Here is a 57,553-nt window from a genome sequence, read left to right as displayed (position 1 = left end):
TATACCCTTTTCTTCGGCTTTATATTTCATAGAGCCTATGATGCTTTGCACCATATCGCGCATATTCACATTGGCTTTCTCCAGTTCAATATTTCCTGTCTCTATCTTGGTAAAATCAAGCACATCATTTATCAGCGTCATCAGGTTCTCGGCAGAAAACTTAAGGACGTTGAGGTTTTCTGTTTGAGATTCGCGTGGGTTATCGTTAAGTAATAAATGCGACATGCCAATAACCGCGTTAAGCGGCGTGCGGATCTCGTGGCTCATCACCCCAATAAACATGTCCTTGGCACGGCTTAGCTGCAACGCTTCTTCCTTGGCGGCTATCAGCTCCATCTCAGCTTTTTTCTTGGCCGTAATGTCAATAATGGTTTCGATGTATTTATCTACTTTACCATCCTCGCCCATAATAACCGAATTGATAACCGAGATCCAAAGCGGCTGGCCATCTTTACGATATATCAAAAGGTCAACCTCAAACGATTGCTTCTTCTCTGATAACTCGCGGGCTTTGGTTATAATGCTTACATCTGTTAATTCACCTTTCAACGAGTCGCCGAGGTGTTTATCTTTTACATCATCAAGCGTATAGCCGGTAATAACTTCAAACGCGTTGTTTACCCATTCTACTTTACCCTGGCTATTATTTATAACAACACCGCTGGTAGTTTTGCTGGCCACAAGCGATAGCATGGTTAACTCTTCTTCGGCTTTTTTGCGTTCGGTAATATCAACCATTACACCTATCTGGCGCTCAAGGTAACCTGTTTCGTTAAACAACGGGCTGTTTGATATAAACACCCACGCGTCCGAACCATCCTTTTTATATATCTTGATCTCTATCTCATACGATTTGTTTTGTTTAACGGCCTGCACCGCCGCGTCAAAAACCTCCATATTAGTTTCGGGGCCAACAAGCTTGGTACCTACCGTTTGGCCTTTCAGCTCATCGGTGGTATATCCAATGATGCGCTCCATGGCCTCATTCATCCATATGATCTCGCCTTTGCCATCCCTTATCATAATACCACTCGGCGATTTACGGGCCGCAAACGATAATATCTCTACGTCATGTTCGGCCTGTTTGCGGGCTGTAATATCGGCGATGATACGGATGTATTTTTCGATTGTGCCATCCTCCGCATAAATTACAGAGTTGGTTACCAGTATCCATAACGGGCTGCCATCTTTACTTACCATAGATAGCTCTACTTCATAAGGCTGGTTGTTTTTGCGGGCTTCTATCAGCAAGGCTTCGGCTTCGGCGTCTTTAGGGCGGCCTTTTAAAACCTCGCCTAAAAACTTGCCCTGAACATCCTGCAAGGTGTAACCTGTTATGGTCTCAAACGCGCCGTTTATCCAAACTACTTCATCAGCGGCGTTACTAATTACCACACCGTTACGTATCTTGCTTGCAACTAATGATAACTGCTTTGTATCGTCTATAAGTTTTTGCTGAAATGTAGTATCCCTGCCGCTGGCAAACCATTTTCCGCCTTTGTTAACGGCTGTCCAGCTCATGTGCTTAACCTCGCCACTACGCGTAACGGTTTTAGTTTCCAGCTCAAAAGGTTTTTGCGACGCAATGGCCCTCTCTATCACCGGCAAATGTAAATCGCGGTTGTTACCGGCCACAAAATCCCAAATCGATTTTCCGATAGCCTGCTCTGGTGTGTAACCCAAAATGGTTAGAACCGCATCGTTAATGGTTTCGATATTAGAATCGGCCCCGGCAATGAAATGAATTTCGGACGAGCTGTTGAATAAGTTTGAAAATTCCTTATGCAGCGCAAGACTTTTTTCGAGCTCTTTTTTTTGTTTGCGAAGCGTAAGGTGCGACATTACCTCATCAGCCAGGGTACGCAGGGCGTCGCGCTGTTGTTCTGAAAGGTGTTTTACTTGCTGGTCGAATACACATAGCGTACCGATGCGATATCCATCAGGGTCTATCAATGGCGCGCTCACATAAAAGCGTATTCCGAAATCTCCGGTGACCAGTTCGGTCTCACAAAAAAGCTCGTTTTTTGTAGCGTCTGGCACTTCTACAAGATGGTCTGCTAGGATGGTGTGCCTGCAAAAAGAATCAGAGATAGGGATAGACTCGATATCCAGCCCTACCTTTGATTTAAACCATTGCCTTTTATCATCAATAAAAGATATAAAAGCCAATGGTGCCTGACATATATAGGATGCCAGGCGGGTTATAGCGTCATATTCCTTCTCGGGAAGCGTATCAAGTACGCCATATGAATTAAGCGCTTTTAAACGCTTACTTTCAATATCCAAAGAGTTTTCCGGCGCTATTCCCATCTATTATTGTTAACCTTAATCCTTATACAACGGAAAGTCTTCCATTAGCTTGTGTACCTTTTTACGAATTTTCTTGATAGATGTTTCATTTTCAGCATCAATTAAAACCGCGTCAATAAGGTCTACAATAGTTTCCATGTGCTTCTCTTTTAGGCCACGTGTAGTAATGGCAGCAGTACCTACGCGTATCCCTGAAGTAACAAACGGCGACTTATCGTCATAAGGCACCATGTTTTTATTCGCTGTAATATCAGCCTTTACAAGCGCGTTCTCTGCAGCTTTACCGGTGATGTTTTTATTACGAAGGTCGATAAGGATCAGGTGGTTGTCCGTACCACCGGAGATGATATCATACCCTTTGGCAACCAACGCTTTTGCCATGGCGGCGCCGTTTAGCTTAACCTGGGTAATATATTTCATATAACTGTCAGACAATGCCTCGCCGAAAGCGATAGCTTTAGCGGCGATGATATGCTCTAACGGCCCGCCCTGGGTGCCCGGGAACACGGCCATATCTAACAGTGCCGACATCATTTTAACCTCGCCTTTTGGCGTTTTTAAACCCCATGGGTTTTCAAAATCCTTACCCATCAATATCATGCCACCACGCGGGCCGCGCAGGGTTTTATGCGTTGTAGTAGTTACAATATGCACGTGCGGAAGCGGATCGCTTAGCAAACCACGGGCAATTAAGCCTGCCGGGTGGCTAATATCTGCCAGTACCAAGGCGCCAACTTTATCGGCGACCTTGCGGATGAAGGCATAATCCCAATCGCGCGAGTAGGCAGATGCACCGCAAATGATCAGTTTTGGTTTTTGCTCCAAGGCAACTTTTTCAAGCTGTTTGTAATCAATAAGGCCGGTCTCTTTTACAACACCGTAAAAGTGCGGTTCGTAAAGTTTACCGGAAAAGTTTACAGGCGAACCGTGGGTTAAGTGCCCGCCATGTGAAAGATCAAATCCTAATATTTTATCGCCGGGGTTTAGCACCGCAAGCATTACTGCCGCGTTTGCCTGCGCGCCGCTGTGCGGCTGCACATTTGCCCACTCGGCGTTAAACAATTGTTTGGCACGCTCAATAGCAATGGTCTCAATTTCATCAACCACCTCGCAGCCGCCATAATAGCGTTTGCCCGGTAAGCCTTCGGCATATTTATTGGTAGCTACAGAGCCTGCTGCTTCCATTACCTGCTTGCTTACAAAGTTTTCTGATGCAATAAGCTCAATTCCTTCTTCCTGGCGTTGCTGCTCTTCGTCTAACAGCTTGAATATTAATTTGTCTCTTTTCATTGTTGTGTGTAAAACGGCGCTAAGTTAGTTATTAGGTAGCTAAAAGCTGAAGGCTTAAAACAAAAAGCTTTCGGGCATTAGTGTTTTAACTTTCAGCTTTAGGCTCTATCCAAAAATTATTATACCCCAAACCAATAGTTATATCTATCATTTCCTGCTGAAGCATCTCCAGTACGGCTAAAAAATTATATACAAAGTGTACTTTGTTCTCGCTGCTGCCGGCAATGTTTTTAAAATCCATTCTTTTGTTGATGCGCAGCAGGTTGTTTATGGCTTCCTTTTGCTTCTCGATGGTGTATGGGTACTGTACAACGGTGTGGTGCACTTCCTCGGTACGGGTCATATACTGGCGCATCATGCGGTTATAAACCATCATCAGCTTGTACAGGTTAAGTTCGGATAGTTCCTCGCCGGGCACGGTTACTTTTTCTACCTGTTCCAGGTCCAGTTTAATATTGCCACGTTTCTCCTGTTTAAAACGTTCATCCTCAAAAGGGCGGAGCTCATCGCAAAGTACCTTAAACTTTTTGTACTCGATGAGTTTACGGATCAGCCCTTCTTTGGTATCCATCTCGTTCTCTTCCTCTCCGGTAGTGTGCCTTGGCAACAGCATTTTGGCTTTTATGCGCATGAGGGTGGCAGCAACAAAAATAAACTCGCTGGCCAGCTCCATGTTCAGCACCGTCATCTGGTGAATATAGTTGAGGAAATCATCAGTGATCCTGGCGATGGGGATATCGTGAATATCAAGCTCGTCGCGCTCTATAAAAAACAGTAAAAGATCAAAGGGGCCTTCAAACTGCGATAACTTTATGGAGAACCCATCTTCGGTCATGTGCCAAAAATACAGCTATTTACAATTAAAGGGATTATAAATTTAAAATTCAAAACAATAATTACCTTTAATATATTCCAATTATTACAAATTAAATTAGCTTACTTTGTAAGTTATTATAGAGTGAATATCATACATGCAGGTACCCGCCGGTGAATTTTTAAAACGCATCAATTATCCATCTGATTTAAAGGAATTTAAAGAGGACGAACTGGAGCAGGTGTGTAACGAGCTACGCCAATACATTATTGATGTAGTATCGGTAAACGGTGGCCATTTTGCCGCCAGCCTTGGTACTGTAGAGCTTACTGTAGCGCTTCAGTACGTATTAAACACCCCTTACGACCAATTGGTGTGGGATGTAGGCCACCAGGCATATGGCCATAAGATATTAACAGGCCGCCGCGAAAACTTTCATACCAACCGTATCTATAAAGGCATCAGCGGTTTCCCGAAACGCAGCGAGAGTGTGTTCGACACTTTTGGCGTAGGGCACTCTTCCACATCCATATCCGCGGCGTTGGGTATGGCTGTTGCATCACAGTATAAGGGCGAAACCGACCGACAGCATGTAGCCGTTATTGGCGATGGCGCCATGACAGCCGGCCTTGCTTTTGAAGCCCTTAACCATGCAGGTATAGAAAACTCTAACATACTGGTGATCCTAAATGACAACAACATGTCTATAGACCCGAATGTTGGCGCGCTTAAAGAATACCTTACCGATATTACCACATCGAAGCCATATAACCGTTTCCGCGATGATATAGCCACCGTGCTTACCAAAATATCATCAATGGGCCCGGACGCGTTCAAGATAGCCAAGAAAATAGAGAAAAGCATAAAAGGTACATTGCTTAAACGCAGCAACTTTTTCGAGGCGCTTAAATTCCGCTATTTTGGCCCGGTTGACGGCCACGATGTAAAACATCTGGTAAAATTATTACAGGACCTGCGCAATATTCCCGGCCCTAAGCTGCTGCATTGTGTTACCGTGAAAGGCAAAGGCTATGCACTGGCCGAAAAGGACCAGACCAAATGGCACGCCCCAGGCTTATTTGATAAGATAACCGGCGAAATAAAGAAAACAAAATACGATAAGCCACAGCCGCCTAAATACCAGGATGTGTTTGGCCATACTATTATTGAACTTGCCGAGGCCAACCCTAAAATTATGGGTATAACCCCGGCTATGCCATCAGGCTGTTCGTTAAACCTGATGATGAAAGCTATGCCGAACCGCGCTTTTGACGTTGGTATTGCCGAGCAGCATGCCGTAACCTTTAGCGCCGGGTTAGCTACACAGGGTCTTGTGCCTTTTTGTAACATATACTCCAGCTTTATGCAACGCGCTTACGACCAGGTGATACATGATGTTGCGTTACAAAAGTTAAACGTGGTGTTTTGCCTTGACCGCGCCGGTTTTGCCGGTGCCGATGGCGGCACGCACCACGGCGCTTATGATATTGCCTACATGCGCTGCATCCCTAATATGACGGTATCTGCGCCCATGAACGAGGAAGAATTGCGTAACCTGATGTACACCGCGCAACTGGACGATATGGGCCCGTTTGTAATACGTTACCCGCGTGGTAATGGTGTAATGGTAGACTGGCAGCGCCCATTAAAGGCTATCCCAATTGGTAAAGGCCGTATGATATGCGAGGGTGAAGAAGTTGCCATAATAAGCTTTGGCGCTATAGGTAACGAAGCCGTGAAGGCAACCACCATGCTGAATGCAGAAGGTTATTACCCCGCCCATTACGACCTGCGCTTTGTTAAACCTTTAGACGAGGCCTTACTGCACGAGGTCTTTAAAAAATTCAACCACATTGTTACTGTTGAGGATGGTTGTATAGAGGGTGGCATGGGCACCGCTATACTGGAATTTATGGCCGATAACAATTACAAAGCCCAGGTAACCCGCTTAGGTATTCCTGACGTGGTAGTTGAGCACGGCGAACAACCCGAACTTTGGGCCGAATGCGGTTATGATGCAGCAGGCATTGCCGGCCAGGTTAAGAAATATGCGATAAAAAGAGATAATACACATACCATAGCGTCGTAGCTGACTCACCCCGGTCATCGCTACGCTCGACCACCCTTTCTGCTGCGCAAAGAGGGTAAAAGGAAAGCCGCTTGATACTCAAGCGGCTTTCCTTATAATAGCCTAACCTTACCTGGCCGGTGCAGCAGGTGGAGGGGTTGGCAATGCTTTACGCGGGATCATATCTTTCCTTTCGGACGTGTTGTAAACAAATGATGCGATGATAGTTGATGCTTGCTTCAAATCATCTTCGCTTAAGCGGTCGTAGGTATCCTGGTTACTGTGGTGGGTACGGGTGTTGTAATCCATACCATCCTGAATGAACTGGAAGCCTGGTAATCCAACCGCGTCAAATGACTGGTGATCGGTACCGCCAGTGTTACCTACAGTTACTGTTGTAGCGCCAAGGTCTTTGAAAGGTGCCAACCAGGCTTTGAATATCGGGCCTGCCGCGCTATCACCTTGCAGATAAATACCACGGATTTTACCTGTACCATTATCAAGGTTATAATATGCATCCAATTTAGCCTGCTCAGGTTTTAACTGCATAGTTCTTGGGTCGCCAAAGTGTGCGGCAACATAACCACGTGAGCCAAATAAGCCCTGTTCTTCACTGCTCCATAAAGCGATACGGATAGTACGTTTCGGTTTAAAGTTAATGGCTTTCAGGATGCGCATTGCCTCCATCATTACCGCGCTGCCCGCAGCATTATCTGTGGCGCCGGTTGCACCGTGCCATGAGTCGAGGTGACCACCAATCATAATAACCTGGTCTTTCAGTTTTTTATCAGTGCCCGGTATTTCGGCAACTACATTGTAGCCTTGCATATCGTTAGTAAAAAACTCTGTTTTAATATCGGCTTCCATGGTTACCTTTTGGCCGGCTTTAACCAAACGCAAAATACGCAGGTAATCTTCGCCGCTGGTTTCTAACTCAGGGGCAACCGCTTTGGCAGTATCGGCGTATGACGCGCCGTTAGTAGTAAATGTAGTACCGTAGTTACCACGGCCCTGTGCTAATATCAGGCCTACTTTCTCGTCTAACAAAAATTTGCCGATAGCGGCACGCATCGCGATCATTTTGCGGCGAGCAACCATTTGCGGGCTGTTCATATCAAACTGGCGACGCGGGCCACCTGCAGGGGCCATAGTAGCAGCTGCCATTTTATCAAGCTCCTCATCGGTATAGCGCGAAAGATCGGCCTTTGTACCTGATGCTAATTTAGCCTGGGTATCAAAAATTACGATCTTGCCGGCAAGCTTGCCTTTGTATTTATCAAGATCGGTAGTAGTATCAGCTTTCACCAAAACTACATCACCCTTTATGAGGCCGTTTGTGCCGGGCGTCCATGCTTTAGGGATGGCGATAATTGCGTGATAGTAAGGCACCGTAATAGCGGCGTAATTCTTTTGAACTTCCCAGCCTTTACCAAATTTGCCCCAGGGCTCTAACTTAGAGTTTGCCATGCCCCAGGTTTTAAGCTGGTTAACAGCCCAATCCTGCGCACGTTTTAAACCCGGCGAATTAGACAAACGCGGGCCCGCAACATCTGTTAAGTAGAAAGCGGTTTCCATTACCTTTGAATGGTTTAAGCCTTCTTCACGAATTTTTTGAACAGCTGCCTGGTCAACAGTTTCCTGCGCAATGGCAGAACCTGCTAAACCTGTAATAGCCATACATGTGTAAAGTAATTTTAATTTCATAATGAGAATCAGTTAAGTTTAAGGCAAACTTATCTATTTGGCCTGTAATTTCTTACGGATAGATTTAACAAAGTTGTTACAAGCGCTAATAAGTTTTAAATTGGATTTTTAAATCCATAACCATGTTCAATTCAGCCGTGCCCATTTTAGCCTCTTTAAACGAGGAAGCAAGTATTAAATTTTATACCGAAAAGCTGGGATTTACCTTCCATAACAGTTGGGATGGCTACCTCATTTTTAGCCGCGATGGCGTAAACATTCACATGTGGCCGACCACCAATCCCGAATATCCAAAAATGACAGGTTGTTATGTAAATGTGACCGAAGTAGATAAACTATACGCTGAATATAAAGCGCAAGGCATCATACACCCAAATGGCCAACTACAGGAGATGCCTTGGGGCATGCGGCAGTTTAGCATATTAGATAATGATGGCAACATTATTCACTTTGGCGAAGATATCTCGCGGGAGGACGAGGATTAATTGATGAGCAACTTATAACCCCGGCCATGCACATTAATGATCTCTACCGATGGATCATCCTTTAAATATTTGCGAATTTTACTCAGGAAAACGTCCATACTGCGGCCATTAAAATAATTGTCATCATGCCAGATGTTCAGCAGGGCTTCTTCGCGGGTTAGTACTTCATTTTTTTTGATGCACAGCAAACGCAGCAGTTCGGCCTCTTTGGTAGATAATTTTTGCAGTTGGTTATCCCGGGTTATGATTTGGGAAGTATAGTCAAAATTATAACTGCCCAGTTTAAACTGCGATGGATTTGCGTCGCCTTTTTTCTCTTGGATATCAGTGCGCTTAAGCAAGGCGTTTATACGCAGTAAAAGCTCCTCTATGCGGAAGGGTTTGGTAATATAATCGTCGCCGCCAAGGTTAAACGCCTGGGTTTTATCTTCTATCATGGCCTTTGCCGTGGCAAAAATAATAGGTACACCGGCGTTTATTTTGCGGATTTCCTTCCCTAATGTAAAACCATCCTTTTTAGGCATCATTACATCCAATATCAGCAGGTCGAAGTTTTGTTTGGTGAAAGCCCGAAGTCCTTCTTCTCCGTCCTTACATAGCACCACGTCAAATTTGCCTTTTAAAGCAAGATAATCCTGCAATAGCAAGCCAAGGTTCGGGTCGTCTTCAACAAGTAATATTTTTTTCATGATAAGTGGTTATGCAACAGGAAACTTTAATTCGAACTCCGAACCTTTATCTTTTTCAGATCTTACGCCAATGGTACCATCAAGGCGTTTAACAATAGTATTAACATAGCTTAAGCCAAGGCCAAAGCCCTTAACATCGTGCAGGTTACCAGTTGGTATACGGTAAAACTGTTCAAATATTTTGGCCTGCTGGTCGCGGTTCATGCCTATGCCTTTATCGGCAACCCGTACAATAACGTGCCCGTTCTTATTTAAGGTATTAATGGTTATTTCGGGTGCGCCGGTACTGTATTTTATAGCGTTATCTACCAGATTGAACATTATGTTGCTAAAGTGCAGTTCATCGGCAATAATAACGGGGCGTTCGGCATCAAGGTTCAGTGTAACGTTAGCGTTGCATTTTTGCATCTTAAGCGCCATGCTATCCAGCACAATGGTGATCATTTCGTTTACATCAAGCGGTTTTTTGTCCAGTTTAAAGTCGTTACGCTCTATGCGGGCAATATTCAGCACACGTTCTATGTGGCTGCCTAAACGAACATTTTCTTCGTAAATTACATTGGCAAGGCGGGCCACACGGGTTTTATCCTCCGCTATCTCATTATCCTTTAAAGCCTCGCTGGCTATCATAATGGTTGATACCGGGGTTTTAAACTCGTGCGTCATGTTATTTATGAAGTCTATCTTCATCTCCGAGATCTTCTTTTGTTTCAGTATCGAGAAGATGGTATAACCAAAACAAAATATCAGCACAAATAGCAGCGCGGCCGTGGTACTCATGGTGGCCGTCATGTTACCTAATATAAAAGAACTTTTTTGCGGAAACGAGATCTTGATCTTGCCCGGGTCGTTTATCAGTTCGTTACTAAAAATAGCCTTCTGGAAAGTGTTGGCTGGTATAAACTCAGGCTTGTTGCCCTTTGTATCCATAGCGCTGCTAAAAATAAGCGAATCGCTGTTTGCGGTGCTTACCTCATAACTAAACGGAAGGAAGATGCCGCGGTTATGCAGCTCGAACCTTAATAAAGAATCTATCCAGAAATTATTTAAGCGTTTATCAAGTGGTTCGTTGCTTTTGCGGTATTCCTCGGCCAGGTTCTCAATAACGTTTGGTTTTTTAGTGTTGGGCGCGGCATTCTCTAACGAATCTGTCTCCAGCATTTTCTTCACCTGTTTAAACTGCCTTTCTTTTTGCAGGCGTTCCTGCTCCCTAAGCCACTCGGGGTTAAGGTTAGGTACCGATATGATCTGCGGGCCAAATTGCGGATCCACATAAGTGTACCTAAGCGTATCATATTTATGAAGCTTTTGTTTAAAGGGCCTTGGCGCGCTCTTTACAATTTCGGGGATAAAGCGGCCATGTACCTCGCCAAACTCATCGGTATACTGCTCTATGCGGATGCGCAGGTTTAGTGTACCCTGCTGCATAAGCCCGGCAATATCATCGTCCATTTTTTTGTGGAGGATCATCCTTTTTAAACTATCGCGCAGCATGGCCAGTTTACGCTCGCGCTTAGTTTGTTTCTTTTTTAAAACCAGCGCGTCGCCAATAATGCTTTTGCTGCCGTTGATACTTATCTCGCTTTTTCTGTTGAGGGTTTCGGTGCGCTTTAGGGTAATGTGCTTGGTCTCAGTTTTAGCATTCAAAAAGTTAAGGGCATCCTGCTTGGTAACTTTTGCCACCACGTTGTTTAAGGCTTCATTCACCGATCGGTTAAAAAGCTCGGACTGCATTTGGTACGATTGGCGCAAAAAATACAATTGCATTACCACCACACCTAAAAGTGCAAAACCCATTAAACCAATGATAAGCCCTATGCTTCTTCTTTTCATGCAATCACAAAAATATTTTAAATTAAATCAGAACGGTTGCTTTTAACAATTTTTAACAATTTACCTTTTAAGTTTTAATCTCTTGATTTGTAACAGTTTCCTAAATTTGCGGGTCTAATACTTAAATCAGCACAATATGAAAAAGTTTATTAAACCCGGCTTTGAGTTTATATTCTCTGTTGCCTTAATAGCCATACTTGGCTTGCCACCTTTGGTACTGGCACAATCGCAAAAAAACTTCGAGATACATATTGTTAATGGTGACACTACTGTTAATGGCAAAAACATAAAAAAGCTATCTGCCGCCGAACGCAAAGATGCGCTTGATGCTATAAACGACCTACCGCCAACGCCTGCTACTCCGGGCAATCCGGGCAGGTCAAATTCAAAAGTGGTTATCAGGAAAAGAACTAATGGCGGTAATACCAACGATATTGTAATAGAGCGAAGTATTACCGGCAATGAGCCCCAGATAGCAGAACTTAACGGTAAAGACAGTGCCCGCAATATAGTTAGGATGCGCCTTAAAAAGCTTAAAGGCGCCGATAGCATACAGGCATTTACCTATCGCTTTGATAACGACCTGCCGCCGATGGAGATGAAAACCTTTAGTTTTGATATGCCAAAACGCAAGCAAGGTTTTGCATTTACCAGCCGCAATTCGCAAACGTTTAATTATGCTAACGTAGATAACGATGGCATCAGTACTAATATCAGTTTTACCGTAACCGAGCCATCTAAAGATAAATTAAAACGTGTTGCAGGTATAGAAAAAGCCGACCTGGCATTAAGCAATTTGAATATATCACCGGAGTTTTCTACCGGTAAAACAAACCTTAGGTTTAATCTGCCGGCAAAAACGGTTGCCGATGCTAAACTTACAGATACCGAGGGTAAAACTTTATGGGCAGATAAAGCAGTTGCCGGCAGCTTTAGTAAGAAGATAAGCCTCCCGTTAAATGGCGTTTATTATTTACAAGTTAAGCAAGGCACAGCCATAGCTGTTAAAAAGATCGTAAAAGAATAGTTAAATAGTTGGCGATTTATAAACCACAAAAAAGCCCTTCTAAAAACTTAGAAGGGCTTTTATATTTTTAAGAGTCTGCTTATAGCAAACCGCGTGCTGCAAACTAATTAGAACGGCAGATCGTCGTCATCAGGTGCCGAGCTGATATCAGCAGGAGCTGCATATTCAGGGGCTGAGGCTGATCCGGCAGAGCTTAAAGCATTAACTTTCCATAGCTGTAACGAGTTAAAGTATGTTTTTTTACCTGTCTTGTCAGTCCATGGGCGGCCTTTAAGGTTAAAAAATACTTCCACATCGTCGCCAACCTTAACATTGTCTAATAAATTACAACGATCTTGTATAGCTTCAAACTTTAAGTACTCGGGATATTGTGGGTTCTCAACGTACTCAAGTATCAATTCTCTCTTTTTTAACGACTCGGTAACCTGTTGGGTTGCCGACACTTCATATACCTTACCTTTAACTTCCATAAATCAGAAAATATTTAAAATGTAAAGTTAATAGTATGAAATTAAATAGCGGCGTATTTAATTCATAAATTCGCAAAATAATTATGCAAGTTTTCCACACCGAGAGTAAGATCATTATCACCTGCAACAAAAGGCTTTCGCCTTACCTGCAGCAAGAAGTTGAAGCATTAGGCTTTAAACCAACACGCGTATGGCAAACCGGCGTTGAGCTGGTTGGCACCGTAACAGATACCATTGCGCTAAACCTTAACCTGCGTTGCGCAAGCCAGGTTTTATACCTGTTAAAAAGTTTTACAGCTGCCGATCCAAAACAACTTTACGACGAGCTTATGCAGGTTGAATGGGAAGAACTGATAGATTTTTCGGGCTATTTCTCGGTAACATCAAACGTTAACAACGAGCACATTCTTACACCATTATTTGCAAATGTAAAGGTTAAAGATGCCATTGTAGACAGGATAAAAGATAAGAAAGGTATCCGCCCCAATTCCGGCGCCGACGCCAATAAAACCGTTGTAAGCCTTTACTGGCAAGACGATAAGGCCGATATTTACCTGGATACTTCGGGCGAAACGCTTGCCAAACACAGTTACCGCAAAATACCCGGTAAAGCACCAATGCTTGAGGCTTTGGCTACATCAACCATTATGGCTACTAATTGGGATAGGGCAAGCACGTTCATCAACCCAATGTGTGGCTCGGGTACTTTAGCCATAGAGGCGGCTTTATTGGCTACCGATAAGCATCCGGGCCTGTTCCGCATGAATTATGGGTTTATGCATATTATGGGATACGATGAACAGGTGTTTTTTGTGGAGCGCCGTAAATTGAAGGATAAAGCCAAAAAGGCTGTGGACTTTAAGATCATCGCTACAGATATTTCTGACGATGCTGTTGATATTGCCCGCAAAAACGCAAATACCGCCGGTGTAGAACATTTGATAGAATTTTACGTTTGTGACTTTGAAGATACCGAAGTACCCGAAGGCGGCGGCGTTATTATGTTTAACCCCGAGTATGGCGAACGCTTAGGCGTACACACCAAACTGGAAATAACTTATAAACGCATTGGCGATTTTCTGAAAAAGAAAGCACTTGGCTACCGCGGGTACGTTTTTACAGGCAACCCCGATCTTGCAAAAAAAATTGGCTTGAAGGCTGCCCGCAGGATCGAATTTTATAACGGAAAATTAGACTGCCGCTTATTTGAATATGAGCTTTACGAAGGCAGCAAGCGCCAACCAAAAGAAATAGAATGAAAAAACTGATCATTATAGCACTTGTATTAACATCGTTTTACGCGCACGCGCAAGAGGACCTTGCATTTCCGTTTCAGGGAGGGGCACCTGTGATGAACAAGTTTTTTAAAGACAGCTTAACCGTTAGCCCCGAAATAATTTCAAAAAAGGCGGCAGGGGTAGCTGTTATAAAATTTACCGCTGATGTTAATGGCAACATCCAAAAACTGGTTATTTATTATGCTGATGATTACCTGTTAACCCTGCCTGCAATTGCCGCGCTAAAAAAATCAACCAAAAAATGGGTTATCCCTAACAAAGAGAAATTCCACGATTTTATCATCCCCTTCTCTTTTAACTTTAATAACCCAACAACTGCAGCTGCCGATGTACAAAAGGCAGCGTTCGATTTTTACAAAAACCGCCGCCCCATTGTAGCTAACGATCAGATACCGCTTAACTCGGCTACATTGCTGCCTACCGTAGTGGTTAATTACAATATAAATTAAAACATGCACACAATAAAACAAGAAAAGCGGCCAATGGCCGCTTTTCTTGTTTTATTGAACCCGGTGCTAAATTGAAAATAAATTTCTTTAAACGTTAATTTCTAAAAATCCGTTGCCACACCAATTTCGTTTATATACAGTATCCTGATTAAATACATATAAAGATGCCGAATTATAAGGTAAAAGCAGTAGCAACAAATATCCGCAACAAACGCGAAGAGTTAAATTACACACAAGAATATTTAGCCGCCAAACTAAGCATATCGCAAAATGCTTATAGCAAGATAGAATTAGGCTATACAAAAATTACCGTTGAACGCCTTTTCCAGATCGCAGAGATTTTAGATACGGACCTGATCGAACTGATAAATACGTCAGAAACAGAAGCTGCCTGACCGGTAAAAAAGACTAACTAATAATTTAGTATCCTGTTATATTTGCATTCCAATCTGCAAGTATGAGCCAGGCCGATATTATCGAAAAAACAGTAAGTTTTGTTCAGGATACCTTAAAGAACGCGGAAGGCGGGCACGATTGGTGGCACATTCACAGGGTTTGGACCAACGCCAAACATATTGCCCAAACCGAGCAATGCGATCTGCTTACGGTCGAGCTTGCCGCCCTTTTACATGATATTGCCGACAGCAAATTTCATAACGGCGATGAAGAGATTGGCCCCGCTACAGCCGGTAAATTTCTAAACACTGTTAATGTTGATGAAGCTATAATTACCCATGTACAGCAGATCATCAGGCACATGTCGTTCAAAGCAAGTTTCGATAAAACCACTTTTAACTCAAAAGAATTGGCCGTTGTGCAGGATGCCGACCGGCTTGATGCTATAGGTGCCATTGGTATTGCCCGGGCATTCACCTATGGCGGCTTTAAAGACAGGGAAATTTTTAACCCCAATATTAAGCCCAACCTCAACATGAGTAAGGATGATTATAAGAACACCAAAGCCCCTACCATTAACCACTTTTACGAAAAACTACTGCTGCTAAAGGATAAAATGAATACCGCCACGGGTAAACAATTGGCCCTGCAACGTCATAATTTTATGGAAAGCTTTTTAAAGCAGTTTTATTCGGAAGTACAATAAATCAAATACCCCTAACCGATTTCATCAGCATGAAAAAAACTTTACTTTCATTAACCGTATTATTGGGCACAGCCAAACTCGCCGCTGCGCAGGATACTACAAAAAATCAGCGTTTTAACCTGCATTTTCAGCAAACGGTTATTATGCAGTATAAGCCATCTATCACCGCGCCGTATACCGGGCAAAACAGCTTAATACCAAATGCCGAAACGCAAACTTCATTAACCAGCACCCTGTTTGGCGGCGCACGCTTATGGAAAGGTGCCGAGGCCTATTTAAACCCCGAGTTAAGCGGCGGATCGGGCTTGAGCAAAACGCTGGGTATTGCCGGCTTCCCGAATGGCGAAACTTTTCGTGTAGGTGCCGCCGAGCCTAAAATATACCTGGCGCGCCTTTACCTTACCCAGTATTTTAACTTTGGCGACGAAAAAGAATATATTGAAGATGATGTGAACCAGTTGGCAGGCATGCGCAGCAAACGTTACCTTAAAATTACTGCAGGTAAATTTGGAATGGCCGATTTTTTTGACGGTAATGAGTTTAGCCATGATGCCCGTTCGCAATTCATGAACTGGAGCTTAATGGATAACGCTGCATGGGATTACCCCGCCAACACCCGTGGTTACGTAATTGGCGCCGTGGCCGACTTTGGCCAGCCTAACTGGAACCTGCGTTTTGGCTTTACCATGACCACTACTACTGCCAACGGAGCAACCTGGGATGAACACTTAAGCCATGCCAACACCCAAACTTTAGAATACGAAAGGCGCTACGCGCTAAATGGGCATAAGGGTACATTAAGATTGTTAGGCTTTCGTAACAACGGCATGATGGGTACTTACCGCGATGCCATTAAACAAAACCCCGCCGCGCCGGACGTGGATGCGACACAAGCTTACGGCCATCATAAATACGGCTTTGGCATAAACGCCGACCAATACCTTAGCGATGACTTTGGCGTATTCGCAAAAGCCAGCTATAACGACGGCAAAACCGAGACCTGGGCCTTTACTGAGATAGACCGCTCACTTAGCCTTGGCGCTGTATTAAAAGGTAACCGGTGGGACCGTAAGGATGATGAACTGGGCCTTGCATTTGTAGGCAACGGCATCTCAAAAGACCATAAAGATTATTTAGCAGCCGGTGGCTATGGCTTTATTATTGGCGACGGCCGGCTAAACTACTCGCCCGAGTTAATAGCAGAGGTTTATTACAAAATAAACGCCTATCAGCATAAATTATGGGTATCGCCAGATTACCAGTTTATAGCTAACCCTGCATATAATCATGATCGCGGGCCGGTAAATGTGTTATCGGTTAGGGCGCATGTAGAGTTTTAAGCCTTATCAATAAATTACATCAGCATTAAACCCCTAAGGCGCAAAAACGTCATATTGCAACATGAAAAATATTATAGCAGCCATAGCACTACTTATTGTTAGTACAGGCGCATTCGCTCAAAATAATATCACCAAAGCAAAAATATCTTTTGAGCTAAAAAACCTGGGTATAAAAACCGGTGGGATAATTGGCGGCGTACAGGGCAATGTGGCCTTTGACCCTAATAAACTTGCAACAAGCAAAATTGAAGCTACGGCCGATGTGAACACCATTAATACCGATAACGACATGCGCGACGAGCACCTTAAAAGGGACGACTACTTTGACGCGGAAAAATATCCAAAGATGAGTTTGTCTTCGGTATCGTTCAAAAAAACCAAGGCCAATAGCTTTACCGGGGTATTTAACCTTACTATAAAAGGCATTACCAAAGCTGTTGAAGTACCTTTTGTTTACGCTGCAACATCTGCCGGTAACGTATTTAAAGGCAGCTTTAAAATAAACCGTAAAGATTTTAAAATTGGCGGCAACAGCATGACCATGAGCGACGACGTTACCGTTAATTTTGAGGCCGAGGCCAAATAATAATGATATAATAACATTGCAACGCGCGGTTTTATAGTAACTTTATACTATGAAATTGCGCGTTCTCATTTTAATAAACGCTGCCGCTGTTGCCATTACCCTATCGGCAGTAAACTACTACTTTCAGCACAAGTGGTACGATGTTATGGTAACCTTTCTGGTTACTTTTATTACCAGCTATATTGTATTTTATTACCTCATAGAGAAATATATCTACTCAAAAATTAAGCTTATTTACAAGCTTATACACAACCTTAAGCTTGGCCGCGACCTGCGCGATGCCCTTGGCGAACATGTAACCGCCGACCCAATTAACGATGTGGAACAGGAAGTAAAAGAGTGGGCCAAGCAAAAAAAGAGTGAGATAGACGACCTGAAAAAACAGGAAAAATTCCGCAGGGATTTTTTATCGAATATATCGCACGAATTTAAAACACCGCTTTTTGCAATACAAGGTTACATTGAGGCCTTGCAGGACGATGAATTGGAGGATAAAGAATTAGCGCTGCAATTTCTTGAAAAGGCGTCAAAGAATGTGGACCGTTTAAGTTACCTTATTAACGACCTTGATGAGATATCAAAACTCGAATCAGGTGAGATCCCAATAAATTACAGCAAATTCAAAATTAACGATCTTATAAAAGAGGTATTTGAATCGTTAGAATTAAAGGCCAAGCAGCACAATATTAAATTAACGTTTAAACAAAAATACGATGACGGCATTTTTGTTAATGCCGACCGTGAAAAAATACGCCAGGTTTTAGTTAACCTAATAGATAATTCTTTTAAATATGGCAAAGAGGGTGGCAACACCTCGGTAAGTACCTTTACACTGCATGAGCAGGTTTTGGTAGAGGTTACTGATGATGGCATCGGGATAGAAGAAAAGTTCTTACCACGCTTATTTGAAAGGTTTTACCGTACAGATACCAGCCGCTCGAGGCAAATTGGCGGCTCGGGCCTTGGGCTGGCCATTGTTAAACATATTGTTGAGGCCCATCAGCAAACCATAAACGTACGCAGTACCGAAGGCTTGGGCTCAACATTTGGTTTCACGTTACAAATCGCTAAACAAAGCCTGCCATTCCCCAATATTCCTGTGTTAAAAAGTTAACATTAACTTAACATTGCAACCGTACCTTTATCAAAATTTTACGAAACAAGATGTCACTTAACAGTATATTCCAGTATTTTGTACCAAAAGATAAAAAAACGTTCTTCCCGCTATTTGAGCAGGCAGCAAGTAACGTTGTAAGTATGTCAACCATTTTGGTTGAAGCCGTTAACTCGGTAAACCCTGCTACCCGCGAAGAACTTTTCAGGCAGATTGACAAGCTTGAGAACAAAGGCGACGAACTTACCCACCAGATATACCTTGAACTGGGAAAAAACTTTATAACACCGTTCGATCGTGAGGACATCCACTCTTTGGCTACCGCAATTGACGATATTGCCGATTATATACACGGCGCTGCCAACCGCATGCTGCTTTATAAAATTGATGATTTTAACGAGCACATCCGCAAGCTATCTGAACTGATATTACAAGCCGGTACCGATCTTGAAAAAGCAGTGCGCGAACTTAAAGACCTGCGTAACGTACGTGCTATTGCAGATTCATGCATCCGTATAAACAGTGTTGAAAATCAGGCCGATTACGTATTTGACCGTGCCGTTGCCGACCTGTTCTTATACGAAACCGATGCTATACGCCTTATTAAATACAAGGAGATCTTAGCCGCGCTTGAAACCGCCACAGATATGTGCGAGGACGCTGCTAATGTGATGGAATCGATACTTATTAAAAACGCCTAAGCATAATTTATATCATTTTAAATGGTTACTACCCTACTTGTTGCTGTAATTGCCCTGGCGCTTATTTTTGATTACACCAATGGTTTTCATGATGCAGCCAACTCTATAGCTACCATTGTATCAACCAAGGTTTTAACGCCTTTTCAGGCGGTACTGCTTGCCGCGGTGTTTAATTTTGCCGCTTACTTTTTTATTAAAGACCATAAAGTAGCTAACACAGTTGCTAAAACCGTACACGAAGAATTTATTACCCTGCACGTGGTATTGGCCGGCCTTATTGCCGCCATTACCTGGAACCTGACTACCTGGTGGTTCGGTATTCCGTCAAGTTCGTCGCATACGCTTATTGGTGGTTTTGCGGGTGCCGGTATAACCAACGCCTTATTTATGGGGCAGCCGGGTATGGCCGCAATAAACTCATTCTACATTATAAAAATTATTGCCTACATCGTGCTTGCGCCGTTTATAGGTTTATTTATAGCTTATTTTATTACCATCCTTATCCTGCACATATGTAAAAGAGCAAAGCCAATTACGGCAGAGCGCTGGTTTAAAAGATTGCAGTTGGTATCTGCCGCGGCACTTAGCTTTGCACACGGCACAAACGATGCCCAAAAAGTAATGGGTATATTATATGTAAGCTTAGTAGCCGCAAAGGTTATTGGCAGTGGCGCTGCAATGCCCGAGTGGATCCCGCTTGCGTGTTATACCGCAATAGCTTTAGGCACCATGTCTGGCGGTTGGAAGATCGTTAAGACCATGGGTTCTAAAATTACTAAGATAACCCCTTTAGAGGGTGTGGCCGCAGAAACAGCGGGTGCCGTTACCTTGTTTATTACCGAGCATTTCGCTATCCCGGTTTCTACTACACACACCATTACCGGTTCCATCATCGGCGTTGGTTTAACAAAACGTGTATCTGCTGTGCGCTGGGGTGTTACGGTAAACCTGGTGTGGGCGTGGATCATTACCATCCCTATTTCGGCGCTTATTGCGGGGTTAATGTTTGTGTTGGTTAGGCATATCTAATTACGCATTACTTGGCAGTAATTTTGCTTACGCTAAAGCATGAAAAAAACACTTTTACTTATTCCTTTTCTGCTATTAATATTTACCGGTTGCGATACGCTTAACCAGGTTGCACAAACCACGGTTAACCAGCTTGGCAACCCAACTAATGTCGAAATTAGCAACGGCCTTAAACAGGCCCTTGAAATAGGCACAGGCAAAAGCTCGGACCAGCTATCTGCAGTAAATGGGTTCTTTGGGAACGCGGCAGTTAAAATATTATTCCCACCCGAGGCGCAAAAGGTTGAGAAGACCCTGCGTAGTATAGGCCTTGGTAAATTAGCAGATAATGTCATCCTGTCGCTTAACCGGGCTGCAGAGGATGCTGCCGGCAAGGCAAAGCCCATATTTGTTAATGCCATTAAACAAATGACCTTAACAGATGTAACCAATATTTTATTCGGCAACAAAGATGCCGCCACACAATACTTTAAACGCACTACCACTATGGCGCTTGCCGCCAGCTTTAAGCCTGTTATAGAAACCAGCCTAAACAAGGTAGGGGCCACAAAATATTATACTGAGGCTGCAAACGCCTACAATAAAGTGCCGCTTGTAAGCAAAGTAAACCCGGACATCAGCGATTACGTTACCCAACGCGCCATAGAGGGCCTGTTTGTAGAAATTGCACAGGAAGAGCTTAATATTCGCCAAAACCTTGGCGCACGTACTACGCCGTTGCTGCAAAAGGTATTTGGTTATTATGATAAGAACAAGAAATAGCCAATAACGATCTTATAATGAAAACGGCGATATGTATTAAAACATATCGCCGTTTTGCGTTTGTGTTCAATAACACTTAGGGAAAAGAAAATTTACTTATGAAATTCTACCTTAATGATAACATCCCCGGCTTTGCCTACCCATGCCGGGCCATTTTGAACCAGGCTTATAGCTTTTAGGTCTGCCGCGGTACTTAGGCTTTTTGTTACGGTAACAGCAGTGATTGCGCCGCCTGGGCTGATGGTCGCCCTTAATTCAACAGTACCCACTTTGGCATCTGCACTAACCGCGTTCTGATGCAGATATTTTTTATAATTATCCCAGCCAACTACGGGGCGTGTGCCTGATACTTTTTTTGCCTGAGCATCGGCAATCGCTACCTCTCTTAAAACCTGCGCGTCTTTATCCTGCAGGCTGCTATCGTTATTTTTAAGGGATTTTGTACCAAATGCATTAATATTGGATGTACTTTCACCATCCTTTTTTATGGCAGGCATAGCGTATCCGTAAGCGTTTGACTGTTCCGAGCCGCCGGTTTTAGCAGGGGCTTTGCCCAAGGCATCCGGCAACGGCAGGGCATCCTTACGATCAATTACCGCGCCCGCCATAAGGTTGGGTGGCAATCCGGCGTTAGCCAAGGCTGTAGGGTTGTTATCAGTAGGTTTTCCGGCACGAGTTGTCATATTAGCACCTTCAGCCTTACTTTTTAGGGCTTTAAGCGCCGATGGGGTTTTATTGATAGCTACAAATTCTCCGCCTAAAATGGTGTCTTGCTTTTTATTGGCCAACATATCTGATGCAACCATTTCTTCTAACGTACTAACCGAAGGTTCTGCATTTGGGGCACTTGCATTAGCAATAGTAACTTCCTGCAATGGCGCGGCCGGTACATTCTTATCCGCATTTGCACGGGCAAATGGTTTAGCAGGTATATGTATCTTATTGAAAGCGATGGCTTGTTTCTTCGAAGGGGTAATTAGCTGCTTTGCTTTATCATCTATAGTTACTGGCAGCGTATCTACAGGTGCTGCTTGCTTTACAGGTTGGCTAGCCGCTACCTGCGAAGCTTGCTTATTGTTACCGTTATTATTGTTCAACAAACCTATTACTACAGCAAAACCTATTACACTTGCAGCAATTGCCGTAACCATCCAGGGTGTCATCCGGCGTACTTTAGTTGCGGTACGGGCCTCTAACCGATCTTGTAAGGCAGAAAGGCTATCCTTCTGGTCTGCCCTGGCAGCACCATATCCTTCCAGCGCATCCATTAAAAACGGATCGTCCTGTGCCCGGCGCTCCAGTTTATGCATAGCGCGTGCATCAAGCTCCCCGTTAAGGTACTTCTGTATTTGCTGTATGTCGGATAGTTTATTCTCCACTGTTCTTTTCAAGGCAAATTTTAAGGTTGCGCTTTCCGTTTTGTATATAGCTTTTTACCTCGTTCATGGTAAAGCCTGTTGCATCGGCTACTTCTTTATAACACTTCTCGTCGAGGTAGAATAATTTAACGCTTTGTTGCTGCGCCGGCGTTAACTTCTCCAAACAACGTTCCAAAGCCTGCATAGCTTCTTCTCGGTTATTAGTATCAGGATGCAAAACCGGGGTAAATTCCATAAACTCGTCTAAAGCTATGGTCTCTAATTTTTTACCGCTTCGCAATTGCATCAGGCAATAGTTGCGGCTAAGCACATATAACCAGGCCCTAAACTGCTTTATTTCGTGCTGGTGTACCTTTTGGGCCAGTTCCTCAAATATGGCCATTACGGCATCCTGCGCCTGTTCCTCATCTTTCAAATACTTTAAACCTACCCCATAAACCAGCGGCATATACCGCTCATACAGTCGGCCTAAAACTTTCAGGTCGCGGCTTTCCCGGTAGCTTTGCAACAGCTTATTGTCGGCGGTATCTTCTGGTTTAACTGGTCGGTTAAAAAATTTCATTCAAGAGAGCCTGCAAAATAATTTTTTTTAGCGGCTTATGGAAATCTTATCAGCGGAGGTATATTATTCTGCCGGGTGCTGGCCAAAGGTTTTACTCAGCATATCGTAAAGTTCCGGGTGTTTGGTTTGGAACTGTTCCGGTTTCTCAAAAAAGTATTCGGAAACTACCGCGAAAAATTCAGCCTCGTTAGTAGTAGCGTACGCGTCTATATCAGAATGCCCGGCTTCCATCCTGCGGATCTCCCGGTGCATCATACGTACCCATGGTTCAACATATTCATGCGGCAAAAAACCTTCGGGAATGCCGTCTGTAGCGCCATCTGCCTTGTCAAGCAGGTGTACAAACTCGTGGATACCGGTGTTCTCCTTGCCATTGTTGTTAGAGAAGCCTTTTACCAACGCGTTGCGCGAAAGGATCATTTGCCCGTTCATGTAGCCGCTGCCTACCATGCCCATAATGTTACGTCCCTCGCCCTCGTTGCCTTCATACTGAAATTCCTTATCGAAGGTATCTGGATATAAAAGCACGTTAGTAACGTTGCGGTACGTCCAGTCCTTAAACGCGAAAATGGGAATTATTGCGCTCGATGCAACCATCAAGCGGTCGGTATCGGTTAACTCAAGGCCAACGCCCTCAATACGAACGGCATCAAGGAACTGTTCTATCCTATCTTCAAAGTAAAGCTTATCGGTATCTGATAGTTTGTTGTAATAATCGATATGCTGAGTAAGTAATTGCTTTTGGGAATCGGTTAGTATGTGTTGGGTAAGGGTACGGTTTTTCTTTCGTTGAAATAATGTTAAGCAGATAATTACGGCGATAATAATGGCGAAATACATCATGGTAGAAGCAAGATAGGAAAATAACGTTATTAGGAAAATCGTATCTACGACGGAATTTTATTCTTAAACTTCTACGCCATTCGCATAGCATTATATTTTTCCACTAGTTTTAAGTAGGCCCCAATACCAGGGTTATTCGCAATCTGAAGCATGTTTTTTTCTGGATACATCTTTCCATTTCTTATAAACAATCCGGTTATCTCACATCTCCATCTTCTATAATGGATTTTTTTTGATTTACGACAAAGCCATTTTTCTTTAGTAGCGCTAATATCTGCGGTATTAATTGTTTAAAATCCTTCTTTGATGAAAAGGTAAGATCATCCACAAAATTTGTAAATATTATTTTCCTCTTCGCGCAAAGCGCTTCTAACTCAATTGCAGTTGATGCGAAAACCAAGTTGGCAAGCATGGTAGACGTTGGTGCTCCTTGTGGTAAAGCATAGTTAACTGTACTTATCCTCGTTATTGCTCGCGAGATACGTTTGTTAATTCCGTAACCAATCAATGTTTGATAAACCTGATCATTAGAAATATTATTGAAATAGTTTTTCAAGTCTATAGTTAAGAAAAACTTACTGTCAACATGCATTTGTGCATTCTCAATATTACTTCGTTTTGAGATACCGCCATACATCGAGAATGGAAGCCCAATGGGTTTTAAAAGATGATTTACTTCTCGTTGTTTCCTTTTTAATTGATAATCTGGGCTAAACATATCACGTTTACGCTCAGCTCCATTTTCATCCAATTGGGGCTTGCCGAACTTCATTTTGGCTTGAGTTTTTGGTTTGTAAAGCCCGCCCGAGTTATTGCTTATGGCTTTAAATAAAGATTCAGAATAAGTTAGGAAGAATGCTTCATTTATTTCCATATATATAATAGATTAATAAACCGGGTCTGGAATCTGGAGGAATAATCCGCAACGCAAATTTGATGAGTAGTCTCATCCATCTAACTTGCGGATATTTAAGCTTTAAAATAAATAGCTTACACATCCATCGTTCTGTTTTTGAAAGGTGCTTGCCGTTCTTAGCAAACCACTTTCCCATTTTTCGGCGCAGTTTTTTACGCTTTCTCATGGTCATTGATTTTAATCTCCAGGAAAATTCCTGGCCGCAATAAACCATGTCGATCACCATGAGCATTTCAATAACTTCGACCCGGTGTGTTAAGAGTGTTATTCGATAGAGACTTCGCAGCCGCGCCGCAAGGCTGCGAGTAAGTGCATTAATGCACTTAATTTTTGTGGTGACCGATAATGAACAAGTGCCGTCAAAGAACTACGACAAAAATATTCAACTCATTAAAAACCTGAAATAAAAATTATTAACAGCTATAAACTATTCCAAAATCGCCTGCTATACAGGATTCTTTTTATTACGTATAACTTTGTCCGGTTGCGAAGATTGTATATAAAAACGAACTTTACTTTAGGTCGCTCTACATGTAGAGATTGCTTCGCTTCTCACAATAACAATATGGTTAAAACTTACGCATCTACCGTAAACTTTTCGCCAATTTGCTGCCTCCACATGGCGTAATACAACCCTTTCTGGTCTATCAGATCATGGTGTTTGCCCGATTCGATGATCTGTCCTTTCTCCAGCACGTAAATGCAATCGGCATGCATAATGGTAGAGAGGCGGTGTGCGATCAGGATGGTAATATGATCATTCAACACAGATACATCTCGAATAGTATCTGTTATCTCTTCCTCGGTGATGGAATCCAGCGACGATGTAGCCTCGTCAAACACCAAAATATCCGGCTTACGCAGCAACGCGCGTGCTATAGAAAGGCGCTGCTTTTCGCCACCAGACACTTTTACCCCACCTTCGCCAATAACTGTATCTAATCCGTTTTCGGCACGGGCAAGCAGGGTTTGGCAGGCAGCGCGCTGTAGTACGTTCATACATTCCTCGTCGGTTGCGGTTGGGTTCACAAACAGCAGGTTCTCACGAATAGTGCCCGAGAATAGCTGCGTATCCTGCGTAACAAAGCCTATCCGCTCGCGTAATTGGTCCAGATCTATTTCTTTGCTCAGGATATCGTTATAAAGGATGTCGCCCTCAAGCGGCTGGTACAAACCCACCAGCAATTTTACGAGTGTGGTTTTTCCGGAACCCGATGGCCCAACGAAGGCTATGGTTTCGCCGGTGTGGGTTTTAAAGCTGATGTGATTTAACGCGTTACGGTTTGCGGTTAAGTGTTTAAAGCTTACATTATCAAAGGCGAGGGTCTGTACTTTGTCTAACAACACGGGTTTCTCCGGCTTTTTATCGATAGGGGTATTTAATATGTTCTCGAAATTAGCCAGCGAGATCTGCGATTCGCGCCAAGATTGGATCACGTTGCCAAGTTCCTGCAGTGGGTTAAACAGGAAGAACGAATAGAACAAAAATTTCAGATAATCGCCGGGAGTTAATTCGTTTTTAAAGATAAGTATCAATAGCACCAGCACCATTGCACTGCGCACAAGGTTTACTACAGTACCCTGTATAAAGCTCATGCTGCGTACATACTTCACTTTTCTCAGCTCCAGATCGAGTATCTTATAAGTGGTTTTGTTAAGCCTGGCTATTTCCTGTTTAGCTAAACCAAGGCTTTTTACCAGTTCGATGTTACGTAATGATTCCGTAGTGGAACCTGCCAGCGCGGTAGTTTCAGCCACAATTTTGCGCTGGATATTTTTAATACGCTTACTAAGCGCCATGCTCACGAATGTAATAATAGGGATAGCACAGAAGTAAACCAGTGTTACCTGATAGTTTACCTTTAACGAATAAACAATCACGAAGATCATCCCCACCAGGCTCACAAATAGTACACTGATGAAGGCGGTAATAAACTTTTCACTATCCTGCCTTACCTTTTGCAGGATGCCTAATGTTTCGCCGCTGCGCTGGTCTTCAAATACCTGGTACGGTAATTCAAGCGAGTGCTTTAGTCCATCGGCATACATTTCGGCACCGGTTTTTTGTACAATGATATTGGTGAAATAGTCCTGAAAGTTTTTTGCTATACGCGATACCATTGCCGCACCAATAGCCAGGCCAACAAGGCTAAGGGCACCGTAAAGGCGGTACTCAAACGTATGGTTTATATTGTCTTTAGGTACTATATATTTATCCATTATAGTACCGGTGATCATGGGGTCTACCAGCGAAAAGCCAATATTTAACCCGGCAAGGAACAGGGCAAGAACAACCGTCCAACGGTGTTTTGACAAATAAGAAAGTAATATTTTCATGTTGCAACACAAAAATAAAAAAAGGGAATGGCTAAGAAGCTCATTCCCTTTAATTTGACAATGGGGTTAATAAAGGATCTGTCGGGGTGAGCTTATCGAACCATTAGCAAGATGGTTAAGTGTTCGACACGCTCAGACTGACAAGGTTATATATCTAACGTCATCTGGATATTGCATCGCTCATATGGCGAAGGAGCTCCCGTAATCTTTTTAAAACCCAACTTATGGTAAAGATTGATAGCTGGTTTTAATATAGTATTACTCTCCAGATAAAGTTTATCGGCGCCCAATTCTTTCGCTTTTGCAATACAAGCCTGCCCTAATATAAAACCAATGCCCTTTCCTTTTGCCGTGGGTGAAACGGCCATTTTGGCCAACTCGTACATGTTATTATCCATTTTGATAAGCGCGCAAGTACCAACAGGTTCGCCATTGTACAGAGCAATAAAAATATGGCCGCCTTTGCTTAGTATATAATCATCCGGATGGTCAAGCGATTTATAATCCGTCTCTTCCATTTTAAAATGTTTGGTTATCCATTCTTCGTTTAAGCGTTTAAAGGCGGGTTGGTATTTAGGCGTATAATCTACAACCCGTACATCTGCGCTTTCGCGGGCCTTTTTTTCATCTTTTACGCGGTTAAAAAGGCTTTTCTGTTCTAACAAGAACTCCCATTCTTCGATAGCCTTCCATATGTTGTACTGAGTTTCGTTTAGCGCTGTTTCAACTGCCGCGTTAACATCGGCATATTGTACCTGTATACGGCTGTTTATCTCGCGGCCTTTATCAGTTAGCCGGATATAATTTTTACGTGCATCTGCCTTATTAGGTACTTCTTGTGCTATGCCATGTTTTACCATCTCTTTTACAATAGTACTAACCGACGGATGCGAGTGGCTTATCTCTTGCGCTATTTGCATTATCGATTTATCCTCACCTTCAGCTAAAGCATAAAAAACGGGGAACCACTTCGGGTTCATATCAATTCCATACATGCCATATACTTCTGCTGCCTGTTCTGTAAGTTTTTCGCTCAACCTGCGCAGCCTGCTTCCTAAAGCCATTTTGCCTACCTTATTATAAAATTCCATAACAGATATTAATTACGTAATCAATTACGCAAATTTACAATTTAATTTATTCCTTTCAAAATTTGTCAAGCAAAAAAGGGATGAACCTTTCGGCCATCCCTTTTATATAGTTGTCGGTTATTAGTTAAACCGTCATGATGTCTTTTTCTTTAGCTTCTGAAAGCTGGTCAACTTTAACGATGTAAGAGTCTGTCAATTTCTGAACATCGGCTTCACCAACTTTAATTTCATCTTCAGATACGCCTTCGGTTTTTAATTTTTTGATCTTTTCATTGGCATCTTTACGGATGTTACGAATAGCGATCTTACCGGTTTCTGCTTCTCCTTTAGCTTTCTTAACCAGGTCGCGGCGACGCTCTTCTGTCAGCGGCGGTACATTAATACGGATAATAACACCATCGTTTTGCGGGTTAACACCAAGGTTAGCTTCTTTAATAGCTTTTTCTATAGCAGGCAACAACGATTTTTCCCATGGCTGTATAACGATAGTACGTGCATCCGGCGTATTTACACTTCCTATCTGGTTTAAAGGGGTTGGTGTGCCGTAGTAATCAACACTAACGTCATCCAGCATAGATGGGTTTGCCTTGCCCGCGCGTATTTTGTTTAATTCGTTATCTGCATGCTCAATCGCTTTATCCATTAAAGCTTTAGCATCATTTACTTGTTTCTTAATGAGTTCGCTCATTGTTTATAATTTTTGACAAAAATAATAAAAAGTATTAAAGCCCCTTAAAATTAGCTGCTTTAACAGACAAAGAATTTATGGGTTTATAACAAGATAGTAAGAAGGTGGTTTTAACCCCTATGTATAAGGTATATAACTATACACCGGCGTTATATGGAACAATACCAAATCGCTAAAAAAAGGCAATAAAAAAGCACGCTAACAAAATTTGAGAGCGTGTTTAAAAATAAATAAAGTTAAGCACCAAGCTTAATATGGCGCTTAACCTTACTTTAAAGGCTGGTTATTACCAACGGCTACCGCCGCCGCCTCTGTTATCTTTAGAGTAGCCGCCACCGCCGCCACCTCTGTTATTATCTCTTGAGTAGCCGCCGCCACCGCCACCGCGGTTGCCGCCACCAAAGCCACCACCGCCACGGCGGTCGCCTGGTTTTTTGTCTTCAGCCTGACTAACAGCAATTGAACGGCCGGCAACTTCCGAACCATTTAAGCCCGAAATTGCTTTTTGTGCAGCTTCGTCATCAGACATTTCAACAAACCCAAAGCCTTTGCTTCTGCCTGATTCTCTGTCAATAATAATTTTAACGGTGCTTACTTCACCATAAGCTTCAAAAAGCTCTTGTAAATCTGCTTCCTGTAATGAATAAGGAAGGCTTCCAACGAATATGTTCATCAAAAATTAGTTTAGCATACCGGATTGTTGCCGGCATTTAGTTTTGTTTTCTCCAAATATAGAATAGAAACCAATCACTTGTACAAATATTTGGTAAACTAAATTTTTTATTTTTCTGTTTAGCTTAAAAAATTAGTCTAAAAATTTATAAAACCTGTAGTATTTGGTACGTTTTGCCGTTCAAAATAAACGCTTCGCCCGCTTTTTTATCCTTTAATTGATAGCCAATTGGCGATGCCGCTGAAACCGCTATGTAAGTTTTGCCATCCAGCTCTAACATGCCGGCGCTTATGGCCAGATAAAAGTTTCCGTTGTTAGTGATAATGACACTGCCGTTTTCGGCTTTTGCTGATGTTCCGTTAACCGGAATCTGGTTTAGGGCCACCATCAATTTATTAGCCTCGTTTAGCTGGGCGAGGTTGCGGTTGGTTTCCTGTTGGGCCATTTCGCGGCCGGTTTCGTATTTGTCTCCTGCGCTGCTTTTTGTATCATCATTTTGGGCTTGCTGCGCCTCGGCAATGGCCTGCTCGGCGGCCTGCATTCGGGTTTGCACGTAGTTTACACATAGAGAGTGTAGTTTGGATTTCAGATCAGTCATTATAGAATCGTAAAAAAACGAAGATGTATAAAAAGGATGAAATTGCTAAAGGCTATAAAAATAAAAGCCCCAGGCACTTGCTGCCCGGGGACTTTCAACCTAAACCTTATCACAATGTAAATGCGAGGCACTTACAGGTATGTAAACGTAATTAGTATGGAATTGATACAACACCTTACAGGAAATTACACATAAATGATATTCCAATATGCTCTACAGTAGTTGAGGCTTAGCAAACAAACTGTAAGTAAAGTGGTTAATGAGTAGATTGTTTAACCTCAACTAATTATTCATCATGAATTTAAAACGTACTTTCGGAGCAATACTTACTGTTTTAGGCATTATAGGCTTAATTTATACAGGCGTACAAATCATTCAAAAATCGGGCGCGGCAACTACCTTAATAGTGGTGGGTATTATCGCTATCATCTTTTTCTTTACCGGCATCAGTTTGGTGCGTAATACTAAAGACGAAGCTTAATTTTTAGCCGTGGGCGTTATTGCCCCTGTAGCAGAAATACTTAAACCGGGCTGAATAAAATCGGCCTCGGTTAAAGCTTTGATACGCTGTGCCGCACGGTTAAGTGAATCTGGTAATAAGCCCGTTTGGTGGTTTTGCCTGTATGAGGCTATTTGCCCGTTCAAAAACTCTCCCTTTTTATTTATACGGATCTTAAGCAACGGCGCCAAACCGCACACGCCGCTTACACTTACGCCCTTGTAGGTTACAAAATTGCCAAGGCTATAGGCTATGACCCTGTTTTTATATAACTCTATGCCACGGGAAACATGTGGGCCATTGCCTAATAGTACATCTGCCCCGGCATCAACGGCCGCGTGGGTAAAAGCGCGTAAGTTACCGCGGTTCTCACCCTTAAATATCTCGGCCGAATCGGGCACATGCTCATAATCTGCGCCTTCGCCACCTCCATGAAAGGATACGATGACAATATCGTTATTCGCTTTTAAACTGCTGATGATACTTTTTGCATGGGCAATTTGCAATAACGAAACCGTTTGCCCGTTTGGCGAAAACGCGCAAAAGCCATACTTAACACCATTTTTTGTAAACGATTTTGTGGGGTGGCTCTTAAAGCCCGCGGTATGTATACCCAGGCTATCTAAGGTTTTAATAGTGCTGCGGCGGCCGGCACGGTCAAAATCATTTGAGTGGTTATTGCCTACACTCAATACATTAAAACCTGCATCTTTAAAAATGCCGCCATATTTAACCGGCATCCTAAACAAATACCCCTTATGCTTAAACCTCAGCTTATAACCTACAGGTGCGCCGGTATCTAACAATACTCCCTCCAGGTTGCCAAAAGTAATATCAGCCTTTTTTAAATGTTTTAAGGCAAACTTGAAACTTGCTTTCGCGCTATCGGAAGGCAAAAAGGTGCTATCCGGGTAAGATGATCCCAGCATAATGTCGCCAACGGCAGCAATAGTTATAGCCGTATCGGTAGATGGCAATGTTGCTGTATTAGCAGCGGGGGTTTCTGCATTTGCCTTGACATTAGCTGCCTGCTTTTTTGCCCCGGGCCTGCTGCAGGCATTTGCCAGTATTAAGGCAGCTATAAATAATATAAACCGGGTATTCATTATTGGGCAAAAAAAATCCTCTCACTATTAGTGAAAGGATCAAGGATATTTAATTTAGGTTTACTTAGTTAGCTGGTTTGTCATCGTTAGCCGATGCAGATAGTTCGCTTTTAAATGATTCTAATAAACGGCCGCCTTTATAAAAATAACGGCTGTAATACGCCTCGTCTAAATTGCTTATGGCTACCCCACGCGATGACGCGTGTGCAAACCTGTTGTTACCAAGATAAATGCCGATGTGCGAAATGCTGCGGCTGTGTATTTTAAAGAAAACAAGGTCGCCTTCTTTAAGGTCGTCTTTACCAACCGGGCTAACCATGCTGAAAATATCGCGTGAGCTACGGCGGATAGGTAAGTTAAACACGTCGCTGTATAATTGTTTTGTGAATGCAGAGCAATCAATACCTTTTCTTGATGAACCACCAAAACGGTAAGGGGTGCCTATCCAGTTGTAAACAAAGTTGAAAAGTTTCATGTTTGAGGTTGCCGAAACTGCAACACCCATAATTTGAGAAAGGTAATCTTTTGCTAAACTTTCCTGTTCGGCGCTTTCCGCTGCCGGAGTTGGAATAGTTTTTGTTTGAGCCTGAGCAGCTAAAACGCTCAGAAATAGTGCAATAGCAATTGTAATTTTCTTCATTTAATCTCTTTAATTGCTGAATTAGGGCAGCAAATGTATATTAAATTGGACGCTGTGTCTATTGTTGGATACAAAACTATCCAATATTTTTAAACTACCAAATTAAATCAGAGATTTTTTTTCATAATGTTTCGGATAATATTTTTAACCATTGTTAATTATAATGTTGATAAAGTAAAATATCGGGGCGGTAATTTCAATTTGTGAAATTTATTTTCGCTCATGACGCAGCCACTTATTTAATTAAATGTAGTTTTTACAATTTCAAATTAGTAGTAAATTAAGAACTTTAAGCAAGGATTAATCCGGTCTAAAACAGCTCTCTTTGTGGCACGGATTGATCCATGTTATGTGTTATAACAAAGATTTTTTTTGAAAAGATAATTGCGGTAAAGCCCAGTTTAACCCTCTTATAAGCGTACATTTTACACCTTACCCAAAATGTTATTTTGAGTTTTTTGAAAATACTATGCGTGCATTGTAAGGGCCAGGCAAAAAATTACTTAAATGATGCTAACAAATTCGTTGCAGTTTCGGTTATTTGCAGGATATAATTAGATTTGCACTTCTCAAAGAAACTTTATTTAATAAATGAGTTCAATCGAAATAACTAAAGACACCTACCTGATGTGGTATGAGTCTATGCTCCTGATGCGTAAGTTTGAAGAAAAAACCGGTCAGTTATACGGTCAGCAAAAAATACGCGGATTTTGCCACCTGTACATAGGTCAGGAAGCTGTATTGGCAGGCGCTATGTCTGTTATACGCCACGAAGACAGTTTAATAACGGCTTATCGCGATCACGCGCATGCCTTAGCTAAAGGTACATCACCAAAAGCCGTTATGGCCGAGATGTATGGCAAAGTAACAGGCTGCTCTAAGGGTAAAGGCGGTTCGATGCACATGTTCGACAAAGAAAACCATTTCTATGGCGGCCACGGTATTGTTGGCGGCCAGGTGCCAATGGGTGCGGGTATAGCCTTTGCCGAGAAATATAAAGGTACCGATAACGTGAACATCACTTATATGGGTGATGGTGCCGTGCGCCAGGGTGCTTTAACCGAAACATTTAATATGGCCGCTTTATGGAAACTGCCTGTAATTTTTGTTTGCGAGAACAACGGTTACGCCATGGGTACATCTGTAGAGCGTACAACCATACAAACAGATATATACAAATTAGGCTTGCCTTACGGCATCCCGTCATCTCCTGTTGATGGTATGGACCCTGTAGCGGTACACAACGCTATGGACGAGGCTGTACAGCGCGCACGCCGCGGCGAAGGCCCAACTTTCCTGGAGATGCGTACTTACCGCTACAAAGGCCACTCTATGAGTGATCCGCAGAAGTACCGTACTAAAGAGGAATTGGAAAGCTACAAATCAAAAGACCCCATTGAAACAGTAAAACTTGCTATTCAAAAAAATGGCTATGCTGATGATAAATGGTTTGAAGAGATAGAAGCGAAAATTAAAGCACAGGTTGATGAGGCGGTTCAGTTCTCTGAAGATTCTCCATGGCCGGAAGCATCAGAGCTTTATACTGATGTATATGTACAACAGGATTATCCTTACATCCGCGACTAATATCTTATATTTATAAATATTAACAATATTCATCACAGTATATGGCTGAAGTAGTTAAAATGCCCAAAATGAGCGATACCATGACCGAAGGGGTATTGGCGAAATGGCATAAGAAAGTTGGCGACAAGGTAAAATCGGGCGATGTTTTGGCCGAGATAGAAACCGATAAGGCCACTATGGATTTTGAATCGTACCAGGACGGCACCTTGCTTTATATAGGTGTTGAGGAAGGTAACGCTGTACCTGTTGACGCCATTATTGCCGTTTTAGGTAAAGAAGGCGAAGATTACAAAGCCCTTTTAGAAGGCGGTGCTGCACCTGCAAATGCCGAAGAGAAAAAAGAAGAAAAGCCGGCTGCAGATGAAAAACCTGCCGCAGCCACTGCAGAGAAATCTGCATCTGCAAAACCAAAGGTTGATACCTCAAGCATCCCGGCAACAGTAATACGTATGCCTTTATTAAGCGATACCATGACCGAAGGTACCATCGAAAAATGGAACTTTAAGGTTGGCGACAAAGTAAAAGCGGATGATTCACTTGCTGACGTAGCAACCGACAAAGCCACCATGGAGGTTGTTGGTTACGAAGAAGGAACATTATTATATATTGGCGTTAAAGAAGGCGAAGCCGCACAAGTTAACGGAATTATCGCTATTGTAGGTAAAGAGGGTACAGACATTCAACCATTATTAGATAATGCTGATGGTGGCGATGGTACTGCTGATGCTGCCCCCGCTGCCGAAGAAAATGGTGGCGGTAGCGAAGCTCCCCGAGGTGCAACATCTGATGCTGCTCCAACTGCTACATCAACCGGTTCTACCGAAGATGACAGCCGCGTTAAGGCATCACCTCTGGCACGCAAAATTGCTAAAGACAAAGGCATTAATTTAAATGATGTTAAAGGCAGCGCAGAAGGCGGCCGTATCATCAAAAAGGATATAGAGAACTTTACACCATCTGCAAAAGCTGCAGAAACCGCCAAGCCACAGGAAGCCGCTGCATCAGCTGGCGCCCCTGCTGCAAAAGCACCGGTTGTATTGCCAACTTACACAGGCGAAGAGAAATTTACGGAACGGAACGTTACGCAAATGCGTAAAGCCATCAGCCGCAGGTTATCCGAAAGCTTATTTACCGCGCCTCATTTCTACGTTACCATGTCGATAGATATGGACCAGGCTATTGCTGCCCGTAACAAAATGAATGAAGTTGCGCCGGTTAAGATCTCCTTTAACGATTTTGTAGTCAAAGCCGTTGCTGTTTCTCTAAAACAACACCCTGCCATTAACTCATCGTTCCAGGGCGATACCATCCGTACAAACGAACACGTGCATATTGGTGTTGCTGTAGCGGTTGACGAAGGCCTGTTGGTACCGGTTATAAAATTTGCCGATGGCAAATCGTTAAGCCATATCTCGCAAGAGGTAAAAGAGTTTGCCGGTAAAGCAAAAGGTAAAAAATTACAACCTGCCGAAATGGAAGGCTCAACCTTCACCATATCAAACCTGGGTATGTTTGGTGTAGACGAATTTACCGCTATCATTAACACACCAAATGCTTGTATACTTGCTGTAAGCGGTATCCAGCAGATCCCGGTTGTTAAGAATGGCGTGGTAGTACCGGGCAACGTAATGAAGGTAACGCTAAGCTCCGATCACCGCGTGGTGGATGGTGCTACAGCTGCCGCATTCCTGCAAACATTAAAATCATTACTGGAAGAACCGGTAAGGATGATGATATAAGCCGGAAGTCCGTAGTCGGAAGTCCGAAGATGAAAAGCGATGGGGTGACTCATCGCTTTTTTTGTTTAAATATACGCCGTGTAAACAATTCATTCCTCACGGGAGGGGTGTGATGGGATGGCGCGGTGGCAGGGAGGGTTAGCCAACTTTCTACGATGGCGTTGCCTGCGGCCCGGGCTTTTCGCTCATACTGTGCTGGCCTTGGCCACAAGGCCGGTATCCGCTTCAATCCTAACGCATATGTTACTATGCGTCATCCTATGTTTGCATAGGATGACGCAGGAAGATGAAATGATAAAGCCCCGCTGAAATCAGCGGGGCTTTATGTTGAATTATAGTCTTTAATTACTTAACCAGCGTACCAATTGGTTCGCCTTTGGCAATCTTCATGAAGTTTCCTTCTTTGTTCATATCAAATACGATGATAGGCAGCTTGTTTTCCTGGCAAAGGGTAATGGCGGTCATATCCATTACGTTTAAGCCTTTGTCGTAAACCTCCTGGAAGGTTATCTCGTCATAACGTGTTGCAGACGGGTCTTTCTCCGGGTCGGCGGTGTATATACCATCTACACGGGTACCTTTCAGTACAACGTCTGCTTTTATTTCAATAGCGCGTAAGGATGCAGCGGTATCTGTAGTAAAATATGGGTTACCGGTCCCGGCGCCAAAAATTACAATTTTACCTACCTCTAAGTGGTGCATGGCCCTGCGGCGGATGTATGGTTCGCAGATCTGCTCCATTTTGATGGCCGATTGTAAACGGGTTTCCACACCAATGCTTTCAAGGGCATTTTGAAGTGCCATACAGTTAATAACGGTGGCCAACATACCCATATAATCGGCCTGAGCGCGTTCCATACCACTCTTTTCGGCACTGAGCCCCCTAAAAATGTTACCGCCCCCAACAACAATAGCTATTTCGATGCCCTGGTCTTTAACCGCTTTTATATCATGAGCGTATTGTAAAACCTGGTTGTTATCAATGCCATACTGGCGTTCGCCCATTAAAGATTCGCCGCTAAGCTTAAGTAATACTCTTTTGTATTTCATTTATAAGGAAGATTTATCAAAAATAGATAATAAATAGTATTGTTAAAATTTTATGTTGTGGCTGTTAAATAAACACCCTGCAATATGGTTGCCAGTGTTTGGTATTCCTCATTAAATATGATCAGATCGGCATCAAAACCAGCCTCTATTCTACCCTTTGATGTTTTGCCGGCAAGTTCTGCCGGGTAAAGTGTCGCCATATTTACGGCCTCGGCTAATTCAATGCCAACATGCTCAACACAGTTTTGTACCGCTTTCAACATCGTAAGGCTTGAGCCGGATAACGTGCCGTCGGGCATTACGTATTTATCGCCTTGTAACCTGTGTTGGTATACACCTTCGGTAGCTGCGGTAACCGCGTCAGTGATCAGGAACAGTTTATCTCCCAGTTCGCGCTTTGCCAGGCGGATCATCGGCCAATCCACATGGTTGCCATCGGCAACAATACTGGTGTAAGGCTTTTCTTCAAATATAGCAGGGATATAACCCGGCTCGCGGTGATGCATTTGCGGCATGGCATTAAACAGGTGTGTTACCGCCGGGATCGGTTTATTTAAAAACTGTTTTCCCTGTTCATAAGTAGCATTGCTATGTCCCGATGATATAATAATGCCCTCCGCGTGCAGATAATCAATCACCTCCTGGTCTTGCAGCTCGGGGGCAATCGTGATCATGCTGATAACGCCATCTGCCTGTTCTAACCAGCCCTTAACCTCGGCAAGGGTAGCTTTTTTTATTAAATTGGCCGGGTGAGCTCCCTTTTTTGCGGCATTCAAATACGGCCCTTCCAGGTGTAATCCCCAAAAGTTGCCCCTTGCATTTTCACGGTATTGTTTTGCTGCCGCGATGCCTTGTTCAACAATTTCGTTTGTGTTGGTGCCGATGGTGGCGAAGAAGCCGGTGGTACCCTGGTTCAGCAGGTCATCTTCCATACGCTTTAGCGCAGCTGTTTCCGGCTTGCCGGCAAACAGTTTACCGCCACTGCCATAAATCTGCAGGTCGATAAAACCCGGTGCGACATAAGCGCCATTCAGGTCTTTCTTATCTGCATCCGCAGGAATATCGGTATCGTTTACTACAGCTTTTATCCGTCTGCCTTCGATTAAAATGGCTTTGCCCGTGGCGATGGTACCGCCGGAGATGAGTTTAAGATTATGAAGTGCTGTTATCATAGTGCCGAGTATATGATGTTTAGTATTTCACACGTGTCATCCGTATACAGGCTAAGGATGACAAAATAAAGGGCAAAAAAAATCCCCCTCGTTATACGAGGGGGATAATATAATTAAGCTCCTAAAGCAACTCGCTTGAAAGCGGTAACTGTTAGGCCTTTATCAACCGTATCTAAGAACTGTGCAACAGTTTTAGAAGAGTCTTTAACAAACTCCTGGTTTAATAAGGTAGAATCTTTATAGAATTTGTTCAGTTTACCTGCAGCAATCTTTTCAACCATTGCCTCAGGTTTACCTTCCGCGCGGATCTGGTCTTTAGCGATTTCCATTTCACGCTCGATAGTAGTTGCATCAACACCATCTTTATCAATAGCTACAGGGTTCATGGCAGCAATTTGCATTGCAACGTCTTTACCTGCTTCATCGGCACCGTCAACAGCTTTGCTTAAGCCTACCAATACACCTAAGCGGTAGTTACCGTGGATGTAAGCAACAACTTTATCGCCTTCAATAACTTCGTATTTAGATACGCCGATCTTCTCGCCAATTTTACCAGTTTTGTCGATGATAGCATCGCCAATTTTCACGCGTGCGTTTTCAACATCAATGGTAAGATCGTAAAGCGCTTCGATAGAAGCCGGTTTGTTTTGAACCGCCGCGTTTGCAATTTCGTTAGCGAAAGCGATGAACTCAGCGTTTTTAGCTACGAAATCTGTTTCGCAGTTAAGCTCGATGATAACACCTGTTTTAAAATCTTCTGAAGTACGTGCAATAACAGCACCTTCGTTAGATTCGCGGTCCTGGCGGCTTGCAGCAACCTTAGCACCTTTTTTTCTTAAAAAATCAATAGCCGCTTCAAAATCACCGTTAGTTTCGGTTAAAGCTTTTTTGCAATCCATCATGCCCGCACCTGTTTGCTGGCGCAGTTTGTTTACATCTGATGCAGATATTTGTACTGTAGACATGTTTGTTTATTTAAATGTTGTAAAGTTGAAAGGTTGTAAGGTTAAAATGTTAAAACATTCCAACCTTACAACCTTTCAACATCAAGATGTTATTATTCTTCTGTTGAATCAGCAGCAGGAGCTTCAGTTTCGGTAGCCTCAGCGGTTACTTCTGCAGTCCTTTTACGTTTGCCACCTTCAGAGCGGTCTGCTACTTCAGGAGCATCGGCTTTTGCTTTAGCAGCAGCTGCTTCTTTTTCAGTTTCGTCTTCTTTCTCGCGTTTGCGCTCATCTAAACCTTCTTCAATAGCTTTGATGATGATACCGGTGATCAAAGAGATCGATTTGGTAGCATCGTCATTCGCCGGGATAGGGAAATCAATGTTAGATGGGTCAGAGTTTGTATCAACCATCGCGAAGGTCGGGATGTTTAATTTCAAAGCCTCAGAAACCGCGATGTGTTCTTTCTTAACGTCGATCAGGAACAATGCAGCCGGTAAACGGTTAAGGTCCGCGATACCACCTAACAATGTTTCTAATTTGATACGCTCGCGCTGTATCATCAAACGCTCTTTTTTAGATAAGTTGCTGTAAGTACCGTCTTTAGTCAATTTATCGATGTTCGACATCTTTTTGATCGACTTACGTACGGTAGCAAAGTTGGTTAACATACCACCCAACCAACGCTCGGTGATGTAAGGCATGTTTACGCCTTTTGCATATTCAGCTACAATATCTTTCGCTTGTTTCTTTGTTGCTACGAATAATACTTTACGGCCCGATTTTACAATTTGTTTAATTGCAGCAGCAGCCTCTTCAACCTTAGATAAGGTTTTATTTAAATCTATAATGTGGATACCATTGCGCTCCATGAAAATGTACTGTGACATTTTCGGGTCCCATTTGCGGGTAAGGTGACCAAAGTGTACACCTGCATCCAGTAAATCCTGATATGTTGTTCTTGCCATTGTTTGTGTCCTCCTTAAATTATCGTTTACTGAATTGGAATTTCTTACGTGCTTTTCTACGTCCTGGTTTCTTACGCTCAACCATACGGTCATCACGTGTCATTAAACCTTTAGCGCGTAATGCTGGTTTTTTCTCCGGATCCAGTTCAACAATAGCTTTCGCGATGGCTAAACGAACGGCTTCTGCCTGGCCTTTAACACCACCGCCTGCAACGTTTACTTTAACATCAAATTTACCGGCAGAGCCAGAAACTTCTGTTGATTGCATAACGATGTATTGTAATGGTAAGGTAGGGAAGTACTCTTTGTAATCTTTACCGTTAACGGTAATAGTGCCGGTGCCGTCGTTCAAATAGATACGGGCCACAGCGGTTTTTCTTCTGCCTGAAGTGTTAGTTGTTGGCATTTTCTTTTCTCCTTGTGATTAAAAATTAAATGGTTGTTGGATTTTGAGCTGCATGAGGATGCTCTGCACCTGCGTAAACATGCAGGTTACCATAAATAGCACGGCCTAAACGGTTTTTAGGTAACATACCACGTACGGCTTTTTCAATCACACGCTCAGGATGCTTTGCCATTAACTCTTTTGGAGAAATGAAACGCTGACCACCCGGGTAACCGGTGTAAGAAACATATTGCTTTTCGCTGAATTTGTTTCCGGTCAGTTTAACCTTGTCTGCATTGATAACAATTACATTATCTCCGCAGTCTACGTGTGGGGTGAACCCTGGCTTGTGTTTACCTCTGATCATCATCGCGATCTTAGTACACAAGCGCCCCAAAATCTCATTGTTTGCATCAACAACAACCCATTCTTTATTAACGGTTTTCTTGTTGGCTGAGACAGTTTTGTAACTTAACGTATTCACTTGCTTTTAATTAAATTTATTAAACGTATACTTTACCCCGTAATTACGGGACTGCAAAGATAGGCTTAATTGTTTAATTAACAAATGGTTTTTGAGGAATTATTGGGTGTGTATCCTACCTCTTCTCCACCCTATCATAAAACCCGCCAAAGCTGTTAACCTTCACTGCTTCTTCATTAAAGAAATCGCCGGGGAAGCCTAACTCTATTTTGCTGGCATCATCCAGTCTGGAAATGTGCTCAAGGCTTAGTACTACGTCTACAGTTTTAAGGTTGTCTTTTAACTGATCAACCTTGGTTGCGCCAACAATTGGGATGCAGCTAAAACCTTTGCTCATGGTCCATTGCAAAGCTACATGGCTTTCAGATACGCCAAGTTCCTGCGCTATTTCCATCACCACTTTGGTGATGCTTTCGGCACGGGCATCCAAACGTTTGCTATCGGCTTTGATGCGGCCTTTGTCGCCTTTTAAGTATTTGCCGGTAAGCGCGCCCCCGGCAAGTGGCGCCCATGGGGTAACCGTCATCCCGAAATGCTTGGCCATCGGTATCAGCTCGCGCTCGGCGGTGCGGGCCAGCAGGCTATATTCTACTTGCAGAGCGATAAACTGGCTCCAGCCCATTAGCTCGGCAAGGGTGTTGCCTTTGGCAACTATCCAGGCAGGGGTATCGCTTATGGCGGCATAGGTAACCTTACCTTGCTTTATCAGGTCATCCAAGCCGCGCAGCACTTCATCAATCGGGGTAATATCGTCCCAAATGTGCAGGTACAGCACGTCTATAAAATCTGTCTTTAAACGTTTAAGGCTTTGCTCCACGCTACGCATCATGTTTTTACGGCTGTTGCCGCTGGCATTTGGATTGGTGGTATTATCTTTTAAGGTATATTTAGTAGCGAGCACAAAGTAATCGCGGTCTTGTGTTGACAGGTAATCGCCTATGATCTTTTCGCTGGTGCCCAGTTTATAAATGTTGGCAGTATCTAAAAAGTTGCCGCCGGCATTGGCATATTGGTCCATTATCTCAAAGCTGGTGGCAGCATCTGCACCCCAGCCGCCTTCGGTACCGAAGCCCATAGTGCCTAAACAAAGTTCGGATACTTTAAGGCCCGAGCGGCCCAGTAATTTATATTTCATAGTGGTAGTTTTTAGATGTAACGGTTAAGCAAAACTGGTGTTTTAAAAACGCAAATAAAAGAGTGGATAAACAATCGCTGCATATCAATTGTAATATTACAAATATCAAAAGCTATGAAACGCATTACCCTGCATAAACCTGTTAATATCAACGAGCTTTATAATCATATCAATGAAAAGCTAAACCCTCTTTTCCATAAGCAAAAACAAAGCGACATCAACTTTACCGTTACCAATACTCCTGCAGGTATAGAGATTTCACAACCCGAATTATACGACGGCGTACTTTTCAGCATTGCCGTGCAGGATGATGAATTATGGATAACCCGAAACGAACATTATGTAGATGATATCAATTCTATAACGGTAGAATCTATACTGAACAATTTATTTGATGATGTATCGAACGGGAGGGGGACAGACCTGGTGCAGGAAGGGTAGGGTATAGATATTGGTGACCGGAGATCAGAGATTACACACGTAGTGTTGTTACCTAACATGGCGAATATCAATCTTCAAGCCCCGTAGGGACTATCGCTTTGTAAAGCTATATATCCTTTTTATTTTGCCTCGTTAGAGACTATCCTTCTCCGATATTGGATTGCTCCTACGGAGCAAATGATATTTTAATCTTCCCGCTACAAAGCGATTGCTCCTAACGAAGCATATCGAACTCATTATATTTACACGCTCAGGCTTTGCGACCAAAAAGGTCCTGCATATCTTAATCACAGAGGTTATAAAGATTTTCACAGAGAATCTAAAATGTTATGATGAGCCTTGCCGAATATCCCTACATCATTATTTTACTCACCCCGACTACGCTCCGCTGGTCGACACTCTCTGCTTCGCAAATAGGGTGGAAAATATCAAAAAACAAAACCCTCTTTCCGTAAGCGGAAAGAGGGTGGTTGAGCGTAGCGATGGCCGGGTTAGTCTACTACGCTATAGATATTTTCTTATCCGTATATCCAGCTGAACTTGTACTCCAGCATTGGGTTTTTCATGCGCTCGGCAACCCTTATCAGGCGGTTTGGCAGGTTCATGATATAGTCGCGGGCTTTTTCGCCGTCTTCTTTAAGGTCAACAACGCTTTCTATATGCCAGTCTTCTATGAGTTCTTTTAAGATGTCTACATAATCAATCGCCGTGTAAATACCCAGGCGCTCGGCAGCATCGGTAAAGTGGCCGAAGGTTTGGCCTATTTTTAAACCAATCTCGCGCAGGAAGTGTGCAGGCATCACAATTTTTTTGCGCATCATATCCTCAAAAGCAAGCATAGCCTCGTTGGGGTCAACCTCAAAAATTTTTTCGATAAAGTATTTGTAAGCTTTAGCATGGCGGGCTTCGTCGCCTGCAATTACACCACACATCTTTGAAAGCAAGGTATCGCCATCTTTTTTAGCCTGTGATGCTACACGGCGGTGAGATACGTTGGTTGCCAGCTCCTGAAACGATGTATAAATAAAGTTACGGTATGGGTCGTGGCCGGTACCTATATCAAAACCATCGGCAATAAGGTATTGGGTGCTTACCTCCATCATGCGCATGTTAACGCGGCCGCTTAAATAAAGGTATTTGTTTAAAAGATCGCCGTGGCGGTTCTCTTCGGCAGTCCAGTGGCGGGTCCATTTCATCCAGCCACCTTCTTCGTTATCGCTTACACCTTCAACCATGGTTAACCACGATTCGTAGGTAGGCAGGGCTTCTTCAGTAATGGTATCACCTATAAGTACAGCAACGAGGTCGTAAGATAAACCACGCGCGCTTTCCTGCATTTCTTTTATTTCGCTAAAAAACGTATCTCTCGACGCATCAGGCAAAAAATCAGAAGGTTGCCAAATGGTGTCAATAGGCTTAAGGTACTCGTTCATTTTTTCAAGCATGAACTTTTCTATATGCGCCATTACTTCTTTACGTTTCTCCTCAAAAAATTTCATAGTACTATCTTAGGTGGGCAAAGTTAATCATTTAAAACTATAATATTATTTTGCTCCGTTATAATCAATCGCTTGCTTCATGCAATCGCTTAGGTTACTAACTGCCGGCTGCCCGTTAAATATCGAAAAGTTGGAGTTATAATCCCACATTATCCCGGGGATGCCCAGGGCCTTCAAATTTTTCCGTACCGCTTTTATATATCTGCATCGGCTATCTGCATCGGCATATTTATTATAAGCCCCATATTCGCCGCATAATATAGGAACACCATATTTGGTGCTCCAGTTTTTAACAATTTGCAATTTATCGTGTACCGATTGCTCGTTACCATCTGTACGGTACTGGTAATAGTTGTTCTCGCCCCAGGTACCAACTGCTTTTGGGTTTAGCGGCGGGTATGTTTTTACGTTGTAAGGAAAAGGCACCCCGGTTGTAGCCATTTGGTCGCCCACCCAATCGGCGCCCTGGTGGGTAAAAAAGAATGGCTCATAAAAATGAAAGGTGTAGATAATATTTTCATCGGCCAGGCGCTTCATGCGGCTTAGCTCGTAAATGCTGTTAAAGTTTGACGCCCCTACTATAAGGGTGCGTTTTCTATCCACCTTACGAATGGCGGTTACTATGTTGTAAAGCGCATCCTTCCACACTTTGGGGTTCATGTGGGGCGGTTCGTTATACAATTCAAAGAAAACCTTATCTGGGCTTTCCCGTATAAATCTCTTAACCAGTTTAAGCCATTGGTTGATGATCTTCGGCGTCTCGGTTAAATAGTTGGTATCAGATAGGTTCCCGTAGTGATAATCTATAATTAGTTTTAACCCGTATATATTGCATTGTTTCAAAACTTCATCAATATGAGTAAATACTTTCTCATCAGGAATGTGTTGATCCTGGAAGTATTCAAACGCTACCGGCAACCTTATACTTGTAAAACCAAGTTGCTTTATTAAACTAAAATCAGCGCTTTTAATGGGTTTTATACTTAAAACATCCTTATTCCACGTTTGCTCCAGCCATGATATGCTTATACCATTTCCCAGGCTTTTGGCCCTGTTAAATGCAGTTTGCCTTTCGGTTAATGGCATTGGATTGCTTTTTGCCATAATGCTCTGCATAATTATAATTAATATTATAATAAGCCGGTTTATAAACAGTTTGGGAAATGTATTTTTAAGAACTGGATTTTTCAATGTCTTATTGCTTTTAAAAAGCTAAACTTATTTATATTATAATTTAAGGATAGAAAATGTTTGTTCAAATTTCAAAAGAGGAGTATATAAAAGAGATATCAAAAAAAGCCTGGTATCAAACTAACAATATAATCTGGACAATTATATTCCTTTACCCCATATTTAGCATTGTTGATTTTATATACGCCAATAATATTTGGCTGCAATTTTTAATTGTACGTATTATAACCATACTTATTATATATGGTTTGTACAGTTTTTTTCAGGCACGTAAATACAATTACCGAACGCTGCTGCATATCAGTTTCTTCCTGCTATCTGTTACCTACGCAATTCTATGTAACGTAGTTAACATACAGCAGCAAACAACATACTATTTAATATATGCAACCATCATATTATTCTTTAACCTGCAGGTATTTTGGGAGCCTGTAAATTCTATCATTCAAACCCTGGTAGCTTTATTGCTGCTTGCCGTGTTTTACAACCTCTTTAGCGAATATACTTTAGACCTTGTTATAAGCAACGGCGGGCAAATGTTCTTTATTATCGCTTTTATCTCCTGCTTAATACCAAACGCGCGCTATAAGGTTATTGCCCGCGAAGTACGCTCGCAGATACTGATCGAGAAGAGCAACGAGCAGTTGAAAGAGCAAAACCAGAACATTAACGAAAAGAATAACATTATTGACCGCCAGTATGAGCAACTACGCAAACTGGATGATCAAAAAAACAGCTTTATAAATATTGCCGGTCATGATCTTAAGAACCTTATTGGTTCAATAGTTATGAGTAATAACATGCTTAAGGAAGAGGATTACCGCCTTAGCGCCGACCAAAAAGAATATACCAATTACATTGGCGAGAGTGCCGAAAAGATGCAGTATATGCTTAACAAGCTAATGGATGTTAAGGAAATAGAATCTCCGGAGATGAAATTTAACATGGAGATATTTGACATTAACGCTGAGGTTAGCCATGTGTTTAGGGGTTTGCAGGAAACCGCGCAAATGAAAAACATCCATTTAACAGATAACATTTTAAAACTACCGCTACACGTTAAGCTTGATAAAGTATTTGTAGGCCAGGTGTTTCAAAATTTACTTTCAAATGCTATAAAGTTCTCGCAAACCAACAACGACATTAAGGTTGTTACAAGTTTACAGCGCCAGAAGTTTGTGTTTGAGATTATAGATGAAGGTATTGCCATTGGCCAGGAAGAGCTGGATATGATGTTTAATAAGCTAAAAACGCTTAATGATGCATCGGGTAATATTGAGAGCAGGCTTGGCCTTGGCCTTTCTATTGCCAAACTAATGACCAAAGAGCTTGGCGGCGACCTTGTTTACCGCAGCGACGATAACGGCAATTATTTTAGAGTAGAATTTTACGTAATAAACTAACGAATTATAATCTGATGAAAAGATTCCTGACCTTACTGGCTTTTATACTATTTACTACAGCTACGTATTCTCAAACCATCATGTCATTTAAAGCAATGGGGCATAATGATGATGAACCTATATTTGGTATGAGCGGGGCTACCTCCTTTTATTTCAAAATAACCCCTCAGTACGAAATAAACGGCAGTAAGCTGGTTATATATTTTGAGCCATCGCAGGCTTTGATACGAGACAGGTCATACATCAACTTATTTGTTGGTACCAAACCGGTATATAGCGGCCGTTTAACAAAAGACTCCATCCAGAAGATCATATTCCCGTTATCTAAGGCGGATATCTCAGCAGATAATTACCTTAAAATAACTGTTAAAACCCTGCTAACCATAACGGATGACCAATGCCGCGACCTTGACAACCCGGCCATGTGGTTAAAGATCAAAAACTATTCGTACCTGTCGTTAGTAAAAAGCAGTAAAAACTTCTTCAACAATATCAACATCAGTAATTGTTTCGATTCTAAAACAGCAGTGGTTTATGGCAGTAACCCCACCCTGCACGATCTTAAGGCCGTTGCCTGGGCATACTCGAGGTTAAAGAAAACCCAAACCAAAAACATTGGCGTTTATGAGGTAGATAAATTGCCCGATAGCGTACGCAACTACATTATGGTTGGTACCATGGCCACTTTGCCCCAGGATAAAAAATCGTTAGTTAAAGTTACACCACAATCTAACCAGGGCTTATTATACCTGCATAAAGCGGTAACTACAGTTACCGATACAGTAACCCGCATGGTGGATGTACGCGGCAGGCTTACTCCAGTAAAATCGGTGTCGCTTGAGTCTGTACCTACCGAGATATTGTTTGTTACCGGCGGAGATGATGCCGGTTACGAAAAAACCATCACCGCTTTAGGTAATATGAATGTGCTTAACTCAACCTTTGGCGATTACCTGCTGGTAAACAAAGCACAAAACACCTTCTTCAAAACTATCGACGAGAACCGCTCTAAACTATCGTTGAAGCAAATTGGCGGCGTAAGCGATTTCTTATCGGGTATTGGTTCGTTAAAAAGCGCCTTTAACTTTAAAAACTCAGATTTTAGCTTTACACCTAAAGAGGTGGAGATTCGCATAGTAGCTAATTACAGCTCCCTAAACCCCGGCGACCGTGGTTTCTTTAACATATACCTTAATGGTTTGCTATTAAGCAGCGAAAAGCTTGACGCATCGGGCAAGTTAAATACATCTGTTACCATTAACCGTTACCAGCATCACAAATACAACACGCTGGAAGCCGAGTTTAGGTTTTACCCTAACAATGGTAACTGTAAAAACAGCTTTACCAATTTCTTTGCCGAGGTAGACGTTGATAAATCATACCTGGAATCTAAAAACCCTTTCATCACCAGCGACCTGAGCTTCTACCAGTATCCCGAGGCATTTAACAGCGGTACAACCCGCATTGTGGTATCAAAACCATATGCTAAATATGCTGCCGGTGCCATGGGCGAAATTATATACGAGTTAAACAACAACATCAACGCTAATAACTTCCCCGAATTTATTTACTCTGATGATATTGCTAAAACGCCATCCGAACTTAAAAAGAACAATATTATAGCCCTTTTAGCAAAGGATGACCCATTGATGAATGAGTTTCCGGATGCACCTATTAAGTTTAACCGTAACTTCAGGCTGTACAATACCGATAATAACACGATTGTTTACTCACTTGCCGATACTACATCTAACGGTTTAGCACAGATCTTTTATGGCCGCAGCAATAACGCCACACTGGTACTAACCGCCACCGGTAAACACCTGGCCGATGCCTTCCTTGCGGCTTCAAAATCAATTACCGAACAGCTGTCGACACTGAGCAGTAACGTTTGTATATCTGATGTTAACAACAACAAGTACCTGTTCAATATAAATAAATCGAGCGATAACCTGGAGTATATCGACACCAAGAGCGCCTTAACCCGCTTCTGGGATAACTACAACCTGTATATCCTGTTAGGTATATTGGTGCTTATCCTGCTGTCGTTCCTGTACATCCGTTCAAAGGTTCAAAAATCACAGGAGCTGTTTAACGATTAATGTTCCGGAGAGCAAAAAGCGCAAGGTTTAATTATATATTAATTTGTTCATGAGTATATCAATTCCCGAATTGTTGACTAATGATGGGTTCATCACGGCAGGGGATCGCGAGGCAATTGAAGTACATTCAAATGAATCGGGGTTGTCCTTCATCAAGATAGCGCTCACTTCGGGATATATCTCACGTAAAAATTATGACCGCTCCATCCTTAACGCCGGGTTTACCATTAACGAACGCCCCCGCGATGAAGCGTACGACGAAGAGGTACTCAGCAAAATAGACCTCAACTTTGCGCACGACCGCCTGGCCATGCCCCTCCGTATAGAAAACGGCAAGGTGGTGTGCCTGATGGCCGCGCCGGATGACAGCCTTTTTATAGACTTCGTCCGCTTTACATATGACATGGAGCCCGAGATCGTCCTTGCATCAGACCTGGATATTACCTGGTTAAGCAATAAACTGCTGGGCGAAAAGTACACCAAATCGGCCGTGTTCGAGCTGATGAAGCGCGACCCGGATAGCTCTGCCATCGTAACCTTTTCTACCGCCCAACTCATTGTGATATTCGTTATCATCGCTTTGGTGGCTATTGGGTTGGTGCTGAGCTTCAAGAACACCTCCATTATCATCAACGTTATCATCAGTTCGTTCTTTTTGGTGGCTATTATATTTAAGCTGTTTCTGGCGCTTGTAGGCTCGAGGTTTGAACTGCACCAGGCCGTTACAAAAGATGACCTGAAACAGATGAGCGACGACGATCTGCCCATCTATACCATCCTGCTCCCGGTGTTTAAAGAAGATAAGCTGATCAAAAAACTCATCTGGAACCTGCAATCTATAGATTACCCACGCCATAAGCTGGATATTAAACTGCTGATCGAGGAGGAAGACGATAAAACATTCAACGCCGTAAAAAATCTTGATTTCCCAGCCGTGTTCGAGGTTATTGTGGTGCCGTTCCACATGCCCAAAACAAAGCCAAAGGCCTGTAACTATGGCCTGCACTTTGCGCGTGGTAAGTTCCTTACCATTTACGATGCCGAGGACATCCCTGATACCGACCAGCTGAAAAAAGTGGTGTCGCTGTTCGACAAGCTGCCATCAGAGTACATCTGCGTACAAAGCGCCTTAAATTACTTTAACCGTAACGAGAACTTCCTTACCCGTATGTTCACCCTCGAATATTCATACTGGTTCGATTATATGTTGCCCGGGCTGGATACACTGGATATCCCCATACCCCTGGGTGGTACAAGTAACCACTTTAAGCTGAACGAACTGGTAGAGCTTGGCGCCTGGGATCCCTTTAACGTAACCGAAGATGCCGACCTTGGCGTACGCGCCTATGCTAAAGGCTATAAGATAGCCATCATTAACTCCACCACCTACGAGGAGGCCAATAACGAGCCCTTTAACTGGATACGCCAGCGCAGCCGCTGGATAAAAGGCTACATGCAAACCTACCTGGTGCACATGCGCGACCCGGTTGCCTTGTGGAAAGAGATTGGCTGGAAGGGTTTCCTGGGCTTTAACTTCTTCATCGGCGCTACGCCAATTACCTTTTTGGTATATCCGCTGCTGCTGGCCATCTTTATCTGCTACGTGGTTTTCGATCTGTCTACCATCCGTAGCCTGTTTCCGGATTGGGTGCTGTTCATGTCTATCTTTAACCTTATGGTGGGCAATATCCTCATGATCTACGTTAACATGATAGCCGTATTTAAACGCCGATATTACGAGCTGATACTGTTCGCCATAGCCAACCCCATTTATTGGCTCATGCACTCCATATCGGCTTATAAAGGCCTGTACCAGCTGGTGGTGAAACCATTCTACTGGGAAAAAACCAACCACGGTTTAAGTAAAGTGAACAGCCCAACAAACGTTGTAAAATAATATGAAGCTAACGGGCACCATATACCTATTTATACTAACCTTTATACTGGTGGTTTACTACCTGGTGTGCGGTGTGTACCTCAATAATCTGGGCTATTACAACCACGAGTCGTTGTTTTATATCGAAAAATCTAAAATAGTGTTCGAGGGCTTGGGGAACCGTTTAAAGGTAATGGGGCTAACATCGCCCATCATCCCCTTTTACGCCACGTTTTTGTTCACTATATTTAGCCAAACGCTGGCGCCGGTACTGGCATCGGCAGTGGGCACGGCCATACTGTTCTACGTAATAGCATCAACCGTAGCCAGGCGACTTAACGACGATGGTTACATCTGGCTGCTGCTTATCCTGTTCCTTTTTCACCCCGGTATTATTTACACGGCGGCATCGGGCAAAAGCATCTATTTGATACTTACCTTCTTCTTCCTGTTCTTTTTAAACCTGTTTAAGTTTTATCGCTCAAACACCACGTTCCACGTATCAATAGCCAGCTTGTGTTTGGTTATATTGATCTTTTGCGATTACCGTTTCATCTGGCTTACGCTGTTCTTTCTGCCGCTGGTGCTATCCATCACCATACACAGCTTAAACCTGGGCGAGCAGGAGAGCATCTTCCGCCTGTTCTTAAGCTTCAACAGCCCGTCGTTAAGGCGTAAGCTGGTTAACAAAACATTCGCGCTGTACATTATACTGTTTAGCCTGCCGCTGGCGGCCGTGCTTTGCTATAAGCTGCTGAACCTAACCCACGCTAACGACCTTAACTACTTTGCCGAAAGCCCCTACGCCACCTGGAACGTGCTGATAGATAAGCTAAGTTTCGACCAGCTAACTACCAACACCGCCTACCAGATCCCCGAAACATCCATCCTGCTCTCATTCCGCGTGGTGCTGTTTGCCCCCATGATACTCATAGCCGTATACCTGTTTCGCGAAAGCACCTACCAGGTACTAACCATCCTTATCCCCTTCGCCTTCATCGAGTTTTTGCACATTAAGTACGACAAGGTTTTTCTGGCCTACCAGTACTACCTCATATTTTTAATACTGGCCTACCTCTGCGTAATATTTAAGGCCCACGTAGTAAAAAACCACGGCGCGTTTAAGCTGCTGCTGCTGGTAACCGTGCTTATACAGCTATACACCGGCTGGTACTTCTTACGCAACTCGGCTATTACCGAAGAGCGCAACTTTGTAAAGGTTTTTATAAAAGACAAAAAGGCCGACCTGCAGATGGATAACGAAGAGATAGCCAACTACCTCAACAGCCTCCCCAGCGACGCGCACGTACTGCTCGACGATGCCATTGCCTACGGCGTGGTAGCCTTTACGCACGATATTAAGCCGCTTATAATGCCCTACCGCGGCAACTACCTAAGCGCGCTGGAAACGCCCGATAAGTATGTAGATTACGTAGTGGTAGCCACCGCGAAAAACCCGGTATCGGGCTATACGCAGCTCAACAACAAATACATCCTCAGCATCCGCCAAACCATACCCGATGTAAACTTTAGGAAAGTGTTCCAAACCGACGACTGGGTAGTGTACCGCGTAATAACCGGCGAAAGCGGCAACCGCTCATTCTAATTAATAAGTAAAGCAACAGCAGTGCTGCTTACGGATGCCACAGCCCCGCTATCTGTACAAGCTTTGCTTCCGCGCCACATGCCGACGCTGCAAAGGCTTTTCCGCCTATCGGGTTTATTGTACTCCCTGTGATGGTGAGCCTGTCGAACCACATAGCCGGGCGCATAGTTCTTCGACAAGCTCAGACTGACAAGCACCAATCTCTACTAACCAATCACTACACGCTATAAAAGCGTCCGTCCGTCCGCAGGAGCGGGTGTTGGCGGACAGCAAACGGACAGGCTAAAAATTAAATGACTGCATTGCTTTACTGCAAAGGGTAGATGCCCTGGGGACGCTTTTTATATAATATTCGGTACCAAGCACTTTGGTACAATAATCATCTACAGCCGTTTTAAACTCGTTTACATTTACGTAAGCAAGCGGATGGCCGTTGGTATCCACAGCTTCAAACAGGTAGCTGTATTGGGGTATGAACGATCCGTTTTCGGTATAAATGGTAGCCTCCATCAGGGCTGTATTTTGCCCTTGCACGGGTGCTTTACCCTTTGTTACCCTCAATTGAAAAGGTACGCTAATACCTGTTAAACCTGCCTGCTCATCTGCTGCTACTGCCGTGCTTTTCATATTGTCGAAATTGTTTGCATACAAATTTATGCTAAAAATATTAGCAATCACAATGCCCTTTTTATAATTTTGAAAAAAAGAAATTCACATGGACGACCTGAAGAAAATTAGTGAGCAACGCCTCGAAATGCTTTTAGAAGCCATGGAAATGTTAGCAGACCTGCGCCCCCACATGGCCATGTTCCGCAACCAGCATTATTGCAAATTGAGGAAACGGGTAACCCTGCATACCCGCCAAACCGAAGTAATGAACACGGCAGACCACCAGATTAGCCAAAATAAAAACTAATCTCTACTCACCAATCAACTAATCTCTAAGCCCGTCCGTCCGTCCGCAGGTATGCGATGATGTGGACAAAGCCGGACACCTTAAAACCCCATATAAATATGAAATACTACCGATTTTTAAACTGCATTGCCTTAGAACAAGTGCAAAACCTGATTAACGAATACGCTCATGAAGGCTGGATAGTAAAAGCCTTTAACATAGTAGCCGAAAACGAAAACAACCAGGACAAATGGGCTTATATACTGTTTGAGGCGGATGTGGAGGAATAACAAAACAAACGGAATTTATTATATTTGTTAGAATGAAAAGGATAAATAAACAGTTTCCAATTGCTGTTTTACATGAATTGAGAGACTTTGAAAAAACGAAAAAAGCACCTAATAATCTTTTTTATTTAGATGATTCGGGTGACCACTTGTTTAAAGCTGTCGATCAAGAAAAGACATCTGATTTTTACTTCCGTATTAGCAACTATTCTGAAAAACATGGATATCATGTTACAATGAAACCTGGAAGTGTTAATGACGTGGAATCTCGTAGCTTTTATTTAAAGGCTGAATCTCTTGACAACTTTTTTAAAGTATGGTATAACTGCTTAGAGGAATATGCAAAATTTGAAGAAGAAGATAAAGACCCTTTTTTAAAAAATCTTGAAGATCAATTTCTTGATGGCTTAAACCTTAATGACGAAAATAAAAACGAGCCACTTTCAGTTAAGCAAATTTTTCTGTTAGAAGAAAACTTATCTCAAATAATTAATGAAATAAGAAATTATGAAACCGAGGAAAACAGTGAGCAGATTGCAGAAATAATAGAGGATGCAGCAAACTTAAGGTCAGATTTGGGTAATCAAACAAAAGAGTGGATTGCCAAAAAGTTTTCTACCATACTTGCCAAGATAACTAAGGAGGGCCCAGAAATTTTGAAAGGTATATTTAAGGAAGTAGGAAAGCAGTTTTTAACTCAAGGAGTAAAGTATCTTTTTGAACATGGTGATAAACTTATACTTTAACTTTTCATGTTAACTTCAAGGTTATTGAATACCACCAATTTAAATGAAATTCTATGAAGCATGGTAGTATAATAGTAAATATTTCCCGATCTGAGTGGGGACAATTTATTGACAAGCAAGATGATAATCACAGTATCTTTTTCAACGGAGAAAATTATATCTCAATCGACAACGGCGATATAGACGAACTCAATCTACCATCAAGTCTATCTGCGTTAGGCTTTACTGAGGTAACACCACAAGGTGCCTGGCCTAAAGAATATCAAAATAGAAATGGGTTATTAATTATTGAGCGAGCAATCGGAGAATTTTACATTGACGATAAGCCGGTTAAATTCGCATCAGAAGTTCAAGAGCAATTTGATTTGTACAACTTGCTAAATAAACCTGACGATGCCGATAGATTTTTATAAGTTCCCATTATTACCCCCGTCCGTCCGTCCACTCATCCCCATCCCTTTGGACACTTTCGGACAAATTCTAAATACTTCTTTATAAATTAAAGATATTTCTGTATATTTGTAGTGAATATAATCCTCCCGGGCTTTTAGCCTGTCCGTTTTTGTCCGAAGCCTATCGCACCCGCGGACGGACGGACACCCAACCAAATATCGTACTACAGCTCTGCACCTGCCTGCTTAAGGCCCACAGATGAAAGCCTATTGTTAAAATGGGTTAAAGGAGGGGTATTTTCTAAAAATCCTGTTAGGATTTTAGTACATAGTTGCATGGTGCGTGGTGAATGGTTCTCTTAACCACTTAACCCAATCAACTAATCAACCACTTAACTAATCTTCAATTATATGACCCAACCTACCGGCAGCTTACAACTTAACGCTGCAGACCTGCAAGCCCGCAGTTTAAACCTCCTTAACCAACCCAATACCGGTACCGATAGCGTACTGATGGTGCGTGATGCCAATTACTGGATGCAGGAGGCCAGTAACACGGCTATCCCGCTGATGCTTTTTGATAAGTTTTGGCACCAGGGCGAAGTATGCATCCTGTTTGCTGATAGCAACCTTGGCAAAAGCATCCTTGCCGTACAAATTGCCGATGCCATTACCCGTGGCACAGGCTACGCGCCCTTTACCGTAGAAGCACCAGCGCAACCCGTTGTGTACTGCGATTTTGAATTGACCGATAAGCAGTTTGAGGCTCGCTACAGTAACGAGTACACCAACCACTACCAGTTTAACCAAAACTTTTTACGGGGCAAGATCAATTCAGACATTGAACTGCCAAACGGCTTTAACGATTTTGATGAGTACCTGATACATGATCTGGAACGCTGCGTGGTGGCTACCAATGCCAAGGTGCTTATTATTGACAACCTTACTTACCTGCGTAACGAAACCGAGCAGGCAGCAGGCGCATTGCCTTTAATGAAAGAGTTAAAGAACCTCAAAAACAAGTACGACCTTAGCATCCTGGTATTAGCCCACACCCCAAAGCGCGACCTTACCCAGCCCATTACCCGTAACGATTTGCAGGGCAGTAAAATGCTCATGAACTTTTGCGACAGCGCCTTTACAATAGGCGAAAGCAATGCCGATAACAGCCTGCGCTACCTTAAACAAATTAAACAGCGCAATACCGAGCAGGTATATGGCGACAGCAACATTTGCCTTTGCCGCATCAGCAAGCCCGACAACTTTTTGCACTACGAGTTTGTGGCCTTTGGCGAAGAGTGGCAGCAGCTAACGCGTAAAAAGGCCGACAAGGACGAAGACCTGCGCATAAAAGCCTTAGACCTTAAAGCCCAGGGTTACAGCCTGCGCGATATTGGCAAGGAGTTAAGCATCAACCACCAAAAGGTAGATAGGTTGCTAAAAGTTTAACCGGCTGCAAAGTGTCCGTCCGTCCGCAGGTGCCGTACCTTGCGGACGGACGGACAGGCAAATAATTCCCTCCCCCGGGAGGGTAAGGGAGGGGTTCGCCGCCATGCATTAGGCGACACCCACCCCTGCCACTACACAATACCCATCACACCCCCTCCAGGGAGGGGAACTATCAGAACATCCCCTCATGCCACATCACAAATACCAATTACAGCCGTACAGCGGTATGCAATCGCGCTATCGTTGCCCCAACTGCAACCACCGCACCAAAACCCTTACCTTATATATAGATACCGAAACAGGCGAAGCCATTGCCCCGCACGTTGGCTTGTGCGACAGGCTGGACAAATGCGGCTACCACTTTACGCCAAGGCAGTATTTTGCGGCTGTGGGTAATTACCGTTTAGCAATTAGCAGCCCTGCGGTTAAAAAGCAGCGCACAGCCAAACCTCATGCAGATTATTACATCAGCCCCGGTTATGTGAACGACAGCTTTTTAGATTACGATAAGAATAACTTTTATCAGTATTTAATTAGCAGGTTCGGGATAGATGTTGCGGCACATCTGGCGCAGCAGTACCGCTTAGGCACAAGCAGCCATTGGCATGGCGCAACGGTGTTTTGGCAATTAGATGCAGAGGGTTATGTACGTACAGGCAAAATAATGCTGTACAATAAGCGAACAGGCAAGCGGGTTAAGCAGCCCTACAACCACATTACTTGGGCACATACGCAGATATTGAAAGCGATGAATGCAAAAAGTGGGCAGTCATCAGTTAGCAGTGGGCAGCAGGGGCTTGCAAACTGCAAACCTGCAAGTGCAAACTTTATTCTTAACCAATGCCTGTTCGGCGAACACCTGTTAATATCAGCACCATACAAGCCTGTAGCCATTACCGAAAGCGAGAAGACGGCCATCATAGCCGCCGCTTTAATGCCTGCCTTTGTATGGCTGGCCTGTGGTAGTTTAGTAGGTTTAAACGTAACCAAGTGTAAAGTACTGCATGGCCGCAAAGTGCTGCTGTTCCCCGATGTTAACGCGTACAGCAAATGGCAGCAAAAGGCTATGGAATTACAGCGCGGGTTACCGGGTACAATATTCAGGGTATCAAAAGACCTGGAACTGATGGCCACAGCAACCGACAGGAGAAAGGGGATTGATTTGGGTGATGTGGAGTTTATATGAGGTGTCCGTTTGTGTCCGCCAACACCAGCACCTGCGGACGGACGGACAGGCAGAAAAGTTATATAAACAAAGAAACCCGTTATCTGGATGGATAACGGGTTTAACTTTAAGATTTGGCACCGACCTACTCTCCCACATTTTACTGCAGTACCATCGGCTCTGGCGGGCTTAACTTCTCTGTTCGGAATGGGAAGAGGTGGACACCGCCGATATAGGCACCTGAAGTTTTTAGATTTGAGATGTTAGATATGAGATTTGAGACCCATGATCCGTTACACAACAAACCGATATTTTATTTGATATTAAGAAGAGGATATTTGCGATGGAGAGTTATCTCGCATCTCATATCTCACTTCTCATATCTAAGACAATTATTGAAAGAAGTAAGTTTTAGAGAAAACAACAGCTTTGTGTTGGGTGATCAGAGGTTGGAGATCGGTGATTAGTTGCCTAATCTCTGTTCATCTGATCTCTGATCACTTTAATTACCTGCTATGAGAAAGCTTCGGATTATTAGTATTACTCGACTTTGATGTCACCACCTTTATATCTGTAACCTATCAACGTAGTAGTCTGCTACGATCCTCAATGGAAGTCTCATCTTGTGGCTAGT

57 protein-coding genes and 2 rRNA genes (1 of these 59 cut by a window edge) are annotated in these 57,553 nt (G+C 43.1%); 27 read left to right on the top strand and 32 right to left on the bottom strand.

From position 1 onward, the window contains the following. The 3 genes from ACFQZI_RS12940 to ACFQZI_RS12930 form a co-directional block, all read right to left on the bottom strand. Positions 1–2,310 carry the 5' portion of a PAS domain S-box protein gene (locus ACFQZI_RS12940; RefSeq protein ID WP_377143065.1) on the bottom strand. It extends 819 nt beyond the left edge of the window, so the window shows 2,310 of its 3,129 coding nt (coding positions 1–2,310); the start codon lies at positions 2,308–2,310; the stop codon falls past the left edge of the window. A gap of 15 nt (positions 2,311–2,325) precedes the next feature. Beyond that, positions 2,326–3,600, bottom strand: a complete 1,275-nt coding sequence (locus ACFQZI_RS12935; protein ID WP_377143063.1) for a serine hydroxymethyltransferase — start codon at positions 3,598–3,600, stop codon at positions 2,326–2,328. A gap of 85 nt (positions 3,601–3,685) precedes the next feature. Further along, entirely contained in the window at positions 3,686–4,435 is a 750-nt protein-coding gene (locus tag ACFQZI_RS12930; RefSeq protein ID WP_377143061.1) for a segregation and condensation protein A, read from the bottom strand. Between the two features lie 136 nt (positions 4,436–4,571). Here ACFQZI_RS12930 and dxs point away from each other — a divergent pair, with 136 nt between their 5' ends. After that, entirely contained in the window at positions 4,572–6,503 is a 1,932-nt protein-coding gene (gene dxs / locus ACFQZI_RS12925) for a 1-deoxy-D-xylulose-5-phosphate synthase (RefSeq protein ID WP_377143059.1), read from the top strand. 108 nt (positions 6,504–6,611) lie between these two features. On the opposite strand, the gene ACFQZI_RS12920 is transcribed toward dxs, so the two are convergent. Next, on the bottom strand, positions 6,612–8,186 hold the full coding sequence (locus tag ACFQZI_RS12920; RefSeq protein WP_377143057.1) for a M28 family metallopeptidase: 1,575 nt from the start codon (positions 8,184–8,186) through the stop codon (positions 6,612–6,614). A 122-nt stretch (positions 8,187–8,308) separates the two neighbouring features. Here ACFQZI_RS12920 and ACFQZI_RS12915 point away from each other — a divergent pair, with 122 nt between their 5' ends. Beyond that, on the top strand, positions 8,309–8,671 hold the full coding sequence (locus ACFQZI_RS12915) for a bleomycin resistance protein (RefSeq protein WP_377143055.1): 363 nt from the start codon (positions 8,309–8,311) through the stop codon (positions 8,669–8,671). Here ACFQZI_RS12915 and ACFQZI_RS12910 read toward each other — a convergent pair. Both ACFQZI_RS12910 and ACFQZI_RS12905 read right to left on the bottom strand, forming a co-directional pair. Next, on the bottom strand, positions 8,668–9,360 hold the full coding sequence (locus ACFQZI_RS12910; protein ID WP_377143053.1) for a response regulator transcription factor: 693 nt from the start codon (positions 9,358–9,360) through the stop codon (positions 8,668–8,670). The genes ACFQZI_RS12915 and ACFQZI_RS12910 overlap by 4 nt on opposite strands. Before the next feature lie 9 nt (positions 9,361–9,369). After that, positions 9,370–11,193, bottom strand: coding sequence for a sensor histidine kinase (locus ACFQZI_RS12905; protein WP_377143051.1), 1,824 nt, complete (start codon positions 11,191–11,193; stop codon positions 9,370–9,372). A gap of 136 nt (positions 11,194–11,329) precedes the next feature. On the opposite strand from ACFQZI_RS12905, the gene ACFQZI_RS12900 reads away from it, so the two are divergent. Further along, positions 11,330–12,220 carry a T9SS type A sorting domain-containing protein gene (locus ACFQZI_RS12900; protein WP_377143049.1) on the top strand — a complete coding sequence of 297 codons (891 nt, stop codon included), beginning with the start codon at positions 11,330–11,332 and terminating at the stop codon, positions 12,218–12,220. Between the two features lie 107 nt (positions 12,221–12,327). Here the strand turns inward: ACFQZI_RS12900 and ACFQZI_RS12895 are convergent, their stop codons facing one another. After that, the gene (locus tag ACFQZI_RS12895) at positions 12,328–12,690 is read right to left on the bottom strand and encodes a DUF3127 domain-containing protein (protein WP_377143047.1); all 363 of its coding nucleotides are present in this window, start codon (positions 12,688–12,690) and stop codon (positions 12,328–12,330) included. An 83-nt stretch (positions 12,691–12,773) separates the two neighbouring features. Here ACFQZI_RS12895 and ACFQZI_RS12890 point away from each other — a divergent pair, with 83 nt between their 5' ends. The 10 genes from ACFQZI_RS12890 (at position 12,774) to ACFQZI_RS12845 (ending at position 21,071) form a co-directional block, all read left to right on the top strand. After that, entirely contained in the window at positions 12,774–13,949 is a 1,176-nt protein-coding gene (locus tag ACFQZI_RS12890) for a THUMP domain-containing class I SAM-dependent RNA methyltransferase (protein WP_377143045.1), read from the top strand. Further along, a complete protein-coding gene (locus ACFQZI_RS12885) occupies positions 13,946–14,437 on the top strand; it encodes a hypothetical protein (RefSeq protein ID WP_377143043.1) in 492 nt (163 codons plus the stop codon). Before ACFQZI_RS12890 ends, ACFQZI_RS12885 begins: the two co-directional genes overlap by 4 nt. A 164-nt stretch (positions 14,438–14,601) precedes the next feature. Next, complete coding sequence (locus ACFQZI_RS12880) at positions 14,602–14,832, top strand: helix-turn-helix domain-containing protein (RefSeq protein ID WP_377143041.1); 231 nt, start codon at positions 14,602–14,604, stop codon at positions 14,830–14,832. A gap of 62 nt (positions 14,833–14,894) precedes the next feature. After that, a complete protein-coding gene (locus ACFQZI_RS12875; protein ID WP_377143039.1) occupies positions 14,895–15,539 on the top strand; it encodes an HD domain-containing protein in 645 nt (214 codons plus the stop codon). Positions 15,540–15,568: 29 nt separating this feature from the next. Continuing rightward, entirely contained in the window at positions 15,569–16,879 is a 1,311-nt protein-coding gene (locus tag ACFQZI_RS12870) for a carbohydrate porin (RefSeq protein ID WP_377143037.1), read from the top strand. Between the two features lie 61 nt (positions 16,880–16,940). Next, positions 16,941–17,465 (top strand): YceI family protein, encoded by a 525-nt coding sequence (locus tag ACFQZI_RS12865; RefSeq protein ID WP_377143035.1) that lies wholly within the window; start codon positions 16,941–16,943, stop codon positions 17,463–17,465. A gap of 49 nt (positions 17,466–17,514) precedes the next feature. Further along, entirely contained in the window at positions 17,515–18,579 is a 1,065-nt protein-coding gene (locus ACFQZI_RS12860) for a sensor histidine kinase (protein WP_377143033.1), read from the top strand. Between the two features lie 50 nt (positions 18,580–18,629). Beyond that, the gene (locus tag ACFQZI_RS12855) at positions 18,630–19,280 is read left to right on the top strand and encodes a DUF47 domain-containing protein (protein WP_377143031.1); all 651 of its coding nucleotides are present in this window, start codon (positions 18,630–18,632) and stop codon (positions 19,278–19,280) included. A 21-nt stretch (positions 19,281–19,301) separates the two neighbouring features. Then, a complete protein-coding gene (locus ACFQZI_RS12850) occupies positions 19,302–20,309 on the top strand; it encodes an inorganic phosphate transporter (RefSeq protein WP_377143029.1) in 1,008 nt (335 codons plus the stop codon). A 39-nt stretch (positions 20,310–20,348) separates the two neighbouring features. Beyond that, positions 20,349–21,071 (top strand): DUF4197 domain-containing protein, encoded by a 723-nt coding sequence (locus ACFQZI_RS12845; protein WP_377143027.1) that lies wholly within the window; start codon positions 20,349–20,351, stop codon positions 21,069–21,071. 92 nt (positions 21,072–21,163) lie between these two features. On the opposite strand, the gene ACFQZI_RS12840 is transcribed toward ACFQZI_RS12845, so the two are convergent. The 10 genes from ACFQZI_RS12840 to ACFQZI_RS12795 form a co-directional block, all read right to left on the bottom strand. Next, a complete protein-coding gene (locus ACFQZI_RS12840; protein ID WP_377143025.1) occupies positions 21,164–22,462 on the bottom strand; it encodes a hypothetical protein in 1,299 nt (432 codons plus the stop codon). Further along, on the bottom strand, positions 22,440–23,012 hold the full coding sequence (locus ACFQZI_RS12835) for an RNA polymerase sigma factor (protein WP_377143023.1): 573 nt from the start codon (positions 23,010–23,012) through the stop codon (positions 22,440–22,442). The genes ACFQZI_RS12840 and ACFQZI_RS12835 overlap by 23 nt, the downstream gene beginning before the upstream one ends. 63 nt (positions 23,013–23,075) lie before the next feature. Continuing rightward, the gene (locus ACFQZI_RS12830; protein ID WP_377143021.1) at positions 23,076–23,855 is read right to left on the bottom strand and encodes a M90 family metallopeptidase; all 780 of its coding nucleotides are present in this window, start codon (positions 23,853–23,855) and stop codon (positions 23,076–23,078) included. 196 nt (positions 23,856–24,051) lie between these two features. Further along, positions 24,052–24,729, bottom strand: coding sequence for a reverse transcriptase family protein (locus tag ACFQZI_RS12825; protein ID WP_377143019.1), 678 nt, complete (start codon positions 24,727–24,729; stop codon positions 24,052–24,054). Further along, on the bottom strand, positions 24,716–24,937 hold the full coding sequence (locus tag ACFQZI_RS12820) for a hypothetical protein (RefSeq protein WP_377143017.1): 222 nt from the start codon (positions 24,935–24,937) through the stop codon (positions 24,716–24,718). The genes ACFQZI_RS12825 and ACFQZI_RS12820 overlap by 14 nt, the downstream gene beginning before the upstream one ends. A 410-nt stretch (positions 24,938–25,347) precedes the next feature. After that, positions 25,348–27,108 (bottom strand): ABC transporter ATP-binding protein, encoded by a 1,761-nt coding sequence (locus ACFQZI_RS12815; RefSeq protein ID WP_377143015.1) that lies wholly within the window; start codon positions 27,106–27,108, stop codon positions 25,348–25,350. A gap of 146 nt (positions 27,109–27,254) precedes the next feature. Beyond that, positions 27,255–28,199: a bifunctional helix-turn-helix transcriptional regulator/GNAT family N-acetyltransferase gene (locus tag ACFQZI_RS12810; RefSeq protein ID WP_377143013.1), complete on the bottom strand. Its 945-nt coding sequence runs from the start codon at positions 28,197–28,199 to the stop codon at positions 27,255–27,257. 124 nt (positions 28,200–28,323) lie between these two features. Then, on the bottom strand, positions 28,324–28,887 hold the full coding sequence (gene frr / locus ACFQZI_RS12805) for a ribosome recycling factor (RefSeq protein WP_377143011.1): 564 nt from the start codon (positions 28,885–28,887) through the stop codon (positions 28,324–28,326). Between the two features lie 286 nt (positions 28,888–29,173). Further along, a complete protein-coding gene (locus tag ACFQZI_RS12800; RefSeq protein ID WP_377143009.1) occupies positions 29,174–29,560 on the bottom strand; it encodes an RNA recognition motif domain-containing protein in 387 nt (128 codons plus the stop codon). A gap of 145 nt (positions 29,561–29,705) precedes the next feature. Beyond that, complete coding sequence (locus ACFQZI_RS12795) at positions 29,706–30,158, bottom strand: 3-oxoacyl-ACP synthase (protein ID WP_377143007.1); 453 nt, start codon at positions 30,156–30,158, stop codon at positions 29,706–29,708. Between the two features lie 295 nt (positions 30,159–30,453). Here ACFQZI_RS12795 and ACFQZI_RS12790 point away from each other — a divergent pair, with 295 nt between their 5' ends. Beyond that, positions 30,454–30,639 (top strand): hypothetical protein, encoded by a 186-nt coding sequence (locus tag ACFQZI_RS12790; RefSeq protein WP_377143006.1) that lies wholly within the window; start codon positions 30,454–30,456, stop codon positions 30,637–30,639. Here the strand turns inward: ACFQZI_RS12790 and ACFQZI_RS12785 are convergent. Both ACFQZI_RS12785 and ACFQZI_RS12780 read right to left on the bottom strand, forming a co-directional pair. Continuing rightward, positions 30,636–31,763 (bottom strand): CapA family protein, encoded by a 1,128-nt coding sequence (locus tag ACFQZI_RS12785; RefSeq protein WP_377143004.1) that lies wholly within the window; start codon positions 31,761–31,763, stop codon positions 30,636–30,638. The genes ACFQZI_RS12790 and ACFQZI_RS12785 overlap by 4 nt on opposite strands. A 64-nt stretch (positions 31,764–31,827) precedes the next feature. Then, the gene (locus ACFQZI_RS12780) at positions 31,828–32,403 is read right to left on the bottom strand and encodes a C40 family peptidase (RefSeq protein WP_377143002.1); all 576 of its coding nucleotides are present in this window, start codon (positions 32,401–32,403) and stop codon (positions 31,828–31,830) included. 591 nt (positions 32,404–32,994) lie between these two features. Between ACFQZI_RS12780 and pdhA the strand changes: the two genes are divergently transcribed. Then, positions 32,995–33,990, top strand: coding sequence for a pyruvate dehydrogenase (acetyl-transferring) E1 component subunit alpha (pdhA, locus tag ACFQZI_RS12775; protein ID WP_377143001.1), 996 nt, complete (start codon positions 32,995–32,997; stop codon positions 33,988–33,990). Between the two features lie 41 nt (positions 33,991–34,031). After that, positions 34,032–35,729 (top strand): pyruvate dehydrogenase complex dihydrolipoamide acetyltransferase, encoded by a 1,698-nt coding sequence (locus tag ACFQZI_RS12770; RefSeq protein ID WP_377142999.1) that lies wholly within the window; start codon positions 34,032–34,034, stop codon positions 35,727–35,729. Between the two features lie 345 nt (positions 35,730–36,074). On the opposite strand, the gene pyrH is transcribed toward ACFQZI_RS12770, so the two are convergent. The 7 genes from pyrH to ACFQZI_RS12735 all read right to left on the bottom strand — a co-directional run bounded on the left by pyrH (position 36,075) and on the right by ACFQZI_RS12735 (position 41,867). Beyond that, the gene (pyrH, locus tag ACFQZI_RS12765) at positions 36,075–36,779 is read right to left on the bottom strand and encodes a UMP kinase (RefSeq protein ID WP_377142997.1); all 705 of its coding nucleotides are present in this window, start codon (positions 36,777–36,779) and stop codon (positions 36,075–36,077) included. Between the two features lie 50 nt (positions 36,780–36,829). Further along, positions 36,830–37,951, bottom strand: a complete 1,122-nt coding sequence (nagA, locus tag ACFQZI_RS12760) for an N-acetylglucosamine-6-phosphate deacetylase (RefSeq protein ID WP_377142995.1) — start codon at positions 37,949–37,951, stop codon at positions 36,830–36,832. A gap of 113 nt (positions 37,952–38,064) precedes the next feature. Continuing rightward, entirely contained in the window at positions 38,065–38,916 is an 852-nt protein-coding gene (gene tsf / locus ACFQZI_RS12755) for a translation elongation factor Ts (RefSeq protein ID WP_377142994.1), read from the bottom strand. Between the two features lie 92 nt (positions 38,917–39,008). Beyond that, positions 39,009–39,863 (bottom strand): 30S ribosomal protein S2, encoded by an 855-nt coding sequence (rpsB, locus tag ACFQZI_RS12750; RefSeq protein WP_191176806.1) that lies wholly within the window; start codon positions 39,861–39,863, stop codon positions 39,009–39,011. A gap of 19 nt (positions 39,864–39,882) precedes the next feature. Continuing rightward, positions 39,883–40,269: a 30S ribosomal protein S9 gene (gene rpsI / locus ACFQZI_RS12745; protein ID WP_377142991.1), complete on the bottom strand. Its 387-nt coding sequence runs from the start codon at positions 40,267–40,269 to the stop codon at positions 39,883–39,885. A 25-nt stretch (positions 40,270–40,294) separates the two neighbouring features. Next, complete coding sequence (gene rplM / locus ACFQZI_RS12740; RefSeq protein ID WP_067062091.1) at positions 40,295–40,732, bottom strand: 50S ribosomal protein L13; 438 nt, start codon at positions 40,730–40,732, stop codon at positions 40,295–40,297. Positions 40,733–40,847: 115 nt separating this feature from the next. Next, positions 40,848–41,867, bottom strand: a complete 1,020-nt coding sequence (locus ACFQZI_RS12735; RefSeq protein ID WP_377142989.1) for an aldo/keto reductase — start codon at positions 41,865–41,867, stop codon at positions 40,848–40,850. Positions 41,868–41,981: 114 nt separating this feature from the next. Between ACFQZI_RS12735 and ACFQZI_RS12730 the strand changes: the two genes are divergently transcribed. Continuing rightward, positions 41,982–42,308 carry a hypothetical protein gene (locus tag ACFQZI_RS12730; RefSeq protein ID WP_377142988.1) on the top strand — a complete coding sequence of 109 codons (327 nt, stop codon included), beginning with the start codon at positions 41,982–41,984 and terminating at the stop codon, positions 42,306–42,308. 518 nt (positions 42,309–42,826) lie between these two features. Here ACFQZI_RS12730 and ACFQZI_RS12725 read toward each other — a convergent pair. Beyond that, complete coding sequence (locus ACFQZI_RS12725) at positions 42,827–43,807, bottom strand: acyl-ACP desaturase (RefSeq protein WP_377142986.1); 981 nt, start codon at positions 43,805–43,807, stop codon at positions 42,827–42,829. Positions 43,808–43,852: 45 nt separating this feature from the next. Beyond that, positions 43,853–44,911 (bottom strand): glycoside hydrolase family 5 protein, encoded by a 1,059-nt coding sequence (locus ACFQZI_RS12720; protein WP_377142984.1) that lies wholly within the window; start codon positions 44,909–44,911, stop codon positions 43,853–43,855. A gap of 143 nt (positions 44,912–45,054) precedes the next feature. On the opposite strand from ACFQZI_RS12720, the gene ACFQZI_RS12715 reads away from it, so the two are divergent. The 4 genes from ACFQZI_RS12715 to ACFQZI_RS12700 are packed head-to-tail and all read left to right on the top strand — an operon-like array spanning position 45,055 to position 51,985. After that, entirely contained in the window at positions 45,055–46,401 is a 1,347-nt protein-coding gene (locus ACFQZI_RS12715; protein ID WP_377142983.1) for a sensor histidine kinase, read from the top strand. A 14-nt stretch (positions 46,402–46,415) separates the two neighbouring features. Beyond that, positions 46,416–48,503 (top strand): cellulose biosynthesis cyclic di-GMP-binding regulatory protein BcsB, encoded by a 2,088-nt coding sequence (locus tag ACFQZI_RS12710; protein ID WP_377142981.1) that lies wholly within the window; start codon positions 46,416–46,418, stop codon positions 48,501–48,503. Between the two features lie 49 nt (positions 48,504–48,552). Beyond that, the gene (locus tag ACFQZI_RS12705) at positions 48,553–50,400 is read left to right on the top strand and encodes a glycosyltransferase (protein ID WP_377142979.1); all 1,848 of its coding nucleotides are present in this window, start codon (positions 48,553–48,555) and stop codon (positions 50,398–50,400) included. Between the two features lies 1 nt (position 50,401). After that, positions 50,402–51,985, top strand: coding sequence for a hypothetical protein (locus ACFQZI_RS12700; protein ID WP_377142977.1), 1,584 nt, complete (start codon positions 50,402–50,404; stop codon positions 51,983–51,985). Positions 51,986–52,013: 28 nt separating this feature from the next. Here ACFQZI_RS12700 and ACFQZI_RS12695 read toward each other — a convergent pair whose 3' ends face one another. Together ACFQZI_RS12695 and ACFQZI_RS12690 are read right to left on the bottom strand one after the other, a co-directional pair. Next, entirely contained in the window at positions 52,014–52,151 is a 138-nt protein-coding gene (locus tag ACFQZI_RS12695; protein WP_377142975.1) for a hypothetical protein, read from the bottom strand. A 116-nt stretch (positions 52,152–52,267) separates the two neighbouring features. Beyond that, positions 52,268–52,612, bottom strand: coding sequence for a hypothetical protein (locus ACFQZI_RS12690; RefSeq protein WP_377142973.1), 345 nt, complete (start codon positions 52,610–52,612; stop codon positions 52,268–52,270). 88 nt (positions 52,613–52,700) lie between these two features. Between ACFQZI_RS12690 and ACFQZI_RS12685 the strand changes: the two genes are divergently transcribed. From ACFQZI_RS12685 to ACFQZI_RS12660, 6 genes are all read left to right on the top strand, one after another. After that, the gene (locus tag ACFQZI_RS12685; RefSeq protein WP_377142971.1) at positions 52,701–52,901 is read left to right on the top strand and encodes a hypothetical protein; all 201 of its coding nucleotides are present in this window, start codon (positions 52,701–52,703) and stop codon (positions 52,899–52,901) included. Between the two features lie 98 nt (positions 52,902–52,999). Beyond that, positions 53,000–53,170: a hypothetical protein gene (locus tag ACFQZI_RS12680; RefSeq protein ID WP_377142969.1), complete on the top strand. Its 171-nt coding sequence runs from the start codon at positions 53,000–53,002 to the stop codon at positions 53,168–53,170. Between the two features lie 32 nt (positions 53,171–53,202). Then, a complete protein-coding gene (locus ACFQZI_RS12675) occupies positions 53,203–53,913 on the top strand; it encodes a hypothetical protein (protein ID WP_377142968.1) in 711 nt (236 codons plus the stop codon). Positions 53,914–53,966: 53 nt separating this feature from the next. After that, positions 53,967–54,326: a hypothetical protein gene (locus ACFQZI_RS12670; protein WP_377142966.1), complete on the top strand. Its 360-nt coding sequence runs from the start codon at positions 53,967–53,969 to the stop codon at positions 54,324–54,326. 390 nt (positions 54,327–54,716) lie between these two features. After that, a complete protein-coding gene (locus ACFQZI_RS12665) occupies positions 54,717–55,754 on the top strand; it encodes an AAA family ATPase (RefSeq protein ID WP_377142965.1) in 1,038 nt (345 codons plus the stop codon). Positions 55,755–55,941: 187 nt separating this feature from the next. Further along, positions 55,942–56,940, top strand: coding sequence for a DUF6371 domain-containing protein (locus ACFQZI_RS12660; RefSeq protein WP_377142963.1), 999 nt, complete (start codon positions 55,942–55,944; stop codon positions 56,938–56,940). 111 nt (positions 56,941–57,051) lie between these two features. On the opposite strand, the gene rrf is transcribed toward ACFQZI_RS12660, so the two are convergent. Further along, positions 57,052–57,163: ribosomal RNA gene (gene rrf / locus ACFQZI_RS12655) — 5S ribosomal RNA — on the bottom strand. Positions 57,164–57,433: 270 nt separating this feature from the next. After that, positions 57,434–57,553 (bottom strand): 23S ribosomal RNA (locus ACFQZI_RS12650); the annotation flags it as partial.

Origin of the sequence: Mucilaginibacter lutimaris, from assembly GCF_042676625.1 — a bacterium.
GTDB lineage: Bacteria > Bacteroidota > Bacteroidia > Sphingobacteriales > Sphingobacteriaceae > Mucilaginibacter > Mucilaginibacter lutimaris.
The sequence above is the reverse complement of the archived record's forward strand: the minus strand, read 5'-3'. Positions and strand labels throughout refer to the sequence as shown.

Bases quoted from the DNA above. Each gene is read 5' to 3' on its own strand.
- ACFQZI_RS12680 (WP_377142969.1), top strand. From the start codon at position 53,000: ATGAAATACTACCGATTTTTAAACTGCATTGCCTTAGAACAAGTGCAA.
- ACFQZI_RS12885 (WP_377143043.1), top strand. From the start codon at position 13,946: ATGAAAAAACTGATCATTATAGCACTTGTATTAACATCGTTTTACGCG.
- ACFQZI_RS12670 (WP_377142966.1), top strand. From the start codon at position 53,967: ATGAAGCATGGTAGTATAATAGTAAATATTTCCCGATCTGAGTGGGGA.
- dxs (WP_377143059.1), top strand. From the start codon at position 4,572: ATGCAGGTACCCGCCGGTGAATTTTTAAAACGCATCAATTATCCATCT.
- ACFQZI_RS12825 (WP_377143019.1), bottom strand. From the start codon at position 24,729: ATGGAAATAAATGAAGCATTCTTCCTAACTTATTCTGAATCTTTATTT.
- ACFQZI_RS12875 (WP_377143039.1), top strand. From the start codon at position 14,895: ATGAGCCAGGCCGATATTATCGAAAAAACAGTAAGTTTTGTTCAGGAT.
- ACFQZI_RS12815 (WP_377143015.1), bottom strand. From the start codon at position 27,108: ATGAAAATATTACTTTCTTATTTGTCAAAACACCGTTGGACGGTTGTT.
- ACFQZI_RS12720 (WP_377142984.1), bottom strand. From the start codon at position 44,911: ATGGCAAAAAGCAATCCAATGCCATTAACCGAAAGGCAAACTGCATTT.
- ACFQZI_RS12660 (WP_377142963.1), top strand. From the start codon at position 55,942: ATGCCACATCACAAATACCAATTACAGCCGTACAGCGGTATGCAATCG.
- ACFQZI_RS12845 (WP_377143027.1), top strand. From the start codon at position 20,349: ATGAAAAAAACACTTTTACTTATTCCTTTTCTGCTATTAATATTTACC.
- ACFQZI_RS12705 (WP_377142979.1), top strand. From the start codon at position 48,553: ATGAGTATATCAATTCCCGAATTGTTGACTAATGATGGGTTCATCACG.
- frr (WP_377143011.1), bottom strand. From the start codon at position 28,887: ATGAGCGAACTCATTAAGAAACAAGTAAATGATGCTAAAGCTTTAATG.
- ACFQZI_RS12790 (WP_377143006.1), top strand. From the start codon at position 30,454: ATGAATTTAAAACGTACTTTCGGAGCAATACTTACTGTTTTAGGCATT.
- ACFQZI_RS12810 (WP_377143013.1), bottom strand. From the start codon at position 28,199: ATGGAATTTTATAATAAGGTAGGCAAAATGGCTTTAGGAAGCAGGCTG.
- ACFQZI_RS12870 (WP_377143037.1), top strand. From the start codon at position 15,569: ATGAAAAAAACTTTACTTTCATTAACCGTATTATTGGGCACAGCCAAA.
- ACFQZI_RS12900 (WP_377143049.1), top strand. From the start codon at position 11,330: ATGAAAAAGTTTATTAAACCCGGCTTTGAGTTTATATTCTCTGTTGCC.
- ACFQZI_RS12820 (WP_377143017.1), bottom strand. From the start codon at position 24,937: ATGAGAAAGCGTAAAAAACTGCGCCGAAAAATGGGAAAGTGGTTTGCT.
- ACFQZI_RS12675 (WP_377142968.1), top strand. From the start codon at position 53,203: ATGAAAAGGATAAATAAACAGTTTCCAATTGCTGTTTTACATGAATTG.
- ACFQZI_RS12690 (WP_377142973.1), bottom strand. From the start codon at position 52,612: ATGAAAAGCACGGCAGTAGCAGCAGATGAGCAGGCAGGTTTAACAGGT.
- ACFQZI_RS12800 (WP_377143009.1), bottom strand. From the start codon at position 29,560: ATGAACATATTCGTTGGAAGCCTTCCTTATTCATTACAGGAAGCAGAT.
- ACFQZI_RS12920 (WP_377143057.1), bottom strand. From the start codon at position 8,186: ATGAAATTAAAATTACTTTACACATGTATGGCTATTACAGGTTTAGCA.
- ACFQZI_RS12855 (WP_377143031.1), top strand. From the start codon at position 18,630: ATGTCACTTAACAGTATATTCCAGTATTTTGTACCAAAAGATAAAAAA.
- rpsB (WP_191176806.1), bottom strand. From the start codon at position 39,863: ATGGCAAGAACAACATATCAGGATTTACTGGATGCAGGTGTACACTTT.
- ACFQZI_RS12860 (WP_377143033.1), top strand. From the start codon at position 17,515: ATGAAATTGCGCGTTCTCATTTTAATAAACGCTGCCGCTGTTGCCATT.
- ACFQZI_RS12850 (WP_377143029.1), top strand. From the start codon at position 19,302: ATGGTTACTACCCTACTTGTTGCTGTAATTGCCCTGGCGCTTATTTTT.
- ACFQZI_RS12770 (WP_377142999.1), top strand. From the start codon at position 34,032: ATGGCTGAAGTAGTTAAAATGCCCAAAATGAGCGATACCATGACCGAA.
- ACFQZI_RS12835 (WP_377143023.1), bottom strand. From the start codon at position 23,012: ATGAAATTTTTTAACCGACCAGTTAAACCAGAAGATACCGCCGACAAT.
- ACFQZI_RS12695 (WP_377142975.1), bottom strand. From the start codon at position 52,151: ATGCGCCCGGCTATGTGGTTCGACAGGCTCACCATCACAGGGAGTACA.
- ACFQZI_RS12865 (WP_377143035.1), top strand. From the start codon at position 16,941: ATGAAAAATATTATAGCAGCCATAGCACTACTTATTGTTAGTACAGGC.
- ACFQZI_RS12785 (WP_377143004.1), bottom strand. From the start codon at position 31,763: ATGAATACCCGGTTTATATTATTTATAGCTGCCTTAATACTGGCAAAT.
- ACFQZI_RS12915 (WP_377143055.1), top strand. From the start codon at position 8,309: ATGTTCAATTCAGCCGTGCCCATTTTAGCCTCTTTAAACGAGGAAGCA.
- ACFQZI_RS12905 (WP_377143051.1), bottom strand. From the start codon at position 11,193: ATGAAAAGAAGAAGCATAGGGCTTATCATTGGTTTAATGGGTTTTGCA.
- ACFQZI_RS12910 (WP_377143053.1), bottom strand. From the start codon at position 9,360: ATGAAAAAAATATTACTTGTTGAAGACGACCCGAACCTTGGCTTGCTA.
- ACFQZI_RS12700 (WP_377142977.1), top strand. From the start codon at position 50,402: ATGAAGCTAACGGGCACCATATACCTATTTATACTAACCTTTATACTG.
- ACFQZI_RS12890 (WP_377143045.1), top strand. From the start codon at position 12,774: ATGCAAGTTTTCCACACCGAGAGTAAGATCATTATCACCTGCAACAAA.
- ACFQZI_RS12880 (WP_377143041.1), top strand. From the start codon at position 14,602: ATGCCGAATTATAAGGTAAAAGCAGTAGCAACAAATATCCGCAACAAA.
- ACFQZI_RS12735 (WP_377142989.1), bottom strand. From the start codon at position 41,867: ATGAAATATAAATTACTGGGCCGCTCGGGCCTTAAAGTATCCGAACTT.
- ACFQZI_RS12710 (WP_377142981.1), top strand. From the start codon at position 46,416: ATGAAAAGATTCCTGACCTTACTGGCTTTTATACTATTTACTACAGCT.
- pdhA (WP_377143001.1), top strand. From the start codon at position 32,995: ATGAGTTCAATCGAAATAACTAAAGACACCTACCTGATGTGGTATGAG.
- ACFQZI_RS12895 (WP_377143047.1), bottom strand. From the start codon at position 12,690: ATGGAAGTTAAAGGTAAGGTATATGAAGTGTCGGCAACCCAACAGGTT.
- ACFQZI_RS12665 (WP_377142965.1), top strand. From the start codon at position 54,717: ATGACCCAACCTACCGGCAGCTTACAACTTAACGCTGCAGACCTGCAA.
- ACFQZI_RS12685 (WP_377142971.1), top strand. From the start codon at position 52,701: ATGGACGACCTGAAGAAAATTAGTGAGCAACGCCTCGAAATGCTTTTA.
- rpsI (WP_377142991.1), bottom strand. From the start codon at position 40,269: ATGCCAACAACTAACACTTCAGGCAGAAGAAAAACCGCTGTGGCCCGT.
- ACFQZI_RS12830 (WP_377143021.1), bottom strand. From the start codon at position 23,855: ATGATGTATTTCGCCATTATTATCGCCGTAATTATCTGCTTAACATTA.
- tsf (WP_377142994.1), bottom strand. From the start codon at position 38,916: ATGTCTACAGTACAAATATCTGCATCAGATGTAAACAAACTGCGCCAG.
- pyrH (WP_377142997.1), bottom strand. From the start codon at position 36,779: ATGAAATACAAAAGAGTATTACTTAAGCTTAGCGGCGAATCTTTAATG.
- ACFQZI_RS12730 (WP_377142988.1), top strand. From the start codon at position 41,982: ATGAAACGCATTACCCTGCATAAACCTGTTAATATCAACGAGCTTTAT.
- ACFQZI_RS12935 (WP_377143063.1), bottom strand. From the start codon at position 3,600: ATGAAAAGAGACAAATTAATATTCAAGCTGTTAGACGAAGAGCAGCAA.
- ACFQZI_RS12930 (WP_377143061.1), bottom strand. From the start codon at position 4,435: ATGACCGAAGATGGGTTCTCCATAAAGTTATCGCAGTTTGAAGGCCCC.
- ACFQZI_RS12780 (WP_377143002.1), bottom strand. From the start codon at position 32,403: ATGAAGAAAATTACAATTGCTATTGCACTATTTCTGAGCGTTTTAGCT.
- ACFQZI_RS12715 (WP_377142983.1), top strand. From the start codon at position 45,055: ATGTTTGTTCAAATTTCAAAAGAGGAGTATATAAAAGAGATATCAAAA.
- ACFQZI_RS12795 (WP_377143007.1), bottom strand. From the start codon at position 30,158: ATGACTGATCTGAAATCCAAACTACACTCTCTATGTGTAAACTACGTG.
- nagA (WP_377142995.1), bottom strand. From the start codon at position 37,951: ATGATAACAGCACTTCATAATCTTAAACTCATCTCCGGCGGTACCATC.
- ACFQZI_RS12725 (WP_377142986.1), bottom strand. From the start codon at position 43,807: ATGAAATTTTTTGAGGAGAAACGTAAAGAAGTAATGGCGCATATAGAA.